Origin of the sequence: Helicobacter didelphidarum (genome assembly GCF_003364195.1) — a bacterium.
GTDB classification, from domain to species: domain Bacteria; phylum Campylobacterota; class Campylobacteria; order Campylobacterales; family Helicobacteraceae; genus Helicobacter_A; species Helicobacter_A didelphidarum.
In genome coordinates this window covers 1-57,671 of record NZ_NXLQ01000011.1, presented here as the reverse complement: position 1 = coordinate 57,671, position 57,671 = coordinate 1, and the positions used below count along the sequence as shown (strand labels likewise).

The following is a 57,671-nucleotide window of genomic DNA, read 5'->3' as shown; positions in this document are numbered from 1 at the left end:
GTGTGTCCGTTCACCCTCTCAGGCCGGATACCCGTCATAGCCTTGGTGAGCCATTACCTCACCAACAAGCTGATAGGACATAGACCAATCCTTTAGCGAAAAACTTTCCCCCGTAGGGAGTATCCAGTATTAATCACCGTTTCCAGTGGCTATCCTAGACTAAAGGGCATGTTATCTATGCGTTACTCACCCGTGCGCCACTAATCCACTTCTAGCAAGCTAGAAGCTTCATCGTTCGACTTGCATGTATTAGGCACGCCGCCAGCGTTCACTCTGAGCCAGGATCAAACTCTCCATAAAAAATAAGAAGTTTTAACAGAAAATACATCTGATAAAACTCCATTAATAATTTGGAAAATTATCCTAGTCTCTAAATGTCTTCAATAATAAAAACAAAAAAATAACTTTATATTTAAATATAAGTATTCACAATACAAACTTAAAGTTATAGTCGAGTTGTTATAGATATAAACAATTAAAGATAGTTTTATAATAGGGTTTTTATAGAATAAAAAATTTATTATAAATTTTATAAAAACTTAAATAATTATTCAAAACTATCTTGCTTAGATTTCAAAGATCATTTTGCTTTAAATATATCCAAAAAAAGTATAAATTCAAAGTCAAATAACACAAGTTCAATAATAATATCTAAAAATAAAGAATAAAATATCAGAGATAATTCTAAAGCTATCTTAATAAAGTAAAAATATATAAACACTTAAATCATATGAAAATATAATTTTCGTAAAATATTTAGCACACAAGCACTAGCTACTTTAATTCATAACACAAATCTACCATATAAAATATGTTTTAGCTATAATATAATATTTACTTTTTACTTGCTAAATCTAAATTTAGTAAAAATAAAAAGAATACTCATTGAACAATCTACATCAATGTAGGAATGATTAATATATATATTAAAGATATTAAGTTTATAGAATAAAACCTTAAACTTTAAATTATGATAAATTAAAATTTTATTATCTCAACTCTATTTCTAAAAAGATTACAAAACTTGAGAAACAGAATTATAAACTATTTAACCTTAAATTAAGCTTAATGATTTATAATATTTAGGAAAATTCTAAAAAATATTGAGGGAATATGTGGTTATAATGTTTTTAGGGGGTATTTTTCAGTAAAACAGACAATGACAATACATATTTGAAAGACAAACATTTATTCACATCTAAAGAAAAAGTTATGGCATGATGTAATCTAAATTAGAACAATATTGCAACAAATGCTTGTAGTTATCAACAATATAACATAGGACTTTGCATCATTGCTATATTATTATTGAGAAATAATAATAATTGAATATTGCAACAAAATGATATGAAATTAATATAATTATTATATCATTTTAAGATTTTGAAACTTAAAATATATCAAGGAGGTGGTCTGTGAAATTTTTAAAAAATAAAATTCTTGTTCTTTTAATAGTTTCATTTTATAGCACACATCTATCCGCAAACAATAAAATTCACAAATTAGATTCTGTAATTTCAACAGGTAGCACTCTTGAAACGGCAGTTGCAAAGATTCCTGGCAACCTTGATGTTGTTAGTGAAAAAACTATTCACAAATATACAAATAGTAAAATCACAGACATTATAAAAAAACTCCCAAGTATTAGAATCGATAATGATGTTGGATTCAATCCGCGTCCAAAAATTAAGATTCGTGGAATTAATTATGGAACACTTATTATGCTTGATAATGTGATTCTAAGTGATTTAGAAGGTGAAAATCGATTGCTTAATCAAATTTCACTTTATGATGTTAAAAGAGTAGAAGTTGCACGCGGTGCATTCTCTAGCCTCTATGGAACAAGTGCAATTGGTGGTGTTGTAAATTTTATTACTTCTATGCCAACAAACTTTGAGATTGAATCTCTTACTGGATATGGTAATGAAATCGTGCAAAATAATGCAGAAAAAAATCTTACAAAACTCTACTTTAGTATAGGCAACGCATTTTTTGAGAAAAATCTTAAAGTTAAATTTAGTGCAGGAATGACAAATTCTCAAGGATATGTGAGCCACCCAGCATATTTAGATGTAGCTCCAACAGGTGATATAAATGGTGGATACTATGATAAGGAAGGCAAATATATTATAGGCGATGAAGGCAGGAGAGAATATCAAATATGGGATACTCGCTTAAAACTTGAATATAATATTTCAGATTCTGACACAATCTCTAGTATGTTTAGCCTCTCAAATCATAATTATGAATTTGTAAATCCCACAACCTTGCTCAAAGATCCTGCTGGGAATCCGACTTTTCTTATTCCAACTTCCACCCCCACCAATACAATGTATGACCCCTTTATAGGTTCAAGTTATGCTGGTTATGGCTCTTATACACACTTCTTGGGAAATGTTTCCTACACTCATTTCTTTGAAGATTCTGAATTAAGATTCCAAATCTCAAGTGTCAATCTCTTTAGTCGTTGGATTGATGCTGTGCAAAAAGAAGCCACACAAGCAGGTGGAGCAGGATGGACACAGGATATTAATACCTCAAATAATTATCTTGATATAATATACCATGCTCATTTGGGTGATAAACACAATCTAACTACTTCTATGCAATTTCGCTATTTAAATTTTGATAATCTTAATAGAAATGTCACAAACTGGCGTGATAAAACAAGTGTAATAGATGGTGCATACAAGGGATATGGTGGCATGGCTTTTGTAGCTTCTGCTTTTATAAATTGGGAAGCACAATGGCTTGATAGCCTCTCAAGTGCAATAGGAATTCGATATGATTATTGGTTAAATTTTAATGGTTATGTGTTTGGAGATGTTGCAAATCTTAGCCTAAAAAATCAACATACTTCACAGGTTAGTCCAAAAGTATCTTTAAACTATCAACCATTTTCATGGTGGATTCTCAAAACGAGTATTGGTTCTGGATTTAGAACACCAACAATGCGAGAAAAATATCAATCCCCACATGGTAATACCGTATGGGATTCAAATTCAAATCTCAAACCTGAAACAGGCATTAGCTTTGAGGTAGGAACAGAATTTAATCTTAATTACCTGCAAGCAAAATTATATTATTTTCATACAGAACTTTTTGATATGATATATAGACAAGGGGCAGGAAATAAAAACAGTCCGTTTATGTATGCCAATGCTGGGAAAGGGCGAGTAAATGGGATAGAGTTTAGTCTTATTTTACCAATTTGGCAGTCTCTACGCATTGAAGGGAACTACACGTTTACTATGGCAAAAGTGCTAGAAAATAATGCTCGTCCAGAATCCATTGGCAAACAGCTCATTGATACACCAGAACACATGGGAAATGTAAGTTTAAGTTATGGAGAAGATTTTGGATTCTATGCATCGTTATGGGCATATTTTACTTCGGCATTTTTCAACGATGATATTAATTCCCCTGTTCTAGCAAGAACATTTGGTTATTATGATGCACAATTTAGTCTCAATGCAAAATTAGGCTATATTTTTAAAAACAACCTTGATATATCTGTAAGTTTTTTGAATATGACAAACAACCGCTACTATGATTTCTACCAAGTTGCGGGAGCAAGTTTTTATTTACAAACACGATATAAGTTTGGAAAATAAGCAATATTTACCACTAAAAATATATTTTATTTAAAATTTATAACAAAAAATTTAAGAATAAAAATATGATATAAAATCAGCATAAAAATTTACAAATATTCCAAAACTTTTATTATTTGCTTAAAAATGGAATATATATTGCTTTGTATGAAATGTAAGTTGCATTAACTTGCTTCTTATGTGCCTTTGTTGTTCCTTGTTAGTTGTCTTGGTAAGAACGAGCGTATTTGCATTTTGGCTTTTGCATACAATCGCTTCGTAACCAAAAATTTATGTTAGTATTTTCTCCTTGTGAATCTAGTTTAGGAAAGCACTAGATTCCAAGCTCCATTTTATAGCTTCAAGTTTAGTATATTCCGCAATTCATTCTAACATTACTATTCTTATTTATCTTAATCTTTGTCAAAGAAATTAGTATATTTTACAAACAAATTTAACAGATTCCAATAACAAAAGATTGTCCCTCAATCTCTTTCCAAACAAAACTAGAATCTCCAACAATATGATATAAGATAATTCACTATTCCATGAATTTCCAGATACATCCATATTGTCCCTGTGGTATCTATATGATTAGCAATGCCATAATATATTTTATCAAAAGCTATAAAAATACAAATGAAAATGTTATAATATATTTTATTTTCAAACAAAAAGGAAAATATATGAAAAGGATACTACTTGGATTATGTTTGATAAATGCTATATGGGCAAATGAAGCAGATTCTATTCATAATATAGAATCAAGCCAACCTCAAGCACAACAAAAAAAATCAAAAGATTTAATGGCAATCAATGCTCTCTCTGTGGGTGTGAATCTCATTACAGGCTCGACAATGGGAGCTAATGTCGAATTTGGATTTCCGTTATTAAAGAAAGGATTGTTTCAGTGGAGGAATTATCTTAGCGTTGGTGGCGGGGCTTTGAAACTCAATGCTGATAGCGATATGGATACAAATTTTTTACTTTTTAGCGAAAAGATGACTTTTGGCGTTTTGTCGGGGAGTTCTCTTGGCTCTCATGCTGGGTTTTCATATTTTCACCCATATTTATTTATTGGCGGAGGCTTTGGATTATTAAATAATGCAAAAAATGCGATGAGCTTTGGTTCGGCACCTTATTATTATGAAGTTGTTGCAGGCATAGGACATGATTTTATGACTGCAAATGGACATTCAATATTTTTTGAATTTGGCGGCGGATATGCTTCTTTGACACAAAAGGGAGCTTCAGGCATTTTGGGCGGATTTACGAGAGTATTGCTTGGATATAGATTCTATTTTTGATAGTATCCAAGAGCTTCTTTTGTTTAAGTCGCAAAACACAAGAACCATAAGAAACTAAAGTGCAACAAACTTAACATACCTGTTGCAATACTTGAGCAAAAACATGAAATGTTTGATTCCCTAACCCACCCATAAGTCGGACTACCATAATTTTTTTTGCATAAATATTTTTATATTTTAACTTTCGTTGGAATCAAAATTACCCTAAACATTCCTGCTTTAACGCAGATTAAAAATCCCTCAAACGCAGTCCAATCCCTATACGATTGACAGGCAAACTATATTCATAGAGACTATCACCATGTCCATAGAGATATTGCAAATAAATGGCAAGTTGTTTTGTAATACCATAGCTATATCCTAATTCTACTTGTCCTTTCCACTGTGTCCAATAATCTTTTGTAAAATAATTATTAAAAATATTGTTTATATAAAGTTCAAAAAGATTGTTTTTATAGACATAAGACAATCGTAAATCCCCATATCCCATATATTTCCAAATATCCCCATTTGTTTCCACACCATCAAATGCAACAATCGGGGGAGTCACCCATGCACGAAGCCTCGCATTAAAATCTTTATATCTATAATTTGTTTCAATGAAGATTCTATCATAAGATTTACTACGCACCCTATTTTTCTTTTCTTGCCATTGTGCTGTGTTATTTCGTATATCAAACTCATTAATATTTTCCTTCTCTCCATTGCTGACATGTATGTAGCCAATCCCTAGCCAAGTAATGTATCCTCCCTTTCCACCAGCAATAGCTAATGGTCTCTTATAATAAAAACTTAGGGCAGGAGATAAATCAAAATCTCTTAAAGGGGAACTTTCTTTACCATTATAACTTTGCAAATAAATCTTAAATGTTAAATCAAAACTAAAAGTGCAGTATTGACATATAACATCACTTAATAAATCTAATCGCGAACTCACTTGACTTTTAATTTCCACTCGAGTTAAATGTCCATCATCATACATTGGGCTAAAACTATAATATGCAGGCATAAAATACCATGGCTCATAAAATCTAAAGCTCATTGGTAGAGCTTTTTTGTCTAGATTTTTTGATGCAGTTGGAGGAAGTTTTATATTGTCATATTCTTTCTGTGTTTCCTCATCAATTTCCATAAATTGTGGTAATTTTTTGGGAAACTTTTTCTTTCTTTTGGTATCCTTAAAATTTTCTTGATTAGTGTTGATCGCCGCTCCAATTGGCATTGTTTGTGTCTGCTCTGCGGAGATTTTATCATCTTTTGGCTTTATAGATTCCATAGAATCTTGACTGGTATTATCGGCAATAGACTGCATATCTGGATAAGCAATATATGTCCAAAAACATAATAATAATAGGGTTTTTTTCATATTATTCCTTGATTTTTATCTTATTTAAAATATAAGGTAAAATTTTAAAAAATCTTATAAAAATTCAAGTGCCGATTATAACACAAGATTATCGCTGAAAGTTATATACAGAAAATTTTATTATTGAGGAATATTATATTTATGATAAATTATAAAATGCCTAAAACTTGAATCTCAAACACATTATTCTTGTGTAGATTCTGTTTTTTATTTTATCGCAATTACAGAGAGGTTATTATATACTTTTTGTGCCTATCTCTATATCATTCATCATCATGACTCTCTGTTTGATTAGAAAGTGATTCCTTAATCATCATATAGGAGCTACTATTCAAATTTGTATTTGCGAGAAATCCTTCCATTTCGTTAAGAGCAATCTTAACGAAATCTTTAAACGCCTCTTTCTCTTTACCACTTAATTCATTTCTTGTGGTTCGTATTTGCCCGAGCGGATTAATGGGTGTATTATTCTTGTATACACCAAAATGCAAATGTGGTCCTGTGCTAAGTCCCGTGCTTCCAACATTACCAATATAAGTTCCTTGTCGCACATACGAACCAACTCTTGAACCACGACCAATTTTGCTAAGATGTGCGTAAAGTGTGCGGATACCGCTTGAGTGATTAATCTCAATCACCTTACCATAGCCACCTTTAACTCCTGCGAATGTGATTTTTCCCTCACCTGCCGCATACACTGGTGTACCTGTAAAAGCAGCAAAATCTACACCATAATGTGGTCTAACATAACCCAAAACTGGATGCCTACGCCCACTTGAGAATTTAGAGCTAATGCGACGATATTTTACTGGGGTAATCAGAAAGAAATTTGCCATTTCTTTACCATCACTATCATAATAGCGGTTTTTATATCCAAAGAGATAATAGAATTTTTTATTAGATTCTATCGCTATTGACTGAACATTAGGAATCCCAATAGGTATTCCTAAGCGATATTTTCGTGAATATATAATTGCCACCCTATCACCTTTGTGCATAATGTGCTTGAGTTTGTATGCCATAATAAATTCTTGATTCAACCGAGAATCTTGTGTTGCACTATACAAGGCGCTTGAAGGACCACCACCATCTTGAACCTTTGCTACAACTTTTTGTTTAAATTGCAATGAGATGATTGGGATAATTTCAAGTGCATATTGTTCTTTTATAAAGTCATAATATACTCTTACCTGTGTCTCTGCATTGAGAGGCAAAAATGCTTGCAACAATGCACCTTGGGAATCTCGCAAAATATAAATATTTGAATCTGTTTTTACATCAGCCACCAACTCCTTGTCCTCTGCTGAAATGTTATAGTAAGTTTTCTCGGGAATATTATTTTTTGCTAAAAACCCTAAAAAGGTTGAACCATATTCCCATTTATATTGTTCTGCATAAGTAGCAAAAAATTTCCCTTTTTTTTGTGGCGTTGGTGGCATTTTGGGGTCTTTAGAAGAGGTAGTTATCAACGATTGTTTTTCTTCTGTGTTATTATCTGATATAGTGCTTTGATGTGGTGTATCATCGGTTATTTCCTTTTGCAAGTGTATATCCAATTTTTTTTTGCTCCCTTGTATTTGTTTTGAATCTTGCTGGATAGATGCAAATAAAGTATATATAAAAACATTTGAGCAAAAAAAACAAAATAAAATATGAGAAAAAAGCTTCATAATATTTGGATTCCTTGTATAAAATATGGTAGAATATTGGAATTAAAATTGCTATGCAATGTAATACCTTTTAACAAAAGGATTGTGGTATTAAATTGGAATTAAAGAAATAATTATATCTTTTTTTGATATAAAAATTCTTAATTTCTTAAAGAATAGAGGCTAAATTATGCGAGATTGGATTTATCCGAGTGTGGTTTTTGTCATTTTTTTATACGCCATGGCATTTATTCTCTTTTATACTTATAAAGGGCAAAGTTCCTATGGTGGTGCAAAGGTTAAGGGCGGAACAACAAGCATAGAGAATTTTCAATCTGAATTAAATAAGAAAATAAAATAAGTCCTAAATTATTTTCTAATATAGCCGATTTCTTTAAAGGTATCAAAATGTAAGGAGACATTATGAGAATTGCAAGTAGTGTAACAGCTTCTATACAACAAGCTCAAACAAGAGAAAGAAATGATATAAATCGAAACGATGAAAAAAGATTACAAGAAAAAGATATATTCAATATGTTTTCTGATAAATCACATGCTGATAGAGTTGCAAGGATTAAAGAAGAAATAAGAAGTGGAACATATAAAATTGATTTAATGGCTACTTCTGATAAAATGGCACAAAGTTTGCTTAATGTTTAACAAAAGACAGACTTCATTATTGTTTCTTTAGGATTTATAGTTGCACTTTTTTGTTACTTTAGCTTAATATTCTATAATTATGGTGTAATCTTAGAATAATGCAAAGAAAACATAAGTCAAATAACTTGAACTTTCTTAAAAAATGACTAAATGCTTGATCTGTCTATTTTTATGTGACAACATAATATAGAGAGGTTTAAGCATGATTAATACAGAATTACTGCATACTTATCTACAAGATGCCATAAACAAACTGCAATCATTAATTACCTTTACTAAAGACGATATAGAGGATATAAAACAAGCAAAACATGAAGCAGTATTTCATCGCAGTATATTAAAAACTTCTGCCATTAAAGAATTTGAACTTGCAAAAGGTATGATTGACCAAGAGATTCTTAGTCTAACACAAAAACACCCTCATTTAAAATTAGCAGAAATCCTTGATGAAAAAGCAAATGTGCTTTTGGGAGATATGCGTTCTATGCTTGAAGAATTAAAATCATCTAACACACATTATGCACGTATCGTATTTGCTGTAAGTGAATTTTATACTTCTATGGCAGATAAGCTCATTCCGCGAGAAAAAGCGGATTACAAAAGTCGTGTAGAACAGAGTCAACTTTTGAGAGTGCAAGCATAAATTCTTGTAAAATATTAATTGCAATATTTTCTATAACTCCAATTTTAGTGAAAGTTATTTGTTTGCATATAATTCACTAACTTTGCAATAAAATCTTAATGAGTTTTTGATATAATCATTCATTATGGTATTTTAACTGAAAGGTAAAAAATGAATTATATTCCCTATGTCATCGAGAAAACAGGTCGTGGTGAGCGGAGTTATGACATTTATTCGCGGCTTTTAAAAGATAGAATTATTATGCTAAGCGGAGAAATTGATGATTCTGTATCAAGTTCAATTGTTGCACAATTACTATTTCTTGAAGCAGAGGACCCACAAAAAGATGTATTTTTATACATTAATTCTCCAGGTGGAAGTGTTACGAGTGGTTTTAGTATCTATGATACCATGAATTATATTAAGCCTGATATTTGCACGATTTGTGTAGGACAAGCAGCTTCAATGGGGGCTTTTTTGTTAAGTTGTGGCACAAAAGGAAAAAGGTATGCCTTACCAAATTCTCGGATTATGATTCACCAGCCTTTAGGCGGTGCGAGAGGACAAGCAACCGATATTGAGATTCAGGCAAAAGAAATTTTACGATTAAAAAATATCATAAATGAAATTTTAGCAAAAAACACTGGACAAAATATGAAAAAAATTATACAAGATTGTGAGCGAGATTTTTATATGAGTGCAGATGAGGCAAAAAATTATGGACTTATTGATAGTGTTATGATAAGGTCCATAGAGACAACACACACCAAGAGCTAAATCCTGCAAAAGTTTAGAAATACTTTAAATTATAAATTGTGATAATTTTTGGAGCAAAGCTACATGTCTTTTCCGACAATCAAGATGATATTACTCATTGGCACTATATGGTCTATTGTTGCCTCAAGTATTGAATTGGTTTTTGCTGGTCATTCTGTGGGGAGAGCATTTTTCTTTTTATCATTGGTTGGTCAATTTATTTTTCTTGCTGGATTATTTTTACTTGACAGAAAAACAAAGAGTTTTTTGTCTGGATATTACGCTACAATGACTTGCATTTGTATATTACTTTATATGATTCCAAAAAGTAGTCAAAATACACTACTAATTTTATTTATAGTATTTTTTTTCTTTTTTCTCCTCTTTCGCTATTTACAGATTTTTACACGTATAAGTGGGCAGATTTTATTTATTCGTAGCTTCTATACTTTAGTGGTGTGCATCATTCTTGGAATTATACTTCTAAAATACAGCAATTTTATCGAGAAACGCGTTATTGTTGCATTTGTTGTTGGATTTATGATTTTTCCATCACTCATTATGTATATAAGTGCTATTTTTTCATTACAAAAAGTGGGGTTAGAAAAAATCAACAAAGTGATTTTATAAATATAAAGACTTTAGAATCTTATATTTATAATTTCTTGTTACATAATATATTAAGGCAGAAATATGAAAATTTTTATTATTAATCTAGAGCGATCGCGTGACAGAAGGCGTCGTATGCAAGAAAAAATACAAAAACTTACCCCCCCCCCCCTCAGTCAATGTCAGCAATCTAAAAATTATGAATTTATATTCTTTAAAGCCACAGATTCTAAAAATGAAGAATTAGAAAAGTATAAAAAACATTTTAAACCAATGCTTTGCTACTTATTGCACGGCAGGATTCTTGCTAATAGCGAAATTGCCTGTTATGCCTCACACTTTAGACTTTGGGAAGAATGTGTGAAGTTAAATGAACCAATCATCGTGCTAGAAGATGACATTTATTTTGAGGATAATTTTTTTAGTGTACTTGATGAAATAAGAGAATCTAAAATTGGATTTGTGCGACTATATTATTTAGACAAGAGACGTGCAAAATATACCTATCAAATCAGAAATACACATTTTTATTGGACACTAAAAAACACAAATGGCATACAAGGATATTACATTACTCCACACACAGCAAGTAAATTCTTAGCACAAAAATGGGATAGTCCTGTGGATATTCAAATGGAGTTTGTTGCGAGACATAAGGTAGATAACATAATTTATTGCCCATTTTGTATAGGGGAAGATTCTACTGCGAGTAGCTCAACAATAACAAGCGAAAGACTTACAACACTCAACACTGGCAACAACTCTTACATCACCCTAAAATATAAAATTGCAAGACCATTTTATCGCTTTTATGTTCAAATGCAACGAGCAATTTTTAAACTTTTTTATACTCCCCCAAAAATGCCATAAGATTTTGTATGCAGTATCTCTACATACAAAAACAATCTGATTAAATCTTGTGAAAGCATTAATAAAAAATTAATGCTCTTATTATGCTATATTATAATGAATCAATTTCTTGCATATATCGCATGAGCTTCTCTCTAGCTTCCTCAATTTCCATATTTTGCGATAATATCAAAGGTTCTGCGATATAATAATCAATACGACTAAAGGGTTTAGGAATACAGAATCTATCCCATGTTTTCAGTTCCCAAAAATCTTTTGGCTTAACTCGACACCCACAAATTGCCACACCACTTTTCATTGCCATAGACAAGATTCCACTTGCGATGCTTTTATATGGTCCTTTTGGTCCATCTGGAGTTACAGCAATGTCTTTTCCCATCCTAAGCTCTCTAATTGCTTGAATAAGTGCTTTCGCTCCACCTTTATGTATGCCTGTGCTTCCACGAATACTTGTTAAACCAAATTTTGCGAAATACCTTTCTACAATAATTCCATCTTCATGTGCTGAAGTTACAAGGCTCATATTAGGAATATTTCTTATTTTACGATATAAATAGGGCATCATAAGAAAATTTCCATGCCATAGGCACGCGATAAATGGATTTTGTTTCGCGTGTTCTGAAATATGAAATTTGTTACAACAAGTATAATATGCTAAAGCTGCAATAATATGCATGACATTATCTCCATACTTGATTCTAATCTCTTTTTGTTTGTTCCTATCTAAAAATTTATCAAACACTGAACCCATTGTCGTCCTAATCAAAATAGCTAAGCAATAGCAATAATCTTTACCCAAAATTCCATATTATTTTGTGAAGATAATTATATCATATTATAGGATTATATATTTGTGCTTTATTTTTAATACAAATTTTATAGCTAAGCTATTGACAAAAATGGTAAATTTCTGCTCAATAAAATATCTTTGAACAATAAAATCATATAAAGAAATAGAAAGCTTTTTTGTATAATAAATTAAATACTAGACATCTTAAGCCCAACAAAGCTCATTACCATATTCTTTGCTTAATATAACCCTACAAATATCACAAAGTATTATTCCCCATAGCCATAATTTTCTACCACAAAATCAATATCTTTGTCACCCCTCCCACTAAGATTCACTAGAATTTTTTTGCCTTTTAAATCCGGAGCGATTTTTAGTGCATAAGCAAGTGCATGACTTGATTCAATAGCTGGAATAATTCCCTCAATACGACTAAGCTCAAAAAAGGCACGAATCGCTTCTTTATCGCTAATTGTAGTAACATCTGTGCGAGAGATAGAATGTAAAAATGCATGTTCAGGACCCACACTTGGATAATCAAGTCCACTTGCAACACTATGCACACTAGCTGGCTCTCCTTTAGAATCTTTTAACATTATTGAGTTAAAACCATGTATAATGCCCTCACTTCCATAGGTAAGACTTGCTGCATGTTCGCCAAGCTTACTACCTCTTCCGAGAGGTTCAACACCAACAAGCTTAACACAATCATCAATAAAACCACTAAAGATTCCCATCGCATTACTCCCGCCACCTACACATGCACACACAATATCGGGAAGCTCTCCTGTCATTTCTAAAAATTGTTCGTGAGATTCTATTCCCACAATTGCCTGAAAGTCACGCACCATTTTTGGAAACGGATGAGGTCCAACAACACTGCCAATAGCATACATAGAATTTATTGGATCTTTAAGGTAAGCCTCAAAAGCAGAATCTACCGCCTCTTTTAGTGTCTTTGCTCCAAAACTTACTGGGATAACTTTTGCCCCTAAAAGTTTCATCCGCACAACATTTGGATGCTCTTTTGCAATATCGACTTCACCCATGTGAATCTCACACTCTAAACCAAAATATGCTGCGGCTGTTGCCAATGCAACTCCATGCTGTCCCGCACCTGTTTCAGCAATAAGCTTTTTCTTTCCCATAAATTTAGCAAGTAAACCTTCCCCCATACAATGATTAAGTTTATGAGCTCCAGTATGATTTAAATCCTCGCGTTTAAGATAGATTCCAGCCCCCTTATATTTTTGTGTAAGATTATGTGCAAAATAAATTGGTGTTGGACGTCCTTGAAAATGCTTACGAATTTTCCGTAACTCTGCAATGAAATCGCTATTTTGTGCAATAAGATTATATGCTTCATTAATTTCTTGCATTTGTTTCGCAATCTCTTCAGGCACAAAACTACCGCCAAATTTACCAAAATATCCTTGAGAGTTTGGAAACTCTTTAAGATATGGGAGCTTATTTGTATTCATGTTGTTCCTTTATAAATAAAAATATGAAAAACAAGGCATTATAGCATAAAAAAATATTGCTCTTAAGGAAATGAAATAGAGAAATATTATTTCGGTGTTATAGAGCAAAAAAAGAATTATTTGATTATTATGAAATCTGAAAAATTTTGTCAAAAGATGGTTGTTTGTGTTTGAATACAATATTTTTGAAAAAGGATTCTATGAAGAATGGTGGGGGTTAAAACATAACAAAAATATGGGAAAGTTGCACTCTAGATATTTGTTTCTCTCTCAATTTATAAAGAGAGAAAATATTAAGGAAGTAAGAGGCAAACCTAAAGTAACATCACCCATATCGGTGAAAGATAGACTATAAACTATTGAAGCAATCTAATGATATGTTGTTGCACAGCATTTGCTTGACTCATAGCAAAGCTACCAGATTGTGCCAAGATGTTAAGCTTGTTAAAGTTTGCTGATTCTTGAGCAAAATCCACTTCACGAATTTGAGATTCAGCTGCTTTCACATTGACTTGAGTTACAGAAATGTTATTTACAGTTGAAATCATTTGTCCTTGAACAGAACCTAAGTCTGCACGAATTCTATCAAGAATCTTTGTTGCAGATTCAGCAATATCCATAACTACCATAGCACCTCTTAGTGTCATAACACCCGCACCCAAATCCGCTCCACCACTTGCCACAACTGCATTAAAGTTTGCACCAGAAGCAGATTTTACATCCTTATTGAATGCTCCCATAGTATCACGCAAATTCACAACTGTTTTTGCAACTTTGTCATTTGTGAAACCTAATTCTTTATAAAGCCCTTTTGCGTTTGCTCCAGACATTACTACAATATCGCGTGCATCTAATCTATTGAGTGATAAACGTCCATAGTTTTCAGAACCTTTACCTTCTAGCTTTTGACCACCATTCATTGATTCTACTGCGACTGCAGGCACTTTGCCATTTTGACCTTTTTCATTTTTACCAGCAGAAATTTTGATACCACGACCATCCACGCTTCTTAGGTTTAATCTCCCTCTTTCATCAGTATAAGCTTCAACACCTGTTTGATTTGTAACAGCATTGAAAGCTTGCACTAAACGCCCATCAGAATCACCAGCTTTAACGTCATTAATATCACCCAATGTTAAACCATTGATAACAACATTTGCCATTGAACCAGACTTGATAGCCTTATCAGAAGTTGAGATAACATTTGCTACCGCACGAATACCTGTTTTATCTGAACTCTTGTTGATAACTTCAGCTAAAACGCCAAGGCCTGTTCCTACTGTTGTAGAAATTTTTACAGATTGTAAATGAACATCATTAATACCATCAACATTTTTAAATGTTATTGCCACTGTATTTGCCGCTGTAATCATACCACCTGTTGCAATGCGAACCTGTCCGATTTTATCGCTTGTAGTAGAACCAATTGAAGCTTTAATAGATTCATTTGAATACGCACCAACTTGGAACTCTTTGTTTGTAAATGCACCTGAAAGCAACTTTTGACCATTGAATGAAGTTGTGTTACCAATCATATCAAGACCTTGAATAAGTCTTGTAATGTCTGATTGAATAGCTCTTCTTGATTCTGAAGTCTGCCCATCTTGAGCTGCTTGAACCGCCTTAACTTTTACCGTATCAAGAATTTTAAGTTGTTCATCCATTGCTTTATCAGCAATTTGAATAATCCCCATAGCATCATTTGTGTTGCTAATAGCTTGACCCAACGCACTTGCTTGACTTCTCAAACTATCTGCGATAATCATACCTGAAGCATCATCTGCTGCTTTGTTGATTCTCAAACCTGAACTTAACTTTTCCAAAGAATCTTTAAGACCTCTTTGGGTAACAACTGAATTCACATGTGCATTTAACGCATTTATGTTAGTATTTGCTTGGAAAGCCATCTTACGCTCCTTTAAATTTTGTTGTCTCTAAGTTTTCTTGTCTTGTTGAAAACTAAATCGGCAATTTTATTTGAATGCTTTAAAAATTTTTTATTTTTTCACATTTTTTTGAATAGGGGCTTAAAAATCCATGTCTTAATATCTTCCAACATAATAACAAGACATAGGTTGGGATATTGGGATAATATAATGGGGACTGAATTCCACAGATGCAAGAAAAGACTATTTGTTGACTTTATATGGTTTATGTTTAGATGCAAAATGTTGTGATACCTGTAAAACAATTTCATATTAAATTGTTAAAGCTATTAATTGATCTTAAATAACCTTAAACACTTTGAATAATATAAAATTTCTTAATGTTCAAGTTTATTAATAACATTACATACATATAGAAATATTTTTCGTTTGTATATCGATATGCTATCTAAATTTATTAATCATGCTACGATTCTCTATTTACCACACATTTAAGACTTTTTAAAACAAAAAGATAAGTTTCTTATTCGCAAATTCATATTGTAGAATAATTTATTAAGAATTTAAACTTCTTATCAATTTCGCCGATTATTATTCTAAACATAATAAGACTAATTACAAAGTAAAGAATGCTAGTTATATTCTAAGAGGTTAAAGATGAAGCAACTCTATAAAAACAATAAATATGGGATTTTATATAAGAGAATCTCTTCGGGGAGTTTAAGCAAAAAGATTCTATTTTATCCTCAATTAACACATCTTACACAAAACCAGTTAGCAAAATATATACTCCTATTTTTTACTTTATTTTTCCCTTATGTTTTATATGCGGGAAAGCCCTACAACCCGGACTTTACACTTTCGACACAAATGATGTTTGAGCCACCGCCATTGCCACAAGTTTATGGGGTAGAATTACCAGATGCGTGGGAATATTATCCTAATCCAAATCTTAAAGAAACTCCAAATCCATTTTTACCAAATACACCCGTGCTTATGGAAGTTTGTGCTATAACAGGCACTGTTGTGTATTCTTATGCAACACAAGAAGAACTCTTGGATGGTTGTTATCGCAATGATATTGGTTTGAGCTTTTTTGTATTGCAGCCCTACCAATATTGGGGTGTCCTTACCCCACTTAAAGAAGTGCGATTAATGCCACGAAATTTTAATGCACCAATGAATATTCATGCAATAATTTATTATAGAGTTTCACAAACACAAATGCCAATTATGACAATTGAACTCGGGGAATTTGATAGTCCAATAAGCTATATTTCCATTAATGGACAAATATTTCAGCATAATTTGGAAGTTATGCGTACACTTTTTGGGCTAATTGCAAATATCGAAGAGCAGACATATCTCAAAGAGAGACCACAACATAATTCACTCTATACAAATTATACATTTCCTCCAAACAACCAAACACAATACATAAATTATCCACAACCATAACAAAATGTTTTTTGATTCAAACACGAGCTTTCTTGAAACAAGAAAGAAATTTTAAAAGATATCCCAAATAAAAGTGGGATTATTGCCCATCTGAGAATTCGGCATTATATATCAATAAAAAGTTGCTATATTTACAAAATGTATGTATAATTAAAATGTTTTTCATTGTAAGCATGACTTTGGAATCGATTTTGCTTAACTTTTGTATGTAAAATCTATGGATATTAGGGAGAATACTATGGAAAATCTTTCAAAGACATTGGGAACTTCGTTTGAAACCTCAAAAGCCTATAATCTTGTTTATAGTGCTTTAGATTATCGTTCCTTGCGACAGGACATTATCGCAAGTAATATGGCGAATGTGGATACACCATCTTATCGCCCTAAAGATGTTCATTTTGAAGATATGCTTGCTGAAAAAACCGCTCAAGTTTTCGATGGTAAGTCAAAAAGCAAAGTATTAAAATTAGCACAGGTATTGCCACAACATTTACCCGGACTACAACCAGATAGGCTTACAGGATCATTGTTCTTTAGAGATGGACATCTAGCTAGGAATGATGGAAACAGCGTAGATTTGGATGTAGAAACAAGTGAAATGGGTAAGAATTCGGTTATGTATCAAGCTCTTACATCTGCTTTGAAAAAGCACAAGGGTATTTTTGCCTATGCTTTAGATTCTGGTAAAAACTTATAATAGCAATATTTAAAATATTTACATAAGGATACAAAATGTTTTTAAGCACTTTTGATATTAGCGGTTATGGCTTATCAGCACAACGAGTTCGTGTGAATGTTGTGTCAGCAAATATCGCAAATGCAAACACAACAAGAACCGATGAAGGTGGTCCATATAGACGACAGGAAGTTGTCTTTCGTGCATTTGACTTTAATAAGGAGTTAAACAAAAAACTTGCAAAAGACAATAACCTTATAGAGTATAAAGATCCTATTGATGAGGGTGATTATGGTAAAAAGCCTGTTCCTTCAATAATGGGGGTATATATTGACAAAATCGTGAGAGATGACAATAAACCTTTGATGAAATACGATCCAACTCATCCGGATGCAAATGCTCAGGGGTATGTTGCATACCCAAATGTTAATCCTGTTGTCGAAATGGCCGATTTAGTAGAAGCCACAAGAGCTTACCAAGCAAATGTAGCTGCATTTCAAAGTGCAAAGAATATGGCGAGCAATGCAATTACCATGTTCCAAGCATAGTTTAATTAAGGAGAAATAATATGGCACAAGTTACACATATTTCAGCACCTGGCCTTACAGATATTTCTCTAACAGATATAAATAGTGAAGTTAGGGGAAAACAAGGCGATTTTTCTTCATTGCTGAAACAATCTTTGGCAGAGCTTAATGCATCTCAAGAAGTATCAGATAGAGCTTTAGCAGATATGGCAAGCGGACAAGTAAAAGATTTACATCAAGCTGCCATTACTATTGGTAAAGCAGAGACCAGCATGAAACTCATGCTAGAAGTACGCAACAAGGCAATTAGTGCGTATAAAGAAATCTTAAGGACACAAGTCTAATCCAAGAAAAATATTAGACTTGTGTTTGGGTTTATTGGATAATGTCATTTTATGCAAGGAAATAAAAAAAGCTTTCAAGAAGATTTTACGCGATACAACCAAACACAAGAATATACCAATGGAGATAATGGATCAGAACAAAAAAGTCAACACGAAGATTCTGTGTCCATACTCAACAACACCCACTCATATAATCATACAGAATCTTCGTATATAAATACACAAAGCCAAAAGCAATCACAGCATAAAACATCTCAAAATCTCCTCAATAACTCAAATGGTCCATACCTCTTTCACTTAGATGACAAAGATGATAATCTCGCCGATGATGTATCATCACATATTCGTCTGAAAACATCAGATAATCGCAATAATGTAAAACAGACGATAAAAGAAGATTCTAAAACCTTAAATTCTATTGACTCCATTATGCTTGATAATGCCAATGAGGGTAAAATATTCTATTCGGAAGGAACAGATGAGAACTTTATTATTAGACCATTTTCTAGGCTAGAGAACAAAAAAAGACAACTATATAGTGAACAACAAAATATTCATCAAGTAAAGGTTACCCAAGAAGAGAATGAAATGGTAAGTGAGGAGGCAAAAAAAAATCGAGCATGGCGACTTTTTGTTATATTAACCATTTTTGCTATATGCTTTATTATTTTAATGCTTGCTGTATATGCAAAAATTATTGTAAAGCCACCAAATATGGATCCATACAACAAAAAGTCGCGAAACTATCCATGGTCTCAAAAAGTTGATGTGGATATTGCATTGCGTGGAAAAATTACAAGTCGTGATGATTATGTGCTTGCTTCAAGTAAAAAACTTTATAAAATTGGAATCTATGTTCCATCAATCCGTGAAGAAAAACGAGAAGTTGTTCTCAATCTCCTACACCTCTATGCAAATTTTAGCAAACAAAATATACAAAGTGCATTTGTAAGAGGGGGAAATGTGGCAATCTCTGAACGCGTTAGTGCGATTGACGCTGCGAATCTCATTTTATTAAACCAAAAATTAGCACGACTCGGTGTATATAAAAAATGTGTTTTCACATATATAAATAAAACGAACTTGGAAGATTCGGAATTTAAAACTATGATTGCACGAGCACAAATTACTTCAGAGAAAGGACGCCAAACAACGCGGGATAAACATGTTTTACAAATTCTTGAAGACATACAAAATAATAAAATCACCGAATCTGAAGCTCTTGAAAAAATGAATATGGCATTAGTTGAATATAAAAACAAAGAAATTGATTTATCAAAAGAATGTTATACGCCAATTTTTACTTATAATCCCGATGTTCGAGATAAAGCAAGCACAAAAATTGATCGTGGTTTAGACATTGGGGTAAATCAAGTGGAACGCAATTATCCTTTTGATAATCTTATGCAACCGCTATTAGGCTTTACAAATTATGGCAAACGCATGATTGATGGTGTCATCTATGATGATAAAATGAAATTTGTAGCACAATCTGGTGTTGAAAAATATCGCGATGGAATATTATCCGCAAAACGTGACGGTAAGACAATTGGACAGGCAGATAGAAGTGGTAACATTATTTTAAACAAACACTCCAAGCTCATCAAAAGAGAAAATGGTTTTGATATTAAACTTACCATACCTCTCAACCTGCAAGCCAAAATTCAAAAAATTCTTGAAGAATCAAATTTAAAATACAAAGCACAAGAAATTATAGCGGGTATAATGGATCCAAATACAGGAGAGATTTTAGCACTTGCTTCATCGTCTTCGTTTAATCCAAATATTGGAAAAAGAGATAAGAACATAACCAATAAAATGCGTGTTGTGGCAACAGAACGATCCTTTGAGCCTGGTAGCACCATTAAACCGCTTGTGTTCTCATATCTTGTTAATCGCAAAATGATAAATTTTCAAGAGGTTATTGATTTGCATGATGGAATCTATAAGTTGAGAACTTTTACAATACGAGATTCCTCTCCAATGAAAAATGCCACACCTGAACAGATTCTCATTAAATCAAGTAATATAGGTATGACGAAACTCACACGGAAACTACAAGGATCACAGATGAGAGATCTTTTTAAAACATTTGGGGTTGGTGAAAACACTGGTATAGATATTGCAAACGAAGCAACCGGGCTTTTACCAAAGGTTTCGATTCTTAATCGTGAAGTAGAAAAAGGCACCACTAGTTATGGCTATGGTTTGCGTATGACTTTTATGCAACTTTTGCGAAGTTATGCCGTATTTAATAATGGAGGTTTTCTTGTAACTCCTCATGTAACGAAAAATCTTATTTCGCCAAACGAAAAAATATTTTACCCTAACCTTGAACAACCACAACAAATCATAAGCAAAGAAAGTGCGGATTATATGAAACGATTATTACATCGCGTTGTGAAAGAAGGAACAGCAAAAAGGGCTGATGTAGCGGGGTTAGTTATTGGTGGGAAAACAGGCACGGCAAGAGAAAGAAATAATGGTGAAACAATTTATAATGGATCGTTCTTTGGCTATGCAAGTGATAAAAAAAGAACATATACTATTGGTGTTGTTACTTATGGATCACAGGCAAATGAGGACTATTATGCAGCACAAACTGCCGCACCAGTCTTTGCAAGAATCACAGAATTGCTTGTCCAAGAAGGATATTTGGAACGAAAAATCACAGAATAATGAGCAAGATTTTAATTTATAAGCCACAATGCTTCTCCTAGTTAACATGCAACCTCAACAAAATATTCCCTTATATCACTTCAAGAGTTTTTTTACCCCTTTTTTAAAAAAACTTCAACTACATCTATACAATCCTCCATTTTTTGGTTATAAAAACATACCAATAAGATTAAAAGCTTATATAAACTAACAAGAAACTTGAAAGAGAAATAAGCAATAAAACTTTTATTGAAAAAATGATCAATAATTAAAAGTACAGGGATTCTGCTCAAAGAAATTTAATAAAAACCCTAAGTTTTTTTAATTGATATAAGCAAAAGATCCTTTATAGATAAAACAACATTACTTCTTATAGTAATGTTCTTGTTTTCTTTGCCTCAGCTTATTTCCCTGCAAACAAATAAATAATATTTTGATTGATTCTCATATTAAGATTCTGTATCTCTTTTATAGCCCTCGACACTCTCTTACTTTTAATGGACATATTTTTATCATTCAATATGTCTATATCTTTTAGAATCTTTTGTTAATGTGTGTTAGATTCTAAAAGATAGTATATTCATGCAAAGTCTTGGATTTTCTTTAGAGCAATATACATACAAGAAAACTAAGATTCTACAACAAAATAAAGAGTTCTTGTTTAATAGAACAAATACAAAGTATTATCAAATGATAGGTTGTTTCAAAATTAGACTCAGTAACTTTAAATATTGCTTTCAATTTTTTAATAATAAAATATTTTATTTACACAACAATCTCTTCACTACCTATATTGCCACTTCCAGCAATTTCCACATGGGACTTACCACGCTAAAAGCAAGCCATGAAACAAAAAGTCCCATAATAATTGTAGCAATGGGTTCTACAAGTATATTAAGAGTTTGAAGTGTTTGTTTATAACGTTTTTTATAAAATTCTGCATTGATAAAGAGAGCCTTATCAAGTGAGCCACTCTTTTCGCCACTTTTAAGTAGGGCAAGATTGGCGATATTAAGATTAATTTCTTGCAAAGCATAACTCAATGGGTATCCATTGTGGAGAATATGGAATACGCTTGAAAATTTATCTTTTATATACATATTTCCCATAAAATTATTACAATATACCACACTCTTATCAAATGGAACACGGCTTTGTAAAAAATAATGCAATCCTAAAAAATAACGATAAAGTTCATAGTCTAAAACAATTTGATTAAGAATTGGTATTTGAAGGATTATTTTATCTTGAATTGCTTTTTTAGCAAATAGCATTTTTATAACAAAAGTTATCATGAAAATTGATATAAAGATTTCGATGTAATAATTATTAATGAAGCTACTTATTATAAGAATACCCTGTGTGCTTAGAGGAAGTTCTGCGTCAAGCTCCATGTAAATTTGTGCAAATTCTGGAATCACAAATACAGCAATGATAACAAACACACAAAGTAGTGCGAATCCCAAAATACTTGGATATATCAATGCTTTTCTCATAGTATGAGTGAAATCATTTTTTTGTTGCAATTCTGTTGTGCAGAGTTCACAAATTTCTTGCATTTTCCCACTTTTTTCCCCAATCTCAAACAATGCAACAATTAAATCTCCACAAAGATTTGCATGTTGCTTTAATGCTTTAGAGATTGGATCTCCTCCATTAAGTGCGACAAGCATAGAATCAAGAAGCGTAATATTCTCTTTATAATGCAATCCCGATTTAATAGATTCTAAAATAACGAGAATATTTAGTCCCGAGCCAAAACCAAACCCAAGTTGCCAAAAGATATTCATTAGTTCATAATCTCTGCTGTAATTTAAACGCATAAAAATATTAACTTCTTCCACTCTTACAGGCAAAAGATTTTTTGCTTGTAATTTTTTTTCTGCTTCATTGGTATTAGAAGCAAAGAGATATTTGACCCCCTCCCTTTCTATTGACTGGTAAGTGCATTTATATAATTTCATTTTTCTTATCCTAAGAGGCAGTATAATGAATGTAATTTCTTGGAATCTTTATTTGCGACTTTTGAGTCTCCAGATTTTGTATTAATATCTATGGAGTCTCTATTATAGTATCTTTGGGGATTAGAGTTTTTGAGAAATTCTTTATAGATTCTGCAGTAAAGCCTACATAATTACCTATTTTGATAATTGTCGAGAATAAGTTACAATAAATTAATATTGTATAAACTTGTTATTATATGGAACTACATTCAATATAATAATATAGCTCTGGCGGAAGAATTTATCTATACATCTACACAAAAAATATTGCAAAAATTATTTATAAAATATTATCAGCTTTTCCATTCTAGTGGTAAACGTAATACTATGCTAGATTCTGTATTTGGGAAGTCATGACTTGCACGTTGCAATGTTTTTTGGACTTCGCTAACAATCACATCATCTGTTAATCCCTGTGTTTTATTCACAATCTTTACATCTTGTAACATTGCGTTTTGACTATGTATTGCCACACTTGCCACAACGCTTGCACCAGCCTTATTTTCTATCCATTCCTTTGGATAACGAAGGGAATTATTGACAAGATAACGATAAAGTGCAAAATTTTTTATATTTTGACTCACTTCCAAGTTTTTTTGTATGTTGTATGGGAATTTTCCCCATTTTTTCTCTTCAAATTTTGGTGCATCATTACTTGCCAACATTGCTAATATAATATCCATACATTACTCCTTTAATTAAACTATATCAAACTACTGCTTCAAGCTCAAAAGAGTGTTGAGAATCTGATCTGAAGTTGTAATGGCTTTTGAGTTTGCTTGGAAACCTCTTTGCACAACAATAAGCTGTGTCAAAGCACGACTTAAATCCACATTGCTCATCTCAAGCTTAGAGCCACTTACACCGCCTCTTCGTCCTGTGTTTGCAGCACCAACAATTGGTTCACCACTATTTCCTGTTTCAGAGAAAATATTGTTCCCTTCTGCTTGTAATCCCGCACTATTAGCGAAGTTCGCCAATCCAACTTGAGCAAGTGCAAGAGTTTTTCCATTACTAAATGCACCCAATAACGCACCATTAGAATCAAACCTCACATCCATTAAATCACCCGCATTATAACCATTTTGTGCAATATTATAGGTTTCGGAACGTTTATCAACACTTGTTAATCCATCAAAAGTTTTATTTTTACCAAAATTTAACTCTAATCGTTGTGGAGATTCTGATCCATTTTTTGGATCAAATTGCAACATAGGAGGATTCATTCCACCCAAGCTACCATCATTATTGAATGAAACCCTTCCTCCTTCAAAAATATTTGGATTATCGGGGCTTCCACCAATAAATTGTGCTGGTTCCGGAACAATTGCACGGAATACCCACTCTTTTCCACCACTCTTAGTAAATTCAAACCGAATGGTATGTTTAGTGCCTAAGCTATCAAACAAATCTATGCTTGTTGCATGTCTTGCATGGGTAAGCTTACCACTTGCAGTGCTTGAGCCACCTTCAATCAATGAGGCAGTATTTAAAGCACGCATAGCATCTCTTAAGAGAATATTTGTTGTAACTTGTCCTGACCCATACGCACTTGCAGTAATTTGGAGATTATTCACCACACCATCATCATCATCTTTATTCGCTATTTCAAACATACCATAACGATTGAGAGTTACGCTTACACTAGCTGTGCTATCTTTATATTCTTTACCTGGATTTTTAATCATATTTGCATCATATTGCATTAATGCACGCAAATCTTCTGTTGTTTTAAATTGCCCTGTCGTAGAATCTGGATCGTTTGATTTTGTATATCGATAACGGAAAGCAGTAATATCTTTATCGCCTTCTACAAAGTTTGCGAACGCTCCTGTTCCACTTTTTGTAATAACAATATTTTTTGTATTTACATCGCCATCCATTTCATTACGATTTTCAAGTCTTAATTGCCCATTATCAACATATGCTTCAATTCCTGTTTTATCTCTAACGGCATTAATAGCAGAGACTGCTGCAGCGAGTGTGCTTGTGCCTGATAACCCAGAGTCGTTTGTAAAACTTACTTTTTCTCCATTTACAAATACTACACTGGGTTCTTTTGTCGCTACTACGGTGTTAGTAAGCTTGGCGGTGCGATAGCTCATCCAAAAACCTTGATTCTCGCTAAGTGCAAAAGAGTCGCCATCAGCATTAAACAATGCTCCAAAATCTTCTGCCATTTGAGTCAGATTTCCCTTAGAATCATATCTTGGATTCACTCCATCAGCAGCAGTATAAGTTGTAGAATCTAATGCCGACACATTTACTACATCATCAACATGTCTTCCCGCACTAAGATTTGCACGGAGTGTAACCTTACTTGTTGGACGAGCGGGCATAACCATACCAGGATCTACTTGAATGCTTTCAAGTGGTCCTGTATTATCAACTTTGAAAAACTCATTATCTGTCATCATAGAACCAGAACCCTGATCAAGTGGTGGTCTATTCCAACCCTGCACAACATAACCTCCATTTGTTACAAGATTACCTTTTGCATCAAACAAAAATTCACCATCTCTTGTATAGTTTTTTGTTTCACCTCTATCGCGACTAATGATAAAAAACCCATCGCCCTCGATAGCCAAATCTGTTTTTACATCTGTATTCTGTGTATTTCCTTGTGAAAAAACCTTGGTTGTGGCATTAATGCCTACCCCCATACCAACAGAAAAATCATTTTGTCCCCCAAGTCCATTTTTATATGGGGAAGTTGCTATTTGCTTAACTTGCGAAAGCATATCTACAAAAGAAGCTCTCGAGTATTTAAAACCAACAGTATTAACATTGGCAATGTTATTACTCTCAACATCTAATGCAACTTGGTGAGCTTGAAGCCCACTTACACCTGACCATAATGAGCGTAGCATAGAAATCCTTTACAATACAATATTTTACAGCTGTAAAAGCAAATATGATTCCAAAAATACCTTTACAACACATTTCATGAGTTATTTTTTATTCAATTAAAGTAAATATTTAGAAGTATTGCGTAGTAAAAATAATTTTAGGTATAATATATTAAAAATCTGCAATTATAAAAAAATTAAAAAAGGTACAATATGATATTACAAATACTCTATATTGTTGCCATCGTGTCAGAAGCAATCACAGGCACACTTGCTGCTGGTCGCTATCGCATGGATTTATTTGGAGTGTTGCTAATTGCATTAGTAACAGCCATTGGTGGCGGAACGATACGCGATATTATACTTGATATGCATCCAATGACTTGGGTAACTCACCCGGAGTATGTGATTATGTTATGTTTTTGTAGTATGCTTACAACGAAGATTCCATATTTTTTTGCGAGCCTTAATCGTTTATTCTTAATGCTTGATGCCTTAGGCTTAATAGCTTTTAGTATCATTGGAGTAAACAAGGCAATTGAACATATTGAACATGAATTTGGATTTATCATCTGTGTAATATCTGGTGTAATTACTGGGATATCTGGAGGAATAGTGCGTGATATTTTATGCAATAAAATTCCTCTTGTTTTTCAAAAAGAACTTTATGCAAGCGTATCTATTGTTGCATGTATATTATATTATTGCCTTTACTTTTATACGCCCCTGCCAAATGATATTTCCGTAATTATTACGCTTATTTTTGGCTTTGGATTCCGCATGGTTGCCATTCATTACAAACTAAGTCTGCCTGTATTTATTTTTGATGAAAACACAAAGAAAAAAAATGAAAAATGAAAGAAAAAATATTTATGTAATATAATACAAAATAAGATTAATTTTATATTTAGTAAAATATCTTGACAATCAACATCTCTTCATCTAGAAATTTATCAAGTCTTGTCTTTTATAGCACCATAAAGACTATATGTTCTCAATATTTTTAATTTTGACTATTTCGTAAAGCTTCTTCAATCTTTTTGTCGGTTTTGTAATTAGATAAAGCATACACTGCCCATATAGCAGCAGGGACCCAACCTATCAATGTAAGCTGCAAAATCAAACAAAATATTCCTTGAAATGGCTTACCGATAGTAAAAAACACAAACCATGGAATGAAAATAGCCAATATCAAACGCATAAAAACTCCTTGAATTTTAAGTAAGTAGGCTGAGAATAATAGCATAAAATAATAAATATCAATAAAAAAATATTTATCCACTTAATCCCTAATTTATAGTTTTTCCTGGGTTTATACTTAAGGGATATTTTTGCCAACTAAGAATTTCGGAGTTCAGCCAACAAGAACACCAGCAATCATACCAAATACAAATGAGAATTGACAATAAAATACCATTATTTCTTTATATTGCGAATATCTCTTTTGACATTTGGTTAATTTTCGATTAAACCCTCTAAGAATTTGTTATTATACATGTTCATCTAAGATATTACCAACCACATCTCGCATTTTACGCATAAGTTCTATTGCTTCTTGAGATGGAATCTCACGAATAACCCGTTGCCCCGTTGCTTCACGCACTGTTACAACCAATGCCTTAATCTCATCATTATAAGAAAATTGGATATTTGTGCTTGCTTTTTCCATTTCTGCTTGGAGTTTCCGGGACAATGCAATCATTTCCTCGTGCATCTGTCTATCATTTAATTGTTGTTCTTGTTTATTATTTTCTCTATTTTCAGCAGCTTGAGATTGTACAGCCAATCGAGCCTGTGTCTCCCCAGAACCCGAAGCATTGATTAGTGTCATGAGTTGGTTTTGCAATGATGATGACATTGCACTTCCTTGTGTTTCCATCATAGCCTCCTTATAGAATCTAGACTTTATTGAATCTCCAAAATAAAATTTTTGGTAATAATCAAAATATCGACAAAAAACCATTCATTTTTTAGAATATATTTCAAATTTCAATTTTATATTAAAAACCCAACAATGTTTGGTTAAGTTTTTTAAATTTATAAACGATATTTTGAGAAAAAGATTCTATAATTGCGTAAAGCAAATAGTTAAGGACAACAATGTTATATCAAGCAGAGATTGAAGTTTGCACAAGAAATGGTGTATTAAATCCTGAGTCTAAAGCAATTTTGCATGCATTACGGGGGCATGATTTTGCAGTTTTGGACGTCACAATGAATAAAAAATTTTACCTTACTTTAGAATCTGATTCGAAAGATCATGCTTTAAAGGTGCTTAACAAAATTTGTGAGGATTTTTTAGCAAATCCAATTATTCAAGATTATACAATTCACATAAAATCTCAAGTGTCTAATTCATTGCATCAAGATTCTAAAAGCACATTGATAAATGAAAAAACACAATCAGATAAAGCCTCGTATACCACAATCTCTCGTGCAAAGAAAGTACATAAAAAAAGGTAATATATGGTCTCAATACTCTATTTTCCCGGCACAAACTGCCATGAAGATATAGCATATATTTATCAAAAATTGGGCTATACAACACAATTTATATGGCATACACAAACAACATTGCCAGAATCCACGAAATTAGCTATTATTGCTGGTGGCTTCAGCTATGGAGACTATTTGCGTTGTGGGGCTATCGCAGCACAATCAAAGAGTATGGGAGCACTGAAAAAATATGCACAAAATGGTGGTCGTGTGCTTGGTATTTGCAATGGATTTCAAATACTTTGTGAAACAAAATTACTACCAGGTGTATTAATGAGAAACAAAAATCTAAAATTTATTGCCAAAAATACATCGCTCGAGATTATCAACACCGATAATGTCATGCTACAAAACTATACATATAATCAACATATTAAGATTCCAATAGCACATGCTGAAGGCAACTATCAAATAGATAAGAAAGGTTTAGAGTCACTCTATACAAACAATCAAATTTTATTAAAATATAAAAATGATATAAATGGTAGTATAGATAAAATTGCAGGAATATGCAACCAAGAAAAAAATATTTTTGCCCTTATGCCACACCCGGAACGGGCAACTAATTTTAAATCAATCAATACCGTAACCCAAGATAATTCTATGGAAAATATTGTCGGTATAGAAATGCTGAAAACATTGTATAATACATAAGAATTATTTGGCATGTATTTTGCTTGATTTTTATAGAAATTTTATCAAGGAACATAAGTATGAAAAAAAGGATATTTGCAATACTCATTCTTGGATTGTCGCTTGGACTCCATGCGGCTGAAGATGAAGATACTGCTACAAATCAAGGAAGCCCTCAAGGAAAAGCAAGTCAAAATAGTAATCAACAGGGTGCTGGAAATATCGCTAGGGGTCCTATAACCAATGTCCCATCAAATGGTGGATATGATGTAAGAGATCCGCGTTATTATGTTCCGAATCGTGGTGGATATTATCAAAATGTCCCACCTAGTTATTATGTGCCATATCAACCCTATCGCTATGATCCATATGATCCACGAAATTATGAAAGATATTACGATCCATATGATCCACGAAATTATGAGCGGTATTATTATGGAGGTGGATATTATCAGCCTAGACCACAGGTTGCACCTAATTATAATCAAGGTTATGAACCACCAGCATATAATCCACCACCCAACAATCAAGGAGCAAACCATCCAAATCAGAATCAAATGCCAGATTATAACCAATGGTATGATGATAGAAGATCACAAATTCAAATAGCACCAATGCCACCACAAGATGTAGCCATCAGCTATGCACCTAGGATACCTCCTATGCCGTATGCACCGACAAATGTTAATGTAATTCCTCCGAGTTACAATTTCCCGCGTTCTGATAATAGTCCGACGGAAAATGCACTTGCCGACCCAAAAAGCTCTGGAGCAACGCTTAATGCTGGTGTTGAGGCTGCGAGAAAAGGAGACTATAAACAAGCTCTCAGTATGTTTAACACAGCATGCGATCAGGGTAATCCTGCGGGATGCTTTGGTGTTGGTGTCATGTTTATGTATGGGGCGGGAGTGCAAAGCGATACACAGAAAGCAATAAAATATTATCAAAAAGGTTGTGCAGGTGGTGATCCTACTGCATGTGCAAATCTTGGCATGATTTATGATGAGGCCCCAAATATGGGGAATAATAAACAAAAAGCGGCAGAAATGTATATGACTGGTTGTGCAGGTGGTGATGTTGATGCATGCAATAATGTTGGTTGGGCGTATGCAAATGGATCTGGTGTCCCAAAAGATTTAAATAAAGCCCTGCAATACTATCGTTTTGCTTGTGATGCCGGTAGTCAACTTGGTTGTTATAATCTAGGACTACTCAATAATGCAGGAAATGTATATGGAATTAATACTGCGGATATGAATCCTGTTGATTTGAATTTTGTTGCATGTAATGCGGGAGATGTTGTTGGATGTGCAAATCTTGGTTGGATTTATGCACAAGGAGCTGAAGGAGCACCACGCAATTATGGGTTAGCGGCACAATACTTCAATACAGCCTGTATTGGAGGTGTTGCGAGTAGTTGTAACAATTTGGGAGTTCTTTATGAAGAAGGGAAAGGGATTACCCAAAATGCTGGACAAGCACTTGAGATGTATAGTTTGGCATGTGAATCTGGCTTATACAATGGTTGCGACAATTATAAAAATCTAAAGGCAAAACTAGGAAAATAATCCCATAAATGGCTTACAATCACACAAAATTTTTATCGTTGTAACATTTCTTAATATGACTTCAAACATTCTTCTTGAGATCCTCTATTCTAAAAATATCTCTTAAACACAACACAAACAGAGAATCTCCAAGTTTGCAATATTAAATGAATCAATAAAAGGGAAAAATTATGGAAAATGTAATAATTCAAATTGAACGTGTAGTCTTATCGGCTATTCTTTTTAGCCCAGATAAATTCGATGAAGCGTGCAATGTTCTTACACATAGTGATTTTATCCTGCCTCTACATGCTTGCATGTTTCGTGCATGTGAAACGATGATAAAAACAAATATACCAATTACCGTTGAAAGTCTATGTATGGAAATGGGCAAGCACATGCAAGTAAGTCTTGATGATATTGCAATCATTGCAGCAGAATCTCCGATTGCAAACATTGATTTTTATATAAAACAAATAAAAAATGCTGCGATTAACCGTGCATTATTTTCACTAGCAAGCTTTATCCGAGATGAAAGCCTAAAACATGGATCAAGTGCAAAAGAGACATTAGAGCTTGTAGAAAAAAAAATTTATTCTCTTAGTTTACAGGATTATCAAAGTGATTTTAGGGATGCAAAAGAAATTGTATTATCCACCCTACACTTCATAAAAGAAAATAAAGCAAAGGAGGGTGCACTAAAAGGCATTGATACGGGATTTAAAGAACTCAACAATGCAACAACAGGTTTTAATCCCGGAGAACTTATTATTGTAGGAGCAAGACCATCAATGGGAAAAACTGCATTGGCTTTAAGTATGGCACTCAAGATTCTAAGTGGAGATAGGGGCGTTGCACTTTTTAGCCTTGAAATGCCAGCTGAACAACTTATGTTAAGAATGTTTGCGGCAAGAAGTCTTATTCCATTGCAAATTTTGCGTTCAGGAGATTTAGATGATAACGGATTGGAGAAATTGACACAATGTGCTGATGAATTATGCTCTAAATCGCTTTATATTGATGACAATCCAGACCTTACACTTGCAGGGCTTCGATCAAAACTTCGCAAACTTAAGACAAAAGATGATAGTGTAAGTATCGTTATGATTGATTATTTACAACTCATGAGTGGTGTTACCAATAAAGGTATAAATGCACGACATGAGATTATTGCAGAAATTAGTCGTGGGTTAAAAAACCTTGCACGCGAATTAAATATACCCATTGTTGCACTTTCGCAACTTAATCGCACACTTGAAGCAAGAGACGATAAAAGACCAATTTTGTCAGACCTTCGCGAAAGTGGCTCAATTGAACAAGATGCTGATATGATACTTTTTCTATATCGTGATGAAGTATATAAAGAAAGAGAATCAAAACAAGAAGCTAAACGCAAACAAAAACAAGGTGAAGCTATACAAGAAGAAATTTACAAGGCACCAGCAATAGAAGAGGCTGAAATTATTCTCGCAAAAAATAGAAATGGTGAAACCCGCACAATTAAAATAAAATATAATAAAAAATACACTCTATTCCAAGACGAAACAGAAGAAAGAGAAATAAAAATGAGTTTGCAAAATGCTCCGACCTATACTATTAGCGATACAATTGACATAAGCGGTATGCCACTTTAAACTACACCAAAATTCATATGAATGAAAGATTCTCTTTTAAGCTTCATCAAAAAGAATTAAATTTTTATAAGGAATGAAATGCACTCTTATGTCCTTTCATTAAAAATACCAGAGATTCTTAAAGAAATCTTGGTGATATTGGAACAACAAAAATTTGAAGCCTTTATAATTGGAGGTTGTGTACGCGATAGCCTTTTGGGATTAGAACCAAAAGACTGGGACATTACCACAAATGCAACACCATCTCAAATAAGAGAAATTTTTATACACAAAGATTTTTATATATACGAAATTGCACCACAACATGGCACATTAGGACTTTCAAAGATTGGCACTCATCTTGTATTTGAAATTACAACTTATAGAATCGATGGCAAATATAGTGATTGTAGGAGACCAAATGAAATTTTTTTTGCAACTAATCTTAAGATAGATGTGTCACGACGAGATTTTAGTATAAATGCTCTTGCTTGCAATCTTATACATACTAAAATAAAAAAAGAGAAATTAGAATCGCTCGACACATACATACTTCCGAAGAATACACAAGAAGAACAAACACATTCTTGTCCTCAACGCCTTATCCAATTTATAGAATCTATAAACTCAAGATATATTGACACTATGAAATCTACACAAATATATAAAAAATATAAGAACATCAACTTTGTTGAATGTGAAATGTGCCTACATGATTATTTTGGTGGGATAGAAGATCTGGCAAATAAAACTATTGCATGTGTTGGCAATCCATATATACGTTTTCAAGAAGATGCTCTAAGAATTATGCGTTGCATTCGTTTTCACTCAACACTTCCATTTGGATTCTCCATTCATAAAAAAACGTATAATGCTCTTTTTGCCCTTACTCCGTTCCTTAAAAATATTTCTAAGGAGCGTATTTGTGAGGAATTTTCGCGATTAATACTTGGGAGGTATGCCTTTCATACAATGATATATTATCGAAAAATTATTGATTATATTTTTCCTCTTTTTGATTCTTTTGATAAACAAAGATTCTGTCATGTTAGTTTAGCATTACAATATGCACCAAAGATTCTAAGTGTTCGTTTAGCAATTTTGCTTTATCCTTTTTTTAAAGAGAATTTTATAGATAATAAAAGTGTAAAACAATATTATAAAACTTGTGAAATATATTTAAAAACATTACGATTTAGCAAAAAAACCATAAAAGAAACTCTTGACATTATTGCTGTTCCAAATATCTTACCGCACAATAAAATTAAATTAAAAACATTACTTTTTCATCATGGTATAAATACAATAAATAGCTGGTTAGCCTTGCGTATGGCTTTATTTTATGCCAACAAAGATTTAGATGAATCTCTCTTGCAACACCACGAAGAATATGAATTATTTCTGCTTGAATCTATAAATGAATGGATTAGTGTTATTCTTGAAAAAAAAGAGTGTTATTGTTTACATACACTTTTACTTAATGGTAAAGATTTGCTTATGCTTTGCAAAGAAAATGGTGTTACACTCAAGGGAGAAGAAATTGGAAAAATGCTAGAAATTCTTGTATTGCGTGTTATTCATGATAAATGTAAAAATGAAAAAAACCAACTATTACATGAGGCTCAAAAACTTTTGGCAATAAAATCATAAATAATGCATATCTAACACAATCTGTTTTAAGATAAGTTACATAAAGCAGGATTCTGTAATAATATCATTTGTATTTTATACATTCAAACAACCTTTCTATTTCTTATAGAATTTCATATTTCACAAAGTGCATGAATATCTTTAGGAAGAATGGTTTTTGTTGTTATACATTCCTGTAACAAATCAATAGTTTTTTGTATTGCTTCTTCTGTCTCCTCTATGCTAGGTTGTATTTTCTTTAAAACAACATATCGTCTATCCCATGTTGCCCATTTTTTCGTATCATGTTCAGAATAAATACCAATTGTGGGAATACATAAATTTGAAGCGATATGGATTGGACCAGAGCTTGGACTAATGAGACAACTCACTCGTGAAATTATTTCAACAAGATTTAAAATATCATGGTTGTTTTGAAAAATAAGTAAATTTGGTATTGAATCCATTTTTGCTTCTTTGAGATTACACATGAAATTATCATACCCAGATCCATAAGTTACAACTAAAACAAGACATTGGGGCAAATTGCTTATTTTCTTTATAAGCATTAACCACTCCAATGCTCTAAAGGATCGCTGTGCAGAATGACTAAAGGGATTAACCATGATAAGATAAGATTTTGACAAATTAATATTTTCGCTTTTTTGTTCCAATACCTTTATATAATGTTGAAAAAAATCTGAAATAATGCGCTTATTTTCTTTGCCTGTTTTTACACGAGACTTTGTTAGATCTATGGTGTTGATTTTAGAATCATAAAGCTTTGGATTAATCTTTCGCACTAATGCACATAAATTTTCTACTCCATCTTGATTGCGATAATGTGGTAAAAGATATATGGGAACAGTTTTACATTTTTTTGAAAATAAACTTGGTATCTTAGTGCCTGTAATAATACACTTTGCGTTTGTAGATTCTAAAGCTTTAATGGGTTTTCTTCTTGGGTTTGTTAAGATAATATAATCACAACAATATTTATCGATAATCGCTTTCGCCCCCCCCCCCCATCATTTGCAAGATCTCCAATAATTACACTCTCATCAACAAAATCAACATATTGCAAAAAATTGTGCATGAGGGTATTACCAAAAACAATGACTTTACATTGATAGATTGTTTTTAAGAGATAAAGAGATTTGAAAATTCTTATATTATCACCAACAGCATAAAAATGTGCATATCCTACAACCATACTAATATCCTTATTCTACTATATAAAATCATTGAAAAATTTAGTTTCTATACATAATTTTTTGTTCGTTTCATATCGGTTGCAAGATAAGGGTTATCATCTTGCATACGATAAATAAGCTCTTGAATCTTTTTTGTATTTTCTTCTGTTTCTTGATATTGCATAATCCACTCAAGTTCTTTCTGTGTTATCCCAACTAATTGCAAAAATTCAAGTCTGCCATGTGGCGTATCTACACCCGATATTTCGGTGTCATGAGTAACAATAAGTCCAGTGATTGCAGATTCTGTTGTGCGGTCAAGAGATTTCCCATCACCTACAATAAATTGTAATTTCTCCAAATAACTCTCTTGAGTATTTGTAAAAAAAGCAAGATTTGCAAGCATATTAAGTGTCCAAAGAGAATTTTGCAAATTTTCAGCAACAAGCTTAAATGTCATTTCATATCCCCATCCACTCCACTTACCACCAAAAGATTCTTCATTGCAATATAACTCGCTCATACCATAAGTAACGACATGTTGATAACCATATTCTGACATGTAAATGCTATAACCATCAAGATATTGATCTCCCCCTAAATTTGCACGTGTTTTTAAATTTGTAGCATAATGTCGTGGTTTTTGATGAGGGTAAATAATCTTAAAAGCATTATCAATTGCTTCCCATCCAGGAGACCAATCTTCTTGTTCTTGTGCCTTTTTTTTGTATGCTTCTAAATCCACTTTTTATCCTTATATTTTCTAAATGATTTAGTAATTTACACAAAATTATACATTAATTTTACAATTTTTCCCCATAATCTTATATGGTTAATATGCTCGAAAATTCATGATTTATTGAAATATAAGTTTTTAATGATAGAAGATTTTTAACAATAACTCTAATAAATATCTATTATCTATATGTTTAAAATAATAAAAAACAACACCATACATTAAAGAGAATAAATTTATATACAAGAGAAAAAATAATAAATAAATGACTTAATAATTAAGTTTTTTATCCGTAGATTCTAAAATTGTCAAACTTAAAATCTACTGCAAATCCAAACGACACTCATAAATATACCGTAAAATAGAATTATTAATTTCTCTTTTTATTATGTTTGCAAGATTCCCATACCCTTCAATCCTCCAATTATCATACGAGTACCCATAGCAATAATAAAAACTAGTGCGATACGAGAAAAAATATACAACACCAACTTACCTAAAATCATCTCAATCGTTGCTGCATAATGAAAAAGTGCAAACATAAATAAAAAAGCAAGTGTAACAGCACCAATAGCTATCATCATGCTTTTATCTTCTGTAATCACAATAACTGTAGCGAGTGTCCCTGGTCCAACAAGCATAGGAAATGCCATAGGAATAATTGTTTTTCGAAATAAATCTTCAAATCTCAAGCTTTTATAGTTTGAATAGTCCTGCGAAGCTGACGAAAAAAGAAGGTTTTTCATACTCATTACAATGAGTATTAATCCACCTGCTACACGCATATCATCAAGACTTACACGAAATAAATATTTCATAATAAAAGAACCAGAAAGTAAAAATGCCAATACTATACAAAAAGCTGTAAAGACAATATTCCGAAAAAGTTTTTTTCGGAATGGCATTTTTACACCATTTGTCATAGCTATAAACTGTGGGAGATTCCCAAAAGGATTAAGAACAGCAATCACAGCTATTGCCCCAAGTAAAAGGGCGTGTATATCTGATTCTATCTCACTAAACATATAAAATCCTTATTATTTTGTAACACAAAAGCTAAGATATGTAGAAATAAAAGATATAAAAATTCTACATAAATGCCATAATCAAATTATACTTCATTTTCATTATAAAAATATAAAAAGATTTTAGAATCCTGAATGTATTTTATTTTTAGTTTTATCTCCATAAAATACTATAACTTAGAGTAAGAAGTTTTGATAGATTCTAAACATTATTGCATCAACATTAATAAATTACCTTATATAATCAAATATTGCTAAACATAGTCTTAATATCTTAGTTTATTGCAATACAACCACACTTTCACAACAAAACAGCAAACAATTCTAAAACCTATTAAGAACACAACTTAGAATTATTTTTTTATAGTTTATATTTATACACTAAATGTCTAAAAATCATAGGCTTTTAATACCCTTTTAATTCTTAAAGATGAAACTTAAAAAACTTTATTTTTCTAGAGAAACTTACAGAGATTTTAATCTATAAAAATTTATCATTTTTTTCTAAAAATGTATTTTTGTAAAGTATCTTTTCTTGATTTTTCTTGATTTTTCTTGATTTTTCTTGATTTTTCTTGATTTTTTTGATAGCATAACGACAGAAAAAACTTAAGGGGTATATTCTCTAAAGTGTTTTTAATTTCTATATTGTAAGGTGTAAAAGATGTTGAACTACAAACAAGTCTTAAATCAATCAGTAAAAATTGGTTTAGTGGCAGGTTCCGTTTTAATGTTAGTTGCTTGCGGTGGTCCAAAGAAGAATAAAAACAGCAAGTATATGTCAGAAGAGTTAGAACCAAATGCAAGGCAACTTGCTGTATATAAAGCTGTTGGATATGCTATTGATCCACAACTTCCTGTTTATGAGCCAAAAACTCTTAATGAAGCTGCACGAGGGATTGCTGTTGCGTATAGTGTTCCTTATAACTGCAAAGTTTTAGGCGAAGTAGAAGGGAAAGATGAAGCTGGAGGAAAAGCTGGACCTACTTTTGAAAAAATTAGAGAAGGTGCAACAAATGATTTAAGAAATCAAGCTGCGGATCTTGTAAGAGGCGGACAAAGATTAATGTTATCTGTTACAAAAGAAGCAATGATTTGTCAAATGAGAACCAAAAAAGATCAGTATCAAGAAGAAGATTGCACACTTTGGGATAAACTTCCTACAAATGGACAGATTCTTTCTTACAGGATTCATGCAAATGTGTTTGAGTGTGGTGAAAAATAATTTTATTTTAATAATATTACAATAATATATATTTAAGGATGGATCATGTTAAGTAAAAATTTTACAAAGTTTTTAAAAGTTAGTTTAGTTGCCGGAGTTACTTCTTTTGCCTTATTACACACAGCTATTGCTGATGAGATTACTGTTGAAGAAGATCAATCTTATTCTGCTCAAACCGTAGATAACAAGTCTCTTAGGGAAAGAAATGAAAATATTGATGTGGCTCGTGAATTAGTAATTACAAAATCCGCCATGGATTCTCTTTATAAATTACCAAGATTACCACAATATACTCCTATTCCACTTATAGAAGAAGCTAAAGGAATTGCTGTGTTAAATGGTATTCCATTAAATTGTAAGCTACTTGGTGAAGCAGAAGGTATGGATAATTCAGATGGTAAGGCGGCTCCATCGTTTGAACAAATTAGAGAAGGTGCATTAAATAATTTAAGAAATCGCACTATGGATCTTGTTGATTCAAGAGATAGAATTGTACTTACTCCCGTAAAAGAGGCTATGACTTGTGAACTTCGCTCTGAAGATAATCAATTTGACGAGAAAGACTGCACAACATGGACACAAATACCAAACAATGGAAAGATTCTATTCTATAGAATCCATGCAAATGTATTTGATTGTGGTGCAAGATAAAGTAGAGACAATAGATTTATTTTATAATAATATTATGTTGAAGGTGGAAAAATGTTAAAAATATTAAATGGAAATATAGTTAAAAACATAGCAACAATAGCAATAGTTGTTGGTGCTGTTCCTTTGTTGGTTGCTTGCAATAAAGAACCAAAAAAACAACAAAGTAAAGGTGGCAATTATAGTAATTCAAAGGGTAAAGTAAGTTATAGTAAGGAAGTTGAAGTAACTGTAGATGCTGCAAGAGAAATAACAGTAACCAAGGTTGCTCCTTACATTAAAGTTCCACAATTACCTGCTTATGAACCAAAAAGATTGAACGAAGAAGCAAGAGGAATAGCTGTTGCATATAGTGTTCCTTACACTTGTAAATTACTTGGTGAGGTAGAAGGGAAAGATAACTCTGATGGTAAAGTTCCTCCTTCTTTTGAAGATATTCGTGAAGGTGCAACAAATGATTTAAGAAATCATGCAGCTGAGCTTGTAAATGAGGATAGCAGAATCTTAGTGAAATTAACAAAAGAAGCTATGATTTGTGAGATGAGAGTAAATGATGGTAAATATGAAGAGAAAGATTGCACTGCTTGGGAAAAAATTCCTCAAAATGGTAAAATTTTGTCTTATAGAATCCATGCCAATGTATTTGAATGCGGAACAAAATAAACCTCTTTTCTCCTTTCTTAGAGCTTTAAATTACAACACACTATAGAGAGTGCGGTTAGAGCATAAGTGCTTTAACCATATTCTTATTTTTATTTTCTTCCTTAATCTTTTATATATTATTCTGTTTGATTCTTTCTTAAGAGTTTTGTAAGAATTCTACAATAAATATTGTTTATTGCTCCCTAATTTATATTTCTTTTAAATTTATTTACTATATATTACCATATAAATAATATTCTTATGTACTTTTTATATAAAGAATATGTTTTGATAGAAACCTGACATAAATATCACAAATATAAAATTCTATTAAATATTATATTGATGGATTCCGTTGCACACAACATTAAACCCTCATAAGAATCTACCATTACCTTTCTCAATAATCTATTATAGTAAAATTCACAACATAGCTAATATATACTTGTGGTATAAGTGAGTAATTAAAATATTTTTATATTTTTCTAAAAATTATCCAAAGCATAGGAGAATCAAAACAAACAATACGAGAAGTTTAAAAATCCCCTAAAAATTACAAAATAAGCCGCATTTAACAAGCGTATATCATAACTATAATGTGTTGCTTATACAAACCATTATATATAATATTTTTATATTACAGAATCTCTTTATAAATAATATAAACTATGTATTACGCCAAATCAATAATTTTATAGAATAATATATTAAAAAACAACAAGACACTGTTGCTTATGATAGAATTCGAGTTACGCTGTTATAAAGGAAAAAACATTGCATAGAAAATTGATTTACAGAAATTCATTATATGCATCGCATGCATCAGAATTACCCAAATCACAAGATTTACTATAAAGTTCTTTTGCCTTTTTTAGGTTAAGCTCAGCACCAACACCTGTGCGATAATATCCTGCAAGTTGATAGCATGCTTGTGCATTTTTAAAATCACAAGAACGTCCAAGTAACCAAAAACCTTGTTTTGGATTTTTCTTAATACCTCTTCCGGTTTCATAGAGATTCCATGCTTCAAAACATGCTGTTGCATTATCTCCATTACATGCAATTTGTCGTGCATTAAGAGCTTTTTGTCGTTGATTATGGATAAGAAAAATCGTTGCATAAGCACGACACACTTCTGTGCTATTAAGATTGCATTGTTTTGAATTTTTATCAGCAAACGCGAGAGCTTGGGAACATGCACCTTTATTCCCACCATTACATTGTGTAAGTAATTGTTGAAATGTATCATTAATCTCATATGTTGGTTGCTGACTTTTTTTAATCTGAAAACTTCCACTTGTAGTTGTTGAAGTTTCTTGCACTCCCTTTATTTCATCAACGCTCAACTCATCGAGTGTATCCCAACTCTTTTTATTGTTTTTGTTTGTTATATTTACACCGCTTGATTCGGTATCTGGACCTATTCGAATAACTTCTACCGGAGCATTTATATCTTGAGCATACATATAAGCAAGATGTATTACACAAATAACAGTGCAATAAAGCAATATCTTTTTCAATCCTAATCCTTGAAAAACAAAATATATTCAATTATAGCAGAAAATAATTGTAAAAGAGAATTCTAAATTATATTTTAAAAATATACTCAACGCTTTTTATGGGGAACAAAATATAATTTTTGATAAGTATTTTATATAATAAAATCTATTTTGAAATCTAATTTAGATTTTCTTTTATGATATATTTAATTAAATTTTTCTAAAATTAAATCTTGCTCTTGAGGAAAAATTTCTAGCACTATTGTATATAATGAATTATTTTTATTCTGAAGAATAATTTCATTCTTTAGAATCTTTTTTATAATAAATTGCTGGTTATTATAATATATTGTATCACTTAAATTATACCATTTTTCATTAATCAATACACTCTGATTGAGAATTGCTAGGAGAGTGAGTATTTCTTGCGGTTGGTCTTTTTCTTTCTTATTAATTGCAGCCGTAGGCAATTGCTTTGATGTGATTGAAATATTTTCATCATTTTCTTCACTTTTTGGTAATAAAGATTCCAAAAGTATGTAAAAGTCTTTTGATACAATATGTTTTGGTTCAGAAAGTATTAAAAGTTTTTCTTCTGTATTATAAAGAGGTATTTTAAAAAAAGACATAAAAAAGAATCCAATTAGAATAAATAATGCTAAAAGCAAAAGTATATATCCATTAATGATTTTCATCGAATCTCTTTTAAGTCATTCACTAAGATTTTTTATATTTTTATTCTTTCTATTTCAAATACAACCTTTAATTCTTGTCTCCATTTAATTGGAAGCGACATTGTTTTTGTATTATCAACCTCGATTGTATTTAATGCTGTTTGTAATCGTTGCAACATATTTGGCTCTTGAATATGGTTGCTTAAATCATCTCCTTTATTTATAGGTTGCTGTGCATGCGTTATGTCAAGTATCTCAACATTAAACCCATGTATTTCTGTAATAAAAACAAGAGGTAGATTCTCTAGCTCACGAATAAACTCATAACATGCTATACCTATGCAAGAAACATACATATAATATTTATTTATAGAATCAAGTTTTTTGCTTTCGATATTTTTATGATGTAAGTTTGTTTGGATAATATTATTATATGAATTTCTTACATATCCTTGATCATTTGTATTTTGAAAAAACTCCTCATAAGCACAAAACAATCTTGCACATCTATTTTGAATTTCATACTTTTCAGTCAAATTAAAAATATCTTTATGAATTTCACCAATATTACCAACATACTGCTTTACTATTATTTCCCTTTCATGTTTAAGATTATCTGTAATAATGTAAATAATACAAAGAAAAATTCCTAAAAATATAACACGTTCTAAAAGAGATTTTTTTAGTAAATATTGTGTTAAGATATTAAAGATTCTGTTCAAAATATCACCAATAATAGTTATATCAATTAAACCCATTTGCTAGGATTCTCAAGAATCAAAGTCATCAGCATTTTTTATATCTAAAATGTTATATTACAAATCATTTTCAAAAATTAAGAATTTGTTTTACATTTACTACAAAGCACAAATAATCGCATATCATGGCTAATTAGCTGTGTACCAAATTTTTCTGCAATATCAATTTGTAATCGTTCAATATCTGAATCTACAAATTCAATAATTGTGCCACAATTTAAACATATAATATGATCATGGTGTGCTTTTGCAGCAATTTCATATCTTTTTCCCGTTTTGTCTGCTTCAAGTGCAGTTATAAAATTCTCTTTTTCTAAAAAGCTTAAAATTCTATAAACAGATGAGATGCTTGTATTTTTATCTTTCATTCTTAATTGATTTGCAATTTCTTCTGGACTTAAGTGCATACCACTTTTATTGTATAAAACAGCAATGATTTCTTCTCGCTGTTTGGAATTTTTTAATCCATTTTTCTTAATTGAAGCTCGTAACCTATCCAGAATAGAATCTAATGTTTCAAGTCGTTTGGTAATAGTTTTTTCTACAGCCATATATTCTCCTTGCAAGTTTATTAAAATAAAAACTACTATTATATTATAACATAAAAAAATGAAAATACTAGATATTTTCTCAAAATATTGCAAAAATAATAATGAAAAAAGAGAGATTCTTGCTTTTAATAAAAACCGAGTATAAATTAAAAAAGAGAGATGACTTTGATATTTTACTTTTTATTATCATTTATGCTACTTAGAAACAGAAAAATCTTAATTGTCTTTAACATTTTTCTTTAAATTGTGTTGTAAAAATGATATAATATTTTATAGACTTTTAAAAAGGATTATAATGTTTGCATCAAATTCACTTAAACAAGAACTGCAGGCAAAAGAGTTGGAGATACAAAAAATGCAAAAGGAAATTGATCTCTACAAACAATTATGTGCCTTTTCATCTGAAGATATTATTATTGTGTTTTCTGAGAACAAAGATATATTTTTTTGTAATGGTTGTGCGAAAGAGATATTTGCAGACAATATAAATAAAATTTCTAGTCAGCTTTTCAGTGGTAATAATGTAATTAAGATTAATGCTCAAATGTTTTTAGTAAAACATAAAAAAATTGATAATCTTGATATTTTTATATTAAACTTGTCGCATTTTGGTGATAAAAATTTAGGGGGTATAGATATTATTAATTACCATCATACTACATTAAGAAATGGGCTTAGCATTGCTCAAAATTCTTTTCAAAAAATCTTTAACGATCTTACGCAAATTCTACAAAACTCAGAAGATATTGCAAAAACTTCGCATGAAGGATTAAAAGATAGTGAAAAATCTCTTGAAGATATTAGCGAACTTTATGAGAAGGTGCAACATGCACAGCAATTAGCACAATCTTTAAGTAGTCGCAGTAATGATATTACAAGTGTTATTTCCTTAATTGATGATATTGCAGAACAAACAAATCTCTTAGCGTTGAACGCAGCAATAGAGGCAGCAAGAGCAGGAGAACATGGGAGAGGATTTGCTGTTGTTGCTGATGAAGTCAGAAAACTCGCAGAAAAAACTCAAAAAGCTACAAAAGATATTGCTATTGTAGTTAAAGCAATGCAACAAGAGAGTGGTGATATTCATGCCAATACAGAAGAAATCAATGTTGTCACAGAATCTATGCGAGAGAATGTTAATAATATAGTTGAAATGATACATAGTGTTTCATCATCATCTATATATTCAAAATATATGTTAAAAATGATTAATAATTTAGTATTTTGCTCTCTTGCAAAAATTGATCATACTATATATAAAAATAATCTTTACTCCTTTATACTCGGTATTATTAATGATTTTGGTATTATAGATCATAAAAACTGTCGTCTTGGAAAATGGTATTATGAAGGCGATGGATATAAAAACTTCAGAGATACTCAAGGCTATAGGAATTTAGAAAAATATCACTCCAATGTTCACTCTCATGCAAATTCAATTGCAGTTCCATTAAAAGAACAACAAAATATCACAAAAGATTCTATTGATAAGAATATTATAGGTGTTGAAGATTGTGCAAGGGGTATTGCAAGTGAAATCGATAATATGCTTGCAGAAAGCAATGAAAAGTTATTGAAAGAAAAAGATGTTGAGTGTCAAAAGATAGCCCAATAAAATAATAATATTGGTAACTGAAATATAGTAATTAGAAATTAAGGTTGCTATATGTAATCACAATAACTATATTCGTTTATTACTCTTTAATTCTAAAATAATTAAGATTCTATATTGTGAATATAAAAATTTCTTGGGTAACCAAGCAAGAATTTCTATTATAAGTAAAATTGTAGTATGTAATAATGCCAAATTTTTAAAAACTTTAAGTTTTTGAAATATTTCACAATCAATGAATTTAGAGAATCTGTCCCTAAATATTCTCAATGTTAAGATTCCTTACATAAAAAACTCAACTATTATGGAGCTAAAAATGGCAAAAAAACTCAAAAATACACTAAAAAAGCTTATTCCGCGTTTTATAATAAACTTTATAAAACGAAAAAAACAAAAAAGAGCGCAGAGATTCTCTCACAAAGTCATAGCTATCATCAGAGAACAGAATCAACAGCACCTTGATAGACTTATTGAAAGCTTCTTATATTCCTATGAGCTTCATACACAAAAAGCCTCACAAATACGGGGGGGGGGGGTAAATCTATCCCATATCAATAGACAATCACATGACACAAATCAAATCCCTCAAGGCAATGCAAATCCCACACTAGAATCAAAAAATACAGACCTAGAATCCAATACAATACAACAAGATTCTAAAGCTCCCCTCAAACCTACAAACATTACCGATGACTTTACAAAGTATCTCGCAGATTCTAACAACTCTACCCATAATCCCATAGAATCACTCACAATATCTCACAATCTCAAAACAACGAGTAATCCCACTCAATCCTCCTCGCCCGAGCTTATCATCTCGCTTACCAGCTACCCCAAACGAATGGGGCAGATTCACTACACGCTTTATTCACTTTTCACACAAAGTTTGCGTCCTCATCGTATCGTGCTATGGCTTAGTGAAGAGGAATTCCCACATAAAGAGGTGGATTTGCCCCAAAGTGTGCTTGGATTCCAAGACAAAGGCTTACAAGTCGCGTGGTGTAAGGAAAATCTCAAATCCTACAAAAAACTTATCCCAAGCCTCCAAGCATTTCCCAATGCCCTTATCGTTACTGCCGATGATGATGCGTTCTACCCATACTTTTGGTTACAAAGGCTCTATGAAGCGTATTTGCAAGCCCCGCAGTATATCCACGCTCATCGCGCCCATAGAATCTGCTTTGATAAGAAGGGGGCGATTCTCCCCTATAATGCGTGGCAGGGCGAGATAGAATCTAAACAAACTATGCCTTCATATTTGAATTTCTTTACGGGCTTAGGTGGGGTGCTCTATCCACCAAACTCACTCTATAAAGATATTTGCGATTCTAGCCTATTTATGCGACTTGCGCCAAGTAATGATGACATATGGTTTTGGGCTATGGCGCTCCTGCAAGGGAGCAAAATCAATGTTGTGCATGATAATCACGCGAACTTAGAGACCATAGATGAGGGCAGTCAGGAGAATGCACTATGGAAAATAAATGTCGAACAAAATCAAAACGATGTGCAAATCCAAAATGTATTGAGACATTATCCCAAACTGCGTGAAATGGTGAAGTTTAACTCAAATGAGTATTGAGATTCCCTATGCGACACACACAAAACAAGATTCTAATGGGGGGGGGGAATCCTTAAGGAAAAAGCAAAATAATATCGGTGCGAGCGGAGCAGGGAGCTATAATCATCTAGCAGTTTTTAAGGCTGAAGTGCTAAATAATTTTGTCGCTCACAATCACATAAACTGCGTGCTTGAGTGGGGCTGTGGCGATGGTAATCAGCTTTCACTCTTCACTTTTCCGCATTATATCGGGCTTGATGTCTCGGCCACGACAATAGCAAACCTCAAACAGAGATTTGGCAATGACTTCACTCATAATAAGCGGGGCGATTGTGGGAGCAGAGAATTTTATCTTGTGAGCGAATATTTGCGTGATAGAGATTCTAAGATTCTGTGTTGCGATACGAAGCGAAGTCCTGTTGTGAATCTTAAAGGGCAAAGTGAGATTCTATATCGTGATATGAAGCCCGATAGTATCGAGCGAAGCGAGATTGATAACAAATGTTTGGAGAAAAACGAGCGAGGTAACATCAATGAGAGTTTCGCTCGTTTGCACAATCAAAGTGTGGATTTGGCAATTTCGCTTGATGTGATATATCATCTCATCGATAATAGGGTGTTTGAGGAATATATGGCAAATCTTTTTGCGTCATCGGCGAAATTTGTCATCATTTATGCGTCAAACAAAGATGAAATCCACGCGGAGCATGTGCGACATAGGAAGTTTAGTGCGTGGATTGAGGCAAATGCGAGTGAATGGCGACTAAGGGAGCATATCCCAAACAAATATCCATTCAACCCTAAGAAGCTCAATAGCACCTCATTTGCAGATTTTTATGTGTATGAAAAGACTGTGTGATAATGAAGGAGTTTATTGCGTATTTGGGCTTCAAATTTTTATCAATTCTTTTTCACTCATGTAGGCTTTTATCCTATTTATAGCCTTTTTACATAAAATATTTGTATAAAGTTTCGCACTACAAAAGCATATTTATAGATTCTATTGCAGTGAGGAATAGGATTTTCTGCTTGTAACTCAACAACAAAATAAGAGAAGGGAGATTTATACATACTTTATTGAATAAGATTTATGATGGATAAAAGATAATATGAATTTATATGAGATTCTAAAAATAAATAAAAATTCTACGGCGAATTGTTAAATCTAAATCTCTAAGAATACTATAAAATATGGAAAGTGTTTTGATGAATTTCTACTTCTCAAAAAGTTTATTTATATCATTAATAAACCTCATTGCATCAATTTGCACTCCATTCACAAGCATACCAAAGTGTAAATGTGGGGCACTCACACGCCCTGTATCCCCGCTTAGTGCTATTAATTCCCCTTGTTTTACTTTTTGTCCTACTCTTACTTTTATATCACTACAATGATAATACATACTAAAAATGCCTTGTCCATGACTGATTACAACTGATTTCCCAGCTAAAAAACGATCCTTTGCAATCACTACAACACCATCATTGATTGCATAAATAGAAGTGCCAATACTCGCACGCAAATCAGTTCCTCCATGATAACTTTTTACCTCATCATTAAAAACTCGTGCAGAACCATAAGGACTTGTAATATTCATATTTTTTAATGGATATCCAAATGGCTTATTCCAATATCTATTTTTTTCATAAGTTGTGTAAATTCTATTTACTTCTTTTAATTCACTTGCAATCCTATCACTCGTTGCTTTGTTTGGCTTTGTTTTACTTGTATCTTTAATAGTAATTTTTTCTCGACGATAATTCCCTTGAATAATACGAATCTGTATTGTATTATTCAAAAAAATCACATTTGGTTTTGCATAGTAATTAATTCCAACAAAAGCAATCTTCTTTGTAGAATCTACTGGATGTTTTAGCCATTCAAAAGTTTTTTTACCAATATGTAATTTCTCTGGATTTTTCTCATTTGTAATAGCAATAAATACTGTTCCATTTGGTATGATTGGTATCTGTGATGTAGTAACAACAGAATCTTTTATATCTTTTTGTATTGTTGATTCTACGGTAGTAGGTCCTATTTGCTGTGCTTTTGTTTGATAAATAGAGGAATCTATATTTATTTGAAATTGTGATTCAAAATTATCTTTTTTTATTGCTGAAAAATCTTGCGGAAAATAAATAGAATCTGCTTGTAAATAATGATAAAATAAACAATAAAACAAGAATATTTTTCTATAAAACATAACTTAAACCTTATTATCGTTAAAAAATTTCTAGTTCTTTTAATATAGCTTTATAGTGTAATTTTTACATTATTTATTTCAACATATTATAACCATTAAAGTTATATGAAAAAACTTAATAATATTGTTTTATCTCATTTCTTGATTCTCAGAATCTTGTTTCTAAACATTTTAAAGAACCCAAAAACCCATACTTCCAAACCATATCTCAATCCAATTTTAAAATGAAACCACATATTTAAATTTATATCATGTGTAAATTCTAATTTTTCTTGCGGATTTGCAAACTCAAAATTAACGATATTTTCATCAAAATTAAACTTATGAACACCACTTCCATCAAAGCCAAAATTACGCGTATATGAGAGTTGGCTAGGCCAGACACAAACCTTTTGTTGTTTATAAGCCACAGAAGATAAATATATATCCCATAATTCTGTTACTTGCCTATCTTTTTGAGAATTTCTAATTGCTAATAAATGTAACCATGAAAGTATGTTTCCATAAAACCAATGTTTTGGATTATATAAAAACCAGTTTATATCCGGTTTTTCCCAATCAATATGCTCCCATCTATCAGCCCACATTCCCCAACCCCAACTATGAAAAGCATAAGAAAATAAAACTTTATGAGGATATTTTTTTAGTGTTTTACTCTTAAGATTTGCCTCTTGATGTGTAAAAGCAGTAATAGCAATAACTTGTTGATTATCTTTATAGAATGTTAAAGCATCGTTCATATATTGTAAAAAAAAATTGTGTGTTTCAATATCATCTTCCAAACCAATAAATCTATCATATCCTTTTTCTTTAAAAATAAAATTGCCTTGCTTCACAACAGAATTTTTAATCCCAAGATTCTGTTGTGCTTCTATAATCTCTAAAGATTTAAAACCATGTTTTTTCTGTTGCAAAGAATAAATATAATCACGAACCTCTTGCACACCTTGCTTAGCACCCTCATTTTTTGGTGCATCTGAAAAAATATAAACCTCAGAATCTTTTGCCAAAGTATTTCTACTTAAACACTCAATGACTTTTTGAATTTTATCAACTCGATTATAAACAATAATACAAATTGGTGCATAAATCATATCCCCTTGTTCAAACTCCCATTGATATGATTCCTTTTCTATAATATTATCTCTGTGTTCTAACATATACACCGACTTTCATTTATTTAAATTTAGTTTTAGATTATAATGAATAAAAAAATAAAATTATACTATACAATCAAAAAAGTTTCAAGTTCATTCTAATTAATATAAAGGCATTTTAGCATTCTTTAAATATACACAAACTATCCTTAATAAAATAAAATCCACATTCACTCTTAATTCACTCTTAATTCACTCTTAATTCACTCTTAATTCACTCTTAATTCACTCTTAATTCACTCTTAATTCACTCTTAATTCACTAAAAATAAGATATACTTTTATAAAATATGTGAATTAAAAAGGTATTATTGAATGGATAGCTTATTTGACAACCAAAAAGAACATAAAACGATTAATAGAACTGAAATTCTTGCTACCCTTAAAAATCAAATTTCACCACAAGAATATAATCAATATCTTAGTAAAATTTCTTTTGATGAACAACATTCAAGTGAATCTAAAATCATCTTTTTAGCAGATAATCTTTTCTTACTAAATTGGGTAAAACGAAATTACAAAGAGAATATTCAAAATATTCTTGGGAAAGATTCTAAAGTAGAAATTATCTTTAGACTTAAATCAGAATCCAACTTAACTGAAGAATCTAAAAATAATTCACAAAAAAAATATATTATGAAAAACAATCAATCTATGACAAATACTGAATGTCGCTTTGATAATTTCATTGTAGGGGAATGTAATCGCTTTGCATACGAAACAGCAAGGGAGGTTGTTCAATATCGTGCAAGATATAATCCACTTCTTATACATGGGAACACAGGATTAGGAAAAACACATTTACTCAACGCTATATGTAATGCAGTATATCGCAAAAATCCAAATGCTATGATCGTTTATATTACAGCTGAAACAATGTTTAATGAATATCGCCATAGACTACATAATAGAACAATGGATCAATTTCGAGAAAGATTTAGAAAGTGTGATTACCTCCTTATTGATGATGTCCAATTCTTAGCAAAAACTGAAAAATTTCAAGAAGAGTTTTTCAATACTTTCAATGAAATTATTAATGTTAATGGACAAATTGTTATGACAAGCGATAAACCACCAAAACTAATTGAAAAATTAGAAAAAAGACTAAAATCAAGATTCAGTGGTGGTATGACAGCAAAAATAGAATCTCCAGAACTTGAAACAAAAATTAACATAGTAAAACAGAAATGTCAGCAAAACGATATTATGCTAGATTCTGAAATTATCAATCTCCTTGCAACACAAATCCACGATAACATACGCGAAATAGAAGGTATAATTGTAAACCTCTACGCACACATGTCAATCTTAAAAATGCCAATCACACTAGAAACAGTAAAACATGTCTTAAAAGATAGAGAAATAGAAAAACATGAAATAACTTTCGATGATATAGTAAAAATAGTCGCAATTGAATATAATATAAAACCAAGCGAAATAAAAACAAAAGTTCGCGGAAAGAAAAACACAGCAAAAGCAAGAAAAATTGTTACTTATATTGCAAGAAACCAAATCCACGCAACTTTCCCTAGCATTGCAGCTGAACTAAATCTTAAAGATCATAGTGCAGTAAGCAAACAAATTAAATCTATCACAGATGAACTACAACAAGACCCACATTTAAAAATGGAAATTGAAAACATGATATCTAAGCTAAAATTATCAAACCCTTAATATCTAAAATATCTACAATTTCAACCAATAATCTTACCTTAAAAACACATTAAAACAACGAAATTTTAACAATATTTACATTATATTCAGAATTTATAAAGAATAGATATGCTATACTTACCGTTTTTAAAAAATAATACTGTGAATGGATGTGAAAATAACGTGAATAAAATCAATTCCTTTCCAAATATTGAAAATAACGTGAATAACGAACTTTTCAAACAACAATTTTTTTTAATCACGTTATTCACTTATACTACTATCACTACTAAATTATTTATTATACTCCAAACATAAAAATCAAATCAGAAGGATAAAATGTGAAAAAAACACTCACAATTGATAAAAATACTATTGAACAAGCAATCTCAAATATGCAAAATGCAATTAACAAAAAATATACCATTGACATTACTTCAAACATAATGTTTGAAACTATTGATAATAAACTCATCTTAAAAGCAACAGATCATGAACTCTATATAAAATCAACCCTTACACCAAAATCATTAAATGGCAATATCAGTTGTGCAATTAACGGAGAATTAATTATTAATGTCATGAAATCGTTAAATGATTCTGAAATTATTTTAGAAGAAACAGAAGAATTCCTTTATATTAAACAAAATAAATCATCTTTTAAATTACCAATTTTTGAAATCAACGATTTTCCATTCAATGAGAGCTATACAAAGATGGAAAAAATCAATCTTGATAATGATATGCTCTTGCAATCCATTAAAAAAATTTCACATTGCTGTAGCGATAAAGATACTTTAAATATTGCCATGCAAGGAATCCTACTTGAAATTAAAAATTCATCTTTAAATATTGTGGCAACAGATTCTAAACGATTAGGTTTCATAAGAAAAGAATATAACGAAAATATCCAACCACTAAGTTGTATTATTCCCAAAAAAGCAATTAACGAATTATTAAAACTTTTCAATAATTCATTTGAATTTTATATCAAACGATTTGAAGAAGATAACAAAATAGAAACTATTGGTATCATTCATGAAAATTTAGAGTTTTACTCAAAACTCATTAATGCAAATTATCCTAATTACGAAAATCTTATTAACACAAAACCACAAGTAACACCGATTCAAATTGAAAAAGATAAACTTCTAAGAGCTTTAAATCAAATGAATTCAATTTGTACTCGAGTAAAAGTAACTTTTAATCCAAATGAAATCATTTTGGAAACGTTAGAGGGATTAAATGGAGCAAGTGCTTCCAATAGTATTGAAAATATACAAACACACATTACAGAATCTAAACAAACAGGTTTAGTCAATAGACATATCTTAGAATGTATCTCAAATATCAAATTTGATGATATTGAAATCTTTATTGATGATCCAAATAGACCAATTTTTATTGTTTCGAAAGATTTTGAAGAAATTATTATGCCTCAAATTATTTAATTCTATTGAATCAATAAGTTTAATAATATTAAGGAAAATTATGAATGATATAAAAAATACTAAAGAATACCATGCTGGAAATATAAAAGTTCTCAAAGGACTAGAAGCTGTTCGCAAACGACCAGGTATGTATATTGGGGATACTAATATTAATGGTTTGCATCACATGGTATATGAAGTTGTAGATAACTCTATTGATGAAGCAATGGCAGGATTCTGTAACATTATTGATATTACTCTTACAGACAGAGGAAGTGCAATTATTGAAGATAATGGAAGAGGAATCCCCGTTGATATGCACCCAACAGAAAATATTCCTGCCGCAACAGTTGTTTTAACTGTATTACACGCAGGAGGAAAATTTGACCAAGATACTTATAAAGTATCTGGTGGTTTGCATGGCGTTGGTGTAAGTGTTGTAAATGCTCTCTCTTCAAAACTTATTATGACAATTCATAAAAATAATAAAATTTATAGACAAAAATTTGAAAAAGGAATCCCTACAACAGAATTAGAAATTATAGGGGAAACAAAAAAACATGGAACAATAATAGAATTTTTTCCAGATTCTGAAATTATGGAAGAAATAAACTTCAATTCCGAAACGCTCATAAAACGTTTTAAAGAAATGGCATATCTTACACATGGAATCACAATTCATTTTAAAGATGAACGTAGTGGAATAAAAGAGACATTTCATTTTGAAGGCGGATTAACACAATTTATAAAAGATATCAACAAAGGACATTTTGTTACACAAATTATTGATTTTGAAGCAAAAGAAAATGATACAGAAGTAGAAATAGCTTTAGCTTACAATGAAGGATATGAAGAAAAAGTTTTAAGTTTTGTAAATAATATTCGCACACCAGATGGTGGAACGCATGAGGCGGGATTCCGTGCGGGATTAAGCAAAGCAATCTTAAATTACATTAAAGAAAATAGTGGTTCTAAAAAAGTAAATGCAGTAGCTGAAGATGTAAAAGAAGGGCTTATTGCAATTATTTCAACAAAAGTTATTGACCCACAATTCGAAGGACAAACAAAAGGTAAATTAGGAACTTCTTTTGTAAAAGGAATAGTTCAAAAACTTACTTATGAAAAAATCAGCAAATTTTTTGAAGAAAACCCTAATCAAGCTAAAATTATTATGGAAAAAATTATTTTGGCAGCAAATGCAAGAGAAGCAGCAAGAAGTGCTAGAGAAACTATACGAGATAAAAATAAAGTTTCACTTTCAACATTACCAGGTAAATTTGCTGATTGCCAAAGTAAAGATCCAACGATTTCTGAAATTTACCTTGTAGAAGGAGATTCTGCTGGAGGCTCTGCAAAGGGTGGTAGAGATAGAAAAAATCAAGCAATATTGCCACTCAAAGGAAAGATTTTGAATGTTGAGAAATCTCGTTTGGGTGTAATTCTTAAAAGTGAAGAAATACGAAATATGATTATTGCTTTTGGTTGTGGGATTGGAGATGAATTTAATTTGGAAAAGTTGCGTTATCATAAAATTATTATTATGACAGATGCTGATGTTGATGGAAGTCATATTCAGACACTTTTAATGACCTTCTTCTATCGATATTTAAAAGACCTTATTAAGCATGGATATGTTTATATAGCACAACCTCCGCTGTATTGCTTTGAAAAAAGTAAAGGAAAAAACAAAAAAGAGAAAACTTATCTCAAAGATGATAAAGCAATGAGCGAATTTCTCATAGAAAAAGGTATTGAAAATTTTACATTTAGAGGAATTGGTAATGCAGAATTATTGCAGATTCTAAAAATGATAGCTCATTATAGAAATTTAATACGAGATTTAGAAAGAAGATTTTCTGTTCAAGGCATTATTCGTTTTTTAATAGAAGATAATGCTATTGATGCTCATGACTTATATTCTTTGAGCAACAAAATAGAATCTTATTTACGAAATAAGAAATTTAATATTCTTAAGAAAAGTATTGAAGAGTTTCTTATTAAGTTTAATGTTCAAACAAATCTTGGTTTATCAGAAATAACTATTGTTAAAAATCTTTTTTATGATAAAGTATTTCAAGAATGTAAAAGTATTTATGGCAAAATCAAAGAAAGAGAATTGGAATTTTTAGAAGGTAAAGATATAATAGCATGTCTTGAAGAAATTGAGGAATCTGCTAAAAAAGGAGCAGAGTTAAAACGTTATAAAGGTTTAGGGGAGATGAATGCAAATGAATTATGGGAAACAACAATGTCGCCTCAAAATCGCACACTTATTCAAGTCAAAATAGAGAATGACGAACAAGCTGATGAGATATTTAATATATTTATGGGTGATGAAGTTGAACCACGAAGACAATATATTCAAAAACATGCAAGAGATGTAAAAAATCTTGATGTGTAATATAAATGACATACTTTTTTAATCAATTTACTTAGTTTGTATTAAACAATCATAAATCTAGATTCTATAAGAAAACATTTATTTGTTTATATGCCTAATCAAAGAAATATTTTTCAATCTTACAATTCTCATTTTGCTATACTTTGAAAATGAGTTATCATGTATTAATATTTATAGAATCTTTTACTAAATGGATATAATTTTTTTGATTTCATATAATTTTATATTTAATTTTCTTATTTAGGAACACACTTTGCTTTAATCTTTTCGTATTCAAATTTTTCGCAAAGGATGCAAAGATGAGTTTTAGGATAAATACAAATATCGCCGCACTCAATTCGCATACTATAGGTGTGCAAAACAATAGATTCATAGCGAATTCGCTAGAGAAGCTAAGTTCTGGTTTAAGGATTAACAAAGCAGCAGATGACGCCTCTGGTATGTCAATAGCTGATAGTTTAAGGAGTCAAGCAAGTTCATTGGGACAAGCGATTGGAAATGCTAATGATGCTATTGGTATGATACAAATTGCTGATAAAGCTATGGATGAGCAATTAAAGATTCTTGATACTGTTAAGGTAAAAGCAATTCAAGCTGCCCAAGATGGACAAACTACTGAAAGTAGAAGAGCGTTGCAAAATGATATTGTTCGACTCTTAGAAGAGCTTGACAATATTGCTAATACAACAAGCTATAATGGACAACAAATGTTGTCTGGTGCTTTTTCCAATAAAGAGTTTCAAATTGGGGCATATTCTAATACAACAGTAAAAGCTTCGATAGGACCAACAAGCTCCGATAAAATTGGACATGTAAGACTTGAAAGTTCTTCTGTAACAGGTATTGGTATGCTTGCTAGTGCTGGTGCTAAAAATTTAAAAGAGGTTGCCTTAAAATTCCGCCAAGTTGATGGGAAAAAGAATTATAAGTTAGAAACAGCTGTAATTTCCACAAGTGCAGGAACAGGCATTGGCTTATTAGCTGATACTATTAATAAGTTTTCAGATACTTTGGGTGTCCGTGCGTATGCAACTGTATTGGGAACAGGTGAGTTACCGGTGCAATCTGGAACCGTAAATGGTTTGGTTGTAAATGGGACTACTATTGGAACTATTAATGATGTTCGTAAGAATGATTCTGATGGTAGGCTTATTAATGCTTTTAATTCAATTAAAGAAAGAACAGGTGTTGAAGCGTATGTTGATATTGAAGGGAGATTAAATGTAAGAAGCCTTGATGGTCGAGCAATCTCTATACATACAGAAGGTAAAACAGGAGCTGTTTTAGGGGGTGGTAGTTTTAATGGTGTAGATGGCAAGAATCATGCGATCATTGGACGATTAAGCCTTGTTAGAACAGATGCTAGAGATATTATTGTGAGTGGGACGAATTTCAGTAGTGTAGGATTCCATTCTGCACAAGGCATCGCTCAATATACCGTAAATCTTCGTTCTGTGCGTGGTAATATGGATAGAAATATTGCAAGTGCTTCTGGTGCTAATGCAAATGCGGCTCAAGCACAACAAAATATCGATGGTATTGGTGCTGGTGTAACTTCACTAAGAGGTGCTATGGTTGTTATGGATATGGCAGAATCTGCTACAAGGCAACTTGATAAAATTCGTGCCGATATGGGTTCTGTTCAAATGCAACTTGTTGCAACGATTAATAACATTTCTATTACACAAGTCAATGTTAAAGCAGCTGAATCTCAAATTAGAGATGTGGATTTTGCTCAAGAGTCTGCAACATTCTCGAAACATAATATTCTAGCACAATCAGGTAGCTTTGCTATGGCTCAAGCAAATGCTGTGCAGCAAAATGTTTTAAGATTATTACAATAATCTTAAAATTCCTCAAATATCTTTTGTTTTCCATAAAACAAAAGATATTTGTCAAAAGTCAAACACTGATTTTATAATGAGTGTTTGATTCTCTATTTTCTTGCTTTTCAAAATTATTTTTTTTAATAACATTAACATCTAATATTAGTCCTATATGTGATTTTATATCTAAAAAAAGTATTTTTTTAGATATAATACGAAGTATTTAAGGTTTTAGGTGGTTAATGTGGATACAGACTCAAGATCTAATTTAAAAGATACAAAATATCTTGCAAGTTGCATAGCTGACATGGCTAAAGACTTGGGAGAGGCAATATATGAGAAAAAAAAGGACGAGAAATTATCCAAGCAAAAAATTACTACTCTTACACAAAGCTATCCGTCACGTATTGCAGATTATCGACAAAAAATTAAACTTTTACGAACAGCTGTTAATGAAAATAATGAATTACATACAATGTTGATTGCTAAAGATATAGAATCTATGTTGGTCCATGATACAAAAACATTATCACCGAGTGATTATTTTAATATTAAAACCGCCTTAACAAACTTAGTTGGTGATCGCCTTAATCATCTGTAATTTGTATTTGAAAGGAAATAAGACATCATGTTTCACATCGTATTTAACGCCGATGATAACTATATCAAATACACAGCAACACTCATCAATAGCATTATCATCAATGTCGATACAAGCAAGTCATTCGCCGATTTTTTTATGCAAGATACTATCAGCACTCCCACACCAAGCAAAATATTACAAGACTATTGGCATACACAAAATCCCAGCACAGCCTCAAATATAACCCAAATAGCCTTAGCTAGGGTGGGTGG

Annotated in this window: 50 protein-coding genes, 1 rRNA gene and 2 pseudogenes (1 of these 53 running past the window's edge); 32 read left to right on the top strand and 21 right to left on the bottom strand. The window is 31.7% G+C overall.

Annotation, left to right across the window (positions count from 1 at the left end):
- A 16S ribosomal RNA gene (locus CQA53_RS06125) occupies positions 1–300 on the bottom strand; it reaches 1,197 nt to the left of the window's first position.
- Between the two features lie 1,115 nt (positions 301–1,415).
- Between CQA53_RS06125 and CQA53_RS06120 the strand changes: the two genes are divergently transcribed.
- Positions 1,416–3,614 (top strand): TonB-dependent receptor, encoded by a 2,199-nt coding sequence (locus tag CQA53_RS06120; protein WP_115543138.1) that lies wholly within the window; start codon positions 1,416–1,418, stop codon positions 3,612–3,614.
- 665 nt (positions 3,615–4,279) lie between these two features.
- A complete protein-coding gene (locus CQA53_RS06115) occupies positions 4,280–4,900 on the top strand; it encodes a hypothetical protein (RefSeq protein ID WP_147290004.1) in 621 nt (206 codons plus the stop codon).
- A 229-nt stretch (positions 4,901–5,129) separates the two neighbouring features.
- Here the strand turns inward: CQA53_RS06115 and CQA53_RS06110 are convergent, their stop codons facing one another.
- Together CQA53_RS06110 and CQA53_RS06105 are read right to left on the bottom strand one after the other, a co-directional pair.
- A complete protein-coding gene (locus tag CQA53_RS06110) occupies positions 5,130–6,266 on the bottom strand; it encodes a phospholipase A (RefSeq protein ID WP_245945732.1) in 1,137 nt (378 codons plus the stop codon).
- A gap of 263 nt (positions 6,267–6,529) precedes the next feature.
- On the bottom strand, positions 6,530–7,936 hold the full coding sequence (locus tag CQA53_RS06105; protein WP_245945731.1) for a peptidoglycan DD-metalloendopeptidase family protein: 1,407 nt from the start codon (positions 7,934–7,936) through the stop codon (positions 6,530–6,532).
- 169 nt (positions 7,937–8,105) lie between these two features.
- Between CQA53_RS06105 and CQA53_RS12310 the strand changes: the two genes are divergently transcribed.
- The 6 genes from CQA53_RS12310 (at position 8,106) to CQA53_RS06080 (ending at position 11,432) form a co-directional block, all read left to right on the top strand.
- Positions 8,106–8,276: a hypothetical protein gene (locus tag CQA53_RS12310; RefSeq protein ID WP_181882374.1), complete on the top strand. Its 171-nt coding sequence runs from the start codon at positions 8,106–8,108 to the stop codon at positions 8,274–8,276.
- A 62-nt stretch (positions 8,277–8,338) separates the two neighbouring features.
- Entirely contained in the window at positions 8,339–8,575 is a 237-nt protein-coding gene (locus CQA53_RS06100; protein ID WP_115543136.1) for a flagellar biosynthesis anti-sigma factor FlgM, read from the top strand.
- A 202-nt stretch (positions 8,576–8,777) separates the two neighbouring features.
- Positions 8,778–9,218, top strand: a complete 441-nt coding sequence (locus tag CQA53_RS06095; RefSeq protein ID WP_115543135.1) for a hypothetical protein — start codon at positions 8,778–8,780, stop codon at positions 9,216–9,218.
- A 150-nt stretch (positions 9,219–9,368) separates the two neighbouring features.
- Positions 9,369–9,974, top strand: a complete 606-nt coding sequence (clpP, locus tag CQA53_RS06090; RefSeq protein ID WP_115543134.1) for an ATP-dependent Clp endopeptidase proteolytic subunit ClpP — start codon at positions 9,369–9,371, stop codon at positions 9,972–9,974.
- A gap of 63 nt (positions 9,975–10,037) precedes the next feature.
- Positions 10,038–10,583, top strand: a complete 546-nt coding sequence (locus CQA53_RS06085) for a hypothetical protein (protein WP_115543133.1) — start codon at positions 10,038–10,040, stop codon at positions 10,581–10,583.
- 63 nt (positions 10,584–10,646) lie between these two features.
- Complete coding sequence (locus CQA53_RS06080; RefSeq protein WP_115543132.1) at positions 10,647–11,432, top strand: glycosyltransferase family 25 protein; 786 nt, start codon at positions 10,647–10,649, stop codon at positions 11,430–11,432.
- A gap of 91 nt (positions 11,433–11,523) precedes the next feature.
- Here the strand turns inward: CQA53_RS06080 and CQA53_RS06075 are convergent, their stop codons facing one another.
- From CQA53_RS06075 to CQA53_RS06060, 3 genes are all read right to left on the bottom strand, one after another.
- Positions 11,524–12,183, bottom strand: coding sequence for a lysophospholipid acyltransferase family protein (locus CQA53_RS06075; protein WP_115543131.1), 660 nt, complete (start codon positions 12,181–12,183; stop codon positions 11,524–11,526).
- A 308-nt stretch (positions 12,184–12,491) separates the two neighbouring features.
- Complete coding sequence (gene trpB, locus CQA53_RS06070; protein WP_115543130.1) at positions 12,492–13,703, bottom strand: tryptophan synthase subunit beta; 1,212 nt, start codon at positions 13,701–13,703, stop codon at positions 12,492–12,494.
- Between the two features lie 356 nt (positions 13,704–14,059).
- The gene (locus CQA53_RS06060) at positions 14,060–15,610 is read right to left on the bottom strand and encodes a flagellin A (RefSeq protein ID WP_115543128.1); all 1,551 of its coding nucleotides are present in this window, start codon (positions 15,608–15,610) and stop codon (positions 14,060–14,062) included.
- A 636-nt stretch (positions 15,611–16,246) separates the two neighbouring features.
- On the opposite strand from CQA53_RS06060, the gene CQA53_RS06055 reads away from it, so the two are divergent.
- From CQA53_RS06055 to CQA53_RS06035, 5 genes are all read left to right on the top strand, one after another.
- Positions 16,247–17,047, top strand: a complete 801-nt coding sequence (locus CQA53_RS06055; RefSeq protein ID WP_115543127.1) for a hypothetical protein — start codon at positions 16,247–16,249, stop codon at positions 17,045–17,047.
- Positions 17,048–17,285: 238 nt separating this feature from the next.
- The gene (gene flgB / locus CQA53_RS06050) at positions 17,286–17,744 is read left to right on the top strand and encodes a flagellar basal body rod protein FlgB (RefSeq protein WP_115543126.1); all 459 of its coding nucleotides are present in this window, start codon (positions 17,286–17,288) and stop codon (positions 17,742–17,744) included.
- A gap of 35 nt (positions 17,745–17,779) precedes the next feature.
- Positions 17,780–18,271, top strand: coding sequence for a flagellar basal body rod protein FlgC (gene flgC, locus CQA53_RS06045; protein ID WP_115543125.1), 492 nt, complete (start codon positions 17,780–17,782; stop codon positions 18,269–18,271).
- 20 nt (positions 18,272–18,291) lie between these two features.
- The gene (fliE, locus tag CQA53_RS06040; RefSeq protein WP_115543124.1) at positions 18,292–18,594 is read left to right on the top strand and encodes a flagellar hook-basal body complex protein FliE; all 303 of its coding nucleotides are present in this window, start codon (positions 18,292–18,294) and stop codon (positions 18,592–18,594) included.
- A gap of 51 nt (positions 18,595–18,645) precedes the next feature.
- Positions 18,646–21,273, top strand: a complete 2,628-nt coding sequence (locus tag CQA53_RS06035) for a peptidoglycan D,D-transpeptidase FtsI family protein (protein ID WP_245945730.1) — start codon at positions 18,646–18,648, stop codon at positions 21,271–21,273.
- 767 nt (positions 21,274–22,040) lie between these two features.
- On the opposite strand, the gene CQA53_RS06030 is transcribed toward CQA53_RS06035, so the two are convergent.
- The 3 genes from CQA53_RS06030 to flgE form a co-directional block, all read right to left on the bottom strand.
- On the bottom strand, positions 22,041–23,216 hold the full coding sequence (locus tag CQA53_RS06030; protein ID WP_115543123.1) for a type II secretion system F family protein: 1,176 nt from the start codon (positions 23,214–23,216) through the stop codon (positions 22,041–22,043).
- Positions 23,217–23,548: 332 nt separating this feature from the next.
- Complete coding sequence (locus CQA53_RS06025) at positions 23,549–23,938, bottom strand: hypothetical protein (RefSeq protein ID WP_115543122.1); 390 nt, start codon at positions 23,936–23,938, stop codon at positions 23,549–23,551.
- 30 nt (positions 23,939–23,968) lie between these two features.
- Entirely contained in the window at positions 23,969–26,125 is a 2,157-nt protein-coding gene (flgE, locus tag CQA53_RS06020; RefSeq protein ID WP_115543121.1) for a flagellar hook protein FlgE, read from the bottom strand.
- Between the two features lie 192 nt (positions 26,126–26,317).
- On the opposite strand from flgE, the gene CQA53_RS06015 reads away from it, so the two are divergent.
- Positions 26,318–26,962 (top strand): trimeric intracellular cation channel family protein, encoded by a 645-nt coding sequence (locus tag CQA53_RS06015; RefSeq protein WP_115543120.1) that lies wholly within the window; start codon positions 26,318–26,320, stop codon positions 26,960–26,962.
- A gap of 145 nt (positions 26,963–27,107) precedes the next feature.
- Here the strand turns inward: CQA53_RS06015 and CQA53_RS06010 are convergent, their stop codons facing one another.
- Both CQA53_RS06010 and CQA53_RS06005 read right to left on the bottom strand, forming a co-directional pair.
- Positions 27,108–27,305 carry a YqaE/Pmp3 family membrane protein gene (locus tag CQA53_RS06010; RefSeq protein WP_115543119.1) on the bottom strand — a complete coding sequence of 66 codons (198 nt, stop codon included), beginning with the start codon at positions 27,303–27,305 and terminating at the stop codon, positions 27,108–27,110.
- Positions 27,306–27,593: 288 nt separating this feature from the next.
- A complete protein-coding gene (locus tag CQA53_RS06005) occupies positions 27,594–27,983 on the bottom strand; it encodes a flagellar protein FlaG (RefSeq protein ID WP_115543118.1) in 390 nt (129 codons plus the stop codon).
- Positions 27,984–28,204: 221 nt separating this feature from the next.
- On the opposite strand from CQA53_RS06005, the gene purS reads away from it, so the two are divergent.
- From purS to CQA53_RS05980, 5 genes are all read left to right on the top strand, one after another.
- Positions 28,205–28,567 carry a phosphoribosylformylglycinamidine synthase subunit PurS gene (gene purS / locus CQA53_RS06000; protein ID WP_115543117.1) on the top strand — a complete coding sequence of 121 codons (363 nt, stop codon included), beginning with the start codon at positions 28,205–28,207 and terminating at the stop codon, positions 28,565–28,567.
- A 3-nt stretch (positions 28,568–28,570) separates the two neighbouring features.
- A complete protein-coding gene (purQ, locus tag CQA53_RS05995; RefSeq protein WP_115543116.1) occupies positions 28,571–29,254 on the top strand; it encodes a phosphoribosylformylglycinamidine synthase subunit PurQ in 684 nt (227 codons plus the stop codon).
- A gap of 59 nt (positions 29,255–29,313) precedes the next feature.
- On the top strand, positions 29,314–30,801 hold the full coding sequence (locus CQA53_RS05990; RefSeq protein ID WP_115543115.1) for a tetratricopeptide repeat protein: 1,488 nt from the start codon (positions 29,314–29,316) through the stop codon (positions 30,799–30,801).
- A gap of 170 nt (positions 30,802–30,971) precedes the next feature.
- The gene (dnaB, locus tag CQA53_RS05985; protein WP_115543114.1) at positions 30,972–32,414 is read left to right on the top strand and encodes a replicative DNA helicase; all 1,443 of its coding nucleotides are present in this window, start codon (positions 30,972–30,974) and stop codon (positions 32,412–32,414) included.
- Between the two features lie 78 nt (positions 32,415–32,492).
- Positions 32,493–34,043: a CCA tRNA nucleotidyltransferase gene (locus tag CQA53_RS05980; RefSeq protein ID WP_115543113.1), complete on the top strand. Its 1,551-nt coding sequence runs from the start codon at positions 32,493–32,495 to the stop codon at positions 34,041–34,043.
- A gap of 113 nt (positions 34,044–34,156) precedes the next feature.
- Here the strand turns inward: CQA53_RS05980 and CQA53_RS05975 are convergent, their stop codons facing one another.
- The 4 genes from CQA53_RS05975 to CQA53_RS05960 all read right to left on the bottom strand — a co-directional run bounded on the left by CQA53_RS05975 (position 34,157) and on the right by CQA53_RS05960 (position 36,976).
- Complete coding sequence (locus CQA53_RS05975; protein WP_115543112.1) at positions 34,157–34,825, bottom strand: glycosyltransferase family 9 protein; 669 nt, start codon at positions 34,823–34,825, stop codon at positions 34,157–34,159.
- 167 nt (positions 34,826–34,992) lie between these two features.
- A complete protein-coding gene (locus tag CQA53_RS05970) occupies positions 34,993–35,235 on the bottom strand; it encodes a hypothetical protein (protein WP_115543111.1) in 243 nt (80 codons plus the stop codon).
- 47 nt (positions 35,236–35,282) lie between these two features.
- Complete coding sequence (locus CQA53_RS05965; RefSeq protein WP_115543110.1) at positions 35,283–35,960, bottom strand: suppressor of fused domain protein; 678 nt, start codon at positions 35,958–35,960, stop codon at positions 35,283–35,285.
- 377 nt (positions 35,961–36,337) lie between these two features.
- On the bottom strand, positions 36,338–36,976 hold the full coding sequence (locus CQA53_RS05960) for a MarC family protein (protein ID WP_115543109.1): 639 nt from the start codon (positions 36,974–36,976) through the stop codon (positions 36,338–36,340).
- A gap of 664 nt (positions 36,977–37,640) precedes the next feature.
- Between CQA53_RS05960 and CQA53_RS05955 the strand changes: the two genes are divergently transcribed.
- The 3 genes from CQA53_RS05955 to CQA53_RS05945 are packed head-to-tail and all read left to right on the top strand — an operon-like array spanning position 37,641 to position 39,512.
- A complete protein-coding gene (locus CQA53_RS05955; RefSeq protein ID WP_115543108.1) occupies positions 37,641–38,201 on the top strand; it encodes a hypothetical protein in 561 nt (186 codons plus the stop codon).
- Between the two features lie 45 nt (positions 38,202–38,246).
- Positions 38,247–38,852 carry a hypothetical protein gene (locus CQA53_RS05950; protein WP_245945728.1) on the top strand — a complete coding sequence of 202 codons (606 nt, stop codon included), beginning with the start codon at positions 38,247–38,249 and terminating at the stop codon, positions 38,850–38,852.
- A 51-nt stretch (positions 38,853–38,903) separates the two neighbouring features.
- Positions 38,904–39,512, top strand: a complete 609-nt coding sequence (locus CQA53_RS05945) for a hypothetical protein (protein ID WP_115543107.1) — start codon at positions 38,904–38,906, stop codon at positions 39,510–39,512.
- 770 nt (positions 39,513–40,282) lie between these two features.
- On the opposite strand, the gene CQA53_RS05940 is transcribed toward CQA53_RS05945, so the two are convergent.
- The 4 genes from CQA53_RS05940 to fur all read right to left on the bottom strand — a co-directional run bounded on the left by CQA53_RS05940 (position 40,283) and on the right by fur (position 42,973).
- Complete coding sequence (locus CQA53_RS05940; RefSeq protein ID WP_245945726.1) at positions 40,283–41,011, bottom strand: tetratricopeptide repeat protein; 729 nt, start codon at positions 41,009–41,011, stop codon at positions 40,283–40,285.
- A gap of 185 nt (positions 41,012–41,196) precedes the next feature.
- On the bottom strand, positions 41,197–41,685 hold the full coding sequence (locus tag CQA53_RS05935) for a hypothetical protein (protein WP_115543106.1): 489 nt from the start codon (positions 41,683–41,685) through the stop codon (positions 41,197–41,199).
- 32 nt (positions 41,686–41,717) lie between these two features.
- Positions 41,718–42,422 carry a hypothetical protein gene (locus CQA53_RS05930; protein ID WP_115543105.1) on the bottom strand — a complete coding sequence of 235 codons (705 nt, stop codon included), beginning with the start codon at positions 42,420–42,422 and terminating at the stop codon, positions 41,718–41,720.
- 77 nt (positions 42,423–42,499) lie between these two features.
- Complete coding sequence (gene fur, locus CQA53_RS05925) at positions 42,500–42,973, bottom strand: ferric iron uptake transcriptional regulator (RefSeq protein WP_115543104.1); 474 nt, start codon at positions 42,971–42,973, stop codon at positions 42,500–42,502.
- 295 nt (positions 42,974–43,268) lie between these two features.
- On the opposite strand from fur, the pseudogene CQA53_RS13710 reads away from it, so the two are divergent.
- The 4 genes and pseudogenes from CQA53_RS13710 to CQA53_RS05905 all read left to right on the top strand — a co-directional run.
- Positions 43,269–44,084 (top strand): annotated as a pseudogene (locus CQA53_RS13710) (methyl-accepting chemotaxis protein); the annotation flags it as partial.
- 12 nt (positions 44,085–44,096) lie between these two features.
- The gene (locus CQA53_RS13705) at positions 44,097–44,588 is read left to right on the top strand and encodes a CZB domain-containing protein (RefSeq protein ID WP_407918842.1); all 492 of its coding nucleotides are present in this window, start codon (positions 44,097–44,099) and stop codon (positions 44,586–44,588) included.
- 313 nt (positions 44,589–44,901) lie between these two features.
- Positions 44,902–46,167: a hypothetical protein gene (locus CQA53_RS05910; protein ID WP_115543101.1), complete on the top strand. Its 1,266-nt coding sequence runs from the start codon at positions 44,902–44,904 to the stop codon at positions 46,165–46,167.
- Positions 46,157–47,005: a class I SAM-dependent methyltransferase gene (locus CQA53_RS05905; protein WP_115543100.1), complete on the top strand. Its 849-nt coding sequence runs from the start codon at positions 46,157–46,159 to the stop codon at positions 47,003–47,005. Before CQA53_RS05910 ends, CQA53_RS05905 begins: the two co-directional genes overlap by 11 nt.
- Before the next feature lie 355 nt (positions 47,006–47,360).
- Here the strand turns inward: CQA53_RS05905 and pgp3 are convergent, their stop codons facing one another.
- Together pgp3 and CQA53_RS05895 are read right to left on the bottom strand one after the other, a co-directional pair.
- Positions 47,361–48,350 carry a peptidoglycan metallopeptidase Pgp3 gene (pgp3, locus tag CQA53_RS05900; RefSeq protein ID WP_245945724.1) on the bottom strand — a complete coding sequence of 330 codons (990 nt, stop codon included), beginning with the start codon at positions 48,348–48,350 and terminating at the stop codon, positions 47,361–47,363.
- Positions 48,351–48,484: 134 nt separating this feature from the next.
- Complete coding sequence (locus tag CQA53_RS05895) at positions 48,485–49,510, bottom strand: hypothetical protein (protein WP_115543099.1); 1,026 nt, start codon at positions 49,508–49,510, stop codon at positions 48,485–48,487.
- 311 nt (positions 49,511–49,821) lie between these two features.
- On the opposite strand from CQA53_RS05895, the gene dnaA reads away from it, so the two are divergent.
- From dnaA to CQA53_RS05865, 6 genes and pseudogenes are all read left to right on the top strand, one after another.
- On the top strand, positions 49,822–51,180 hold the full coding sequence (gene dnaA, locus CQA53_RS05890) for a chromosomal replication initiator protein DnaA (RefSeq protein WP_245945722.1): 1,359 nt from the start codon (positions 49,822–49,824) through the stop codon (positions 51,178–51,180).
- A gap of 320 nt (positions 51,181–51,500) precedes the next feature.
- Positions 51,501–52,610 (top strand): DNA polymerase III subunit beta, encoded by a 1,110-nt coding sequence (gene dnaN, locus CQA53_RS05885; protein ID WP_245945720.1) that lies wholly within the window; start codon positions 51,501–51,503, stop codon positions 52,608–52,610.
- Positions 52,611–52,650: 40 nt separating this feature from the next.
- Positions 52,651–54,990, top strand: a complete 2,340-nt coding sequence (gene gyrB / locus CQA53_RS05880) for a DNA topoisomerase (ATP-hydrolyzing) subunit B (protein WP_115543098.1) — start codon at positions 52,651–52,653, stop codon at positions 54,988–54,990.
- A 299-nt stretch (positions 54,991–55,289) separates the two neighbouring features.
- Complete coding sequence (locus CQA53_RS05875; RefSeq protein ID WP_115543097.1) at positions 55,290–56,834, top strand: flagellin B; 1,545 nt, start codon at positions 55,290–55,292, stop codon at positions 56,832–56,834.
- A gap of 217 nt (positions 56,835–57,051) precedes the next feature.
- Positions 57,052–57,417, top strand: a complete 366-nt coding sequence (locus CQA53_RS05870; protein WP_115543096.1) for a hypothetical protein — start codon at positions 57,052–57,054, stop codon at positions 57,415–57,417.
- A gap of 27 nt (positions 57,418–57,444) precedes the next feature.
- Positions 57,445–57,671, top strand: a pseudogene (locus tag CQA53_RS05865) (hypothetical protein); the annotation flags it as partial.

Bases quoted from the DNA above. Each gene is read 5' to 3' on its own strand.
- flgE (WP_115543121.1), bottom strand. From the start codon at position 26,125: ATGCTACGCTCATTATGGTCAGGTGTAAGTGGGCTTCAAGCTCACCAA.
- CQA53_RS05970 (WP_115543111.1), bottom strand. From the start codon at position 35,235: ATGGTTGTAGGATATGCACATTTTTATGCTGTTGGTGATAATATAAGA.
- CQA53_RS06085 (WP_115543133.1), top strand. From the start codon at position 10,038: ATGTCTTTTCCGACAATCAAGATGATATTACTCATTGGCACTATATGG.
- CQA53_RS13705 (WP_407918842.1), top strand. From the start codon at position 44,097: ATGCGAGAGAATGTTAATAATATAGTTGAAATGATACATAGTGTTTCA.
- CQA53_RS06060 (WP_115543128.1), bottom strand. From the start codon at position 15,610: ATGGCTTTCCAAGCAAATACTAACATAAATGCGTTAAATGCACATGTG.
- CQA53_RS05935 (WP_115543106.1), bottom strand. From the start codon at position 41,685: ATGAAAATCATTAATGGATATATACTTTTGCTTTTAGCATTATTTATT.
- CQA53_RS06080 (WP_115543132.1), top strand. From the start codon at position 10,647: ATGAAAATTTTTATTATTAATCTAGAGCGATCGCGTGACAGAAGGCGT.
- CQA53_RS06035 (WP_245945730.1), top strand. From the start codon at position 18,646: ATGCAAGGAAATAAAAAAAGCTTTCAAGAAGATTTTACGCGATACAAC.
- CQA53_RS05990 (WP_115543115.1), top strand. From the start codon at position 29,314: ATGAAAAAAAGGATATTTGCAATACTCATTCTTGGATTGTCGCTTGGA.
- CQA53_RS06105 (WP_245945731.1), bottom strand. From the start codon at position 7,936: ATGAAGCTTTTTTCTCATATTTTATTTTGTTTTTTTTGCTCAAATGTT.
- purS (WP_115543117.1), top strand. From the start codon at position 28,205: ATGTTATATCAAGCAGAGATTGAAGTTTGCACAAGAAATGGTGTATTA.
- CQA53_RS05945 (WP_115543107.1), top strand. From the start codon at position 38,904: ATGTTAAAAATATTAAATGGAAATATAGTTAAAAACATAGCAACAATA.
- CQA53_RS06100 (WP_115543136.1), top strand. From the start codon at position 8,339: ATGAGAATTGCAAGTAGTGTAACAGCTTCTATACAACAAGCTCAAACA.
- trpB (WP_115543130.1), bottom strand. From the start codon at position 13,703: ATGAATACAAATAAGCTCCCATATCTTAAAGAGTTTCCAAACTCTCAA.
- CQA53_RS05950 (WP_245945728.1), top strand. From the start codon at position 38,247: ATGTTAAGTAAAAATTTTACAAAGTTTTTAAAAGTTAGTTTAGTTGCC.
- fliE (WP_115543124.1), top strand. From the start codon at position 18,292: ATGGCACAAGTTACACATATTTCAGCACCTGGCCTTACAGATATTTCT.
- CQA53_RS05955 (WP_115543108.1), top strand. From the start codon at position 37,641: ATGTTGAACTACAAACAAGTCTTAAATCAATCAGTAAAAATTGGTTTA.
- flgB (WP_115543126.1), top strand. From the start codon at position 17,286: ATGGAAAATCTTTCAAAGACATTGGGAACTTCGTTTGAAACCTCAAAA.
- CQA53_RS05875 (WP_115543097.1), top strand. From the start codon at position 55,290: ATGAGTTTTAGGATAAATACAAATATCGCCGCACTCAATTCGCATACT.
- CQA53_RS05905 (WP_115543100.1), top strand. From the start codon at position 46,157: ATGAGTATTGAGATTCCCTATGCGACACACACAAAACAAGATTCTAAT.
- CQA53_RS06075 (WP_115543131.1), bottom strand. From the start codon at position 12,183: ATGGGTTCAGTGTTTGATAAATTTTTAGATAGGAACAAACAAAAAGAG.
- dnaA (WP_245945722.1), top strand. From the start codon at position 49,822: ATGGATAGCTTATTTGACAACCAAAAAGAACATAAAACGATTAATAGA.
- purQ (WP_115543116.1), top strand. From the start codon at position 28,571: ATGGTCTCAATACTCTATTTTCCCGGCACAAACTGCCATGAAGATATA.
- fur (WP_115543104.1), bottom strand. From the start codon at position 42,973: ATGGCTGTAGAAAAAACTATTACCAAACGACTTGAAACATTAGATTCT.
- CQA53_RS05930 (WP_115543105.1), bottom strand. From the start codon at position 42,422: ATGGGTTTAATTGATATAACTATTATTGGTGATATTTTGAACAGAATC.
- CQA53_RS12310 (WP_181882374.1), top strand. From the start codon at position 8,106: ATGCGAGATTGGATTTATCCGAGTGTGGTTTTTGTCATTTTTTTATAC.
- CQA53_RS06095 (WP_115543135.1), top strand. From the start codon at position 8,778: ATGATTAATACAGAATTACTGCATACTTATCTACAAGATGCCATAAAC.
- CQA53_RS05895 (WP_115543099.1), bottom strand. From the start codon at position 49,510: ATGTTAGAACACAGAGATAATATTATAGAAAAGGAATCATATCAATGG.
- CQA53_RS06015 (WP_115543120.1), top strand. From the start codon at position 26,318: ATGATATTACAAATACTCTATATTGTTGCCATCGTGTCAGAAGCAATC.
- CQA53_RS06030 (WP_115543123.1), bottom strand. From the start codon at position 23,216: ATGAAATTATATAAATGCACTTACCAGTCAATAGAAAGGGAGGGGGTC.
- CQA53_RS05960 (WP_115543109.1), bottom strand. From the start codon at position 36,976: ATGTTTAGTGAGATAGAATCAGATATACACGCCCTTTTACTTGGGGCA.
- gyrB (WP_115543098.1), top strand. From the start codon at position 52,651: ATGAATGATATAAAAAATACTAAAGAATACCATGCTGGAAATATAAAA.
- CQA53_RS06110 (WP_245945732.1), bottom strand. From the start codon at position 6,266: ATGAAAAAAACCCTATTATTATTATGTTTTTGGACATATATTGCTTAT.
- pgp3 (WP_245945724.1), bottom strand. From the start codon at position 48,350: ATGTTTTATAGAAAAATATTCTTGTTTTATTGTTTATTTTATCATTAT.
- CQA53_RS06115 (WP_147290004.1), top strand. From the start codon at position 4,280: ATGAAAAGGATACTACTTGGATTATGTTTGATAAATGCTATATGGGCA.
- flgC (WP_115543125.1), top strand. From the start codon at position 17,780: ATGTTTTTAAGCACTTTTGATATTAGCGGTTATGGCTTATCAGCACAA.
- CQA53_RS06025 (WP_115543122.1), bottom strand. From the start codon at position 23,938: ATGGATATTATATTAGCAATGTTGGCAAGTAATGATGCACCAAAATTT.
- CQA53_RS06055 (WP_115543127.1), top strand. From the start codon at position 16,247: ATGAAGCAACTCTATAAAAACAATAAATATGGGATTTTATATAAGAGA.
- dnaB (WP_115543114.1), top strand. From the start codon at position 30,972: ATGGAAAATGTAATAATTCAAATTGAACGTGTAGTCTTATCGGCTATT.
- CQA53_RS06005 (WP_115543118.1), bottom strand. From the start codon at position 27,983: ATGGAAACACAAGGAAGTGCAATGTCATCATCATTGCAAAACCAACTC.
- CQA53_RS05980 (WP_115543113.1), top strand. From the start codon at position 32,493: ATGCACTCTTATGTCCTTTCATTAAAAATACCAGAGATTCTTAAAGAA.
- clpP (WP_115543134.1), top strand. From the start codon at position 9,369: ATGAATTATATTCCCTATGTCATCGAGAAAACAGGTCGTGGTGAGCGG.
- CQA53_RS05910 (WP_115543101.1), top strand. From the start codon at position 44,902: ATGGCAAAAAAACTCAAAAATACACTAAAAAAGCTTATTCCGCGTTTT.
- CQA53_RS06010 (WP_115543119.1), bottom strand. From the start codon at position 27,305: ATGCGTTTGATATTGGCTATTTTCATTCCATGGTTTGTGTTTTTTACT.